42 protein-coding genes and 1 pseudogene are annotated in these 41444 nt (G+C 41.4%); 20 read left to right on the forward strand and 23 right to left on the reverse strand.

Translation table 11 applies throughout. The features are described from left to right. Window positions 1-178: 178 nt before the first annotated feature. The 5 genes from E7T07_RS09990 to E7T07_RS10010 all read right to left on the reverse strand — a co-directional run bounded on the left by E7T07_RS09990 (window position 179) and on the right by E7T07_RS10010 (window position 5296). On the reverse strand, window positions 179-1876 hold the full coding sequence (locus tag E7T07_RS09990; protein ID WP_135710999.1) for a fructose-specific PTS transporter subunit EIIC: 1698 nt from the start codon (window positions 1874-1876) through the stop codon (window positions 179-181). A gap of 3 nt (window positions 1877-1879) precedes the next feature. Then, a complete protein-coding gene (fruK, locus tag E7T07_RS09995; protein WP_135711000.1) occupies window positions 1880-2824 on the reverse strand; it encodes a 1-phosphofructokinase in 945 nt (314 codons plus the stop codon). Window positions 2825-2829: 5 nt separating this feature from the next. Continuing rightward, on the reverse strand, window positions 2830-4323 hold the full coding sequence (gene fruB, locus E7T07_RS10000) for a fused PTS fructose transporter subunit IIA/HPr protein (protein WP_135711001.1): 1494 nt from the start codon (window positions 4321-4323) through the stop codon (window positions 2830-2832). Window positions 4324-4383: 60 nt separating this feature from the next. Further along, window positions 4384-4896, reverse strand: a complete 513-nt coding sequence (locus tag E7T07_RS10005) for an HI_0449 family lipoprotein (RefSeq protein WP_135711002.1) — start codon at window positions 4894-4896, stop codon at window positions 4384-4386. An 85-nt stretch (window positions 4897-4981) separates the two neighbouring features. Continuing rightward, entirely contained in the window at window positions 4982-5296 is a 315-nt protein-coding gene (locus E7T07_RS10010) for a DUF5389 family protein (RefSeq protein WP_135711003.1), read from the reverse strand. 51 nt (window positions 5297-5347) lie between these two features. On the opposite strand from E7T07_RS10010, the gene E7T07_RS10015 reads away from it, so the two are divergent. Next, entirely contained in the window at window positions 5348-6205 is an 858-nt protein-coding gene (locus E7T07_RS10015; protein ID WP_135711004.1) for a rhomboid family intramembrane serine protease, read from the forward strand. Window positions 6206-6257: 52 nt separating this feature from the next. Here the strand turns inward: E7T07_RS10015 and E7T07_RS10020 are convergent, their stop codons facing one another. The 3 genes from E7T07_RS10020 to E7T07_RS10030 are packed head-to-tail and all read right to left on the reverse strand — an operon-like array spanning window position 6258 to window position 8629. Continuing rightward, the gene (locus E7T07_RS10020; protein ID WP_135711005.1) at window positions 6258-6806 is read right to left on the reverse strand and encodes a TIGR00645 family protein; all 549 of its coding nucleotides are present in this window, start codon (window positions 6804-6806) and stop codon (window positions 6258-6260) included. Window positions 6807-6861: 55 nt separating this feature from the next. Next, window positions 6862-7176, reverse strand: a complete 315-nt coding sequence (gene glpE / locus E7T07_RS10025; RefSeq protein WP_135711006.1) for a thiosulfate sulfurtransferase GlpE — start codon at window positions 7174-7176, stop codon at window positions 6862-6864. Beyond that, the gene (locus tag E7T07_RS10030) at window positions 7124-8629 is read right to left on the reverse strand and encodes a DNA recombination protein RmuC (protein ID WP_135711007.1); all 1506 of its coding nucleotides are present in this window, start codon (window positions 8627-8629) and stop codon (window positions 7124-7126) included. The genes glpE and E7T07_RS10030 overlap by 53 nt, the downstream gene beginning before the upstream one ends. 131 nt (window positions 8630-8760) lie before the next feature. Here E7T07_RS10030 and E7T07_RS10035 point away from each other — a divergent pair, with 131 nt between their 5' ends. Further along, entirely contained in the window at window positions 8761-9321 is a 561-nt protein-coding gene (locus E7T07_RS10035) for a DNA topoisomerase family protein (RefSeq protein WP_135711008.1), read from the forward strand. Here E7T07_RS10035 and E7T07_RS10040 read toward each other — a convergent pair. The 7 genes from E7T07_RS10040 to E7T07_RS10070 form a co-directional block, all read right to left on the reverse strand. After that, window positions 9318-10316: a 2-keto-3-deoxygluconate permease gene (locus tag E7T07_RS10040; protein WP_135711009.1), complete on the reverse strand. Its 999-nt coding sequence runs from the start codon at window positions 10314-10316 to the stop codon at window positions 9318-9320. The two genes, E7T07_RS10035 and E7T07_RS10040, sit on opposite strands and share 4 nt — an antisense overlap. Before the next feature lie 35 nt (window positions 10317-10351). Then, window positions 10352-11107, reverse strand: a complete 756-nt coding sequence (locus tag E7T07_RS10045) for a DeoR/GlpR family DNA-binding transcription regulator (RefSeq protein WP_135711010.1) — start codon at window positions 11105-11107, stop codon at window positions 10352-10354. Window positions 11108-11117: 10 nt separating this feature from the next. Next, window positions 11118-12188 carry an ATP-binding protein gene (locus E7T07_RS10050; RefSeq protein ID WP_135711011.1) on the reverse strand — a complete coding sequence of 357 codons (1071 nt, stop codon included), beginning with the start codon at window positions 12186-12188 and terminating at the stop codon, window positions 11118-11120. 281 nt (window positions 12189-12469) lie between these two features. Continuing rightward, complete coding sequence (locus E7T07_RS10055; protein ID WP_135711012.1) at window positions 12470-13696, reverse strand: four-carbon acid sugar kinase family protein; 1227 nt, start codon at window positions 13694-13696, stop codon at window positions 12470-12472. A 1-nt stretch (window position 13697) separates the two neighbouring features. Next, on the reverse strand, window positions 13698-14690 hold the full coding sequence (locus E7T07_RS10060) for a 2-keto-3-deoxygluconate permease (protein ID WP_180338724.1): 993 nt from the start codon (window positions 14688-14690) through the stop codon (window positions 13698-13700). Between the two features lie 10 nt (window positions 14691-14700). Beyond that, a complete protein-coding gene (gene pdxA / locus E7T07_RS10065; RefSeq protein ID WP_135711013.1) occupies window positions 14701-15702 on the reverse strand; it encodes a 4-hydroxythreonine-4-phosphate dehydrogenase PdxA in 1002 nt (333 codons plus the stop codon). Between the two features lie 9 nt (window positions 15703-15711). Continuing rightward, on the reverse strand, window positions 15712-15957 hold the full coding sequence (locus E7T07_RS10070) for a four-carbon acid sugar kinase family protein (protein WP_135711014.1): 246 nt from the start codon (window positions 15955-15957) through the stop codon (window positions 15712-15714). 172 nt (window positions 15958-16129) lie between these two features. Between E7T07_RS10070 and E7T07_RS10075 the strand changes: the two genes are divergently transcribed. The 3 genes from E7T07_RS10075 to aroE are packed head-to-tail and all read left to right on the forward strand — an operon-like array spanning window position 16130 to window position 18097. Then, window positions 16130-16744: a glutathione S-transferase gene (locus E7T07_RS10075; RefSeq protein ID WP_135711038.1), complete on the forward strand. Its 615-nt coding sequence runs from the start codon at window positions 16130-16132 to the stop codon at window positions 16742-16744. 1 nt (window position 16745) lies between these two features. Beyond that, window positions 16746-17297: an L-threonylcarbamoyladenylate synthase type 1 TsaC gene (gene tsaC, locus E7T07_RS10080; protein ID WP_135711015.1), complete on the forward strand. Its 552-nt coding sequence runs from the start codon at window positions 16746-16748 to the stop codon at window positions 17295-17297. Window positions 17298-17299: 2 nt separating this feature from the next. Further along, window positions 17300-18097: a shikimate dehydrogenase gene (aroE, locus tag E7T07_RS10085; protein WP_135711016.1), complete on the forward strand. Its 798-nt coding sequence runs from the start codon at window positions 17300-17302 to the stop codon at window positions 18095-18097. 99 nt (window positions 18098-18196) lie between these two features. On the opposite strand, the gene E7T07_RS10090 is transcribed toward aroE, so the two are convergent. Continuing rightward, window positions 18197-18955: a DeoR/GlpR family DNA-binding transcription regulator gene (locus E7T07_RS10090; protein WP_135711017.1), complete on the reverse strand. Its 759-nt coding sequence runs from the start codon at window positions 18953-18955 to the stop codon at window positions 18197-18199. Between the two features lie 175 nt (window positions 18956-19130). On the opposite strand from E7T07_RS10090, the gene ltnD reads away from it, so the two are divergent. The 8 genes from ltnD to E7T07_RS10130 all read left to right on the forward strand — a co-directional run bounded on the left by ltnD (window position 19131) and on the right by E7T07_RS10130 (window position 27182). Then, a complete protein-coding gene (gene ltnD / locus E7T07_RS10095) occupies window positions 19131-20036 on the forward strand; it encodes an L-threonate dehydrogenase (RefSeq protein WP_135711018.1) in 906 nt (301 codons plus the stop codon). 2 nt (window positions 20037-20038) lie between these two features. Further along, complete coding sequence (gene otnK / locus E7T07_RS10100; protein WP_135711039.1) at window positions 20039-21280, forward strand: 3-oxo-tetronate kinase; 1242 nt, start codon at window positions 20039-20041, stop codon at window positions 21278-21280. After that, window positions 21277-21909, forward strand: a complete 633-nt coding sequence (gene otnC / locus E7T07_RS10105; protein WP_135711019.1) for a 3-oxo-tetronate 4-phosphate decarboxylase — start codon at window positions 21277-21279, stop codon at window positions 21907-21909. Before otnK ends, otnC begins: the two co-directional genes overlap by 4 nt. Window positions 21910-21911: 2 nt before the next feature. Next, entirely contained in the window at window positions 21912-22688 is a 777-nt protein-coding gene (gene otnI, locus E7T07_RS10110) for a 2-oxo-tetronate isomerase (protein ID WP_135711020.1), read from the forward strand. 149 nt (window positions 22689-22837) lie between these two features. Continuing rightward, window positions 22838-23524 (forward strand): cyclase family protein, encoded by a 687-nt coding sequence (locus tag E7T07_RS10115; protein WP_135711021.1) that lies wholly within the window; start codon window positions 22838-22840, stop codon window positions 23522-23524. Window positions 23525-23586: 62 nt separating this feature from the next. Then, window positions 23587-24300: an MIP/aquaporin family protein gene (locus E7T07_RS10120; RefSeq protein WP_135711022.1), complete on the forward strand. Its 714-nt coding sequence runs from the start codon at window positions 23587-23589 to the stop codon at window positions 24298-24300. Window positions 24301-24635: 335 nt separating this feature from the next. Next, window positions 24636-26642 carry a transketolase gene (gene tkt, locus E7T07_RS10125; protein WP_135711023.1) on the forward strand — a complete coding sequence of 669 codons (2007 nt, stop codon included), beginning with the start codon at window positions 24636-24638 and terminating at the stop codon, window positions 26640-26642. 69 nt (window positions 26643-26711) lie between these two features. Next, a complete protein-coding gene (locus tag E7T07_RS10130) occupies window positions 26712-27182 on the forward strand; it encodes a low molecular weight protein-tyrosine-phosphatase (protein ID WP_135711024.1) in 471 nt (156 codons plus the stop codon). Window positions 27183-27215: 33 nt separating this feature from the next. Here E7T07_RS10130 and dusA read toward each other — a convergent pair whose 3' ends face one another. Further along, window positions 27216-28199 (reverse strand): tRNA dihydrouridine(20/20a) synthase DusA, encoded by a 984-nt coding sequence (gene dusA / locus E7T07_RS10135; RefSeq protein WP_135711025.1) that lies wholly within the window; start codon window positions 28197-28199, stop codon window positions 27216-27218. Between the two features lie 121 nt (window positions 28200-28320). Between dusA and ansB the strand changes: the two genes are divergently transcribed. After that, window positions 28321-29364 (forward strand): L-asparaginase 2, encoded by a 1044-nt coding sequence (ansB, locus tag E7T07_RS10140; protein ID WP_135711026.1) that lies wholly within the window; start codon window positions 28321-28323, stop codon window positions 29362-29364. A gap of 192 nt (window positions 29365-29556) precedes the next feature. On the opposite strand, the gene E7T07_RS11010 is transcribed toward ansB, so the two are convergent. Next, on the reverse strand, window positions 29557-29727 hold the full coding sequence (locus E7T07_RS11010) for a hypothetical protein (RefSeq protein ID WP_167874958.1): 171 nt from the start codon (window positions 29725-29727) through the stop codon (window positions 29557-29559). Between the two features lie 338 nt (window positions 29728-30065). On the opposite strand from E7T07_RS11010, the pseudogene E7T07_RS10145 reads away from it, so the two are divergent. After that, window positions 30066-30287, forward strand: a pseudogene (locus E7T07_RS10145) (IS5/IS1182 family transposase); the annotation flags it as partial. Between the two features lie 297 nt (window positions 30288-30584). Here E7T07_RS10145 and rhlB read toward each other — a convergent pair. Then, complete coding sequence (rhlB, locus tag E7T07_RS10150; RefSeq protein WP_135711027.1) at window positions 30585-31832, reverse strand: ATP-dependent RNA helicase RhlB; 1248 nt, start codon at window positions 31830-31832, stop codon at window positions 30585-30587. A gap of 202 nt (window positions 31833-32034) precedes the next feature. On the opposite strand from rhlB, the gene rho reads away from it, so the two are divergent. After that, window positions 32035-33297, forward strand: a complete 1263-nt coding sequence (gene rho / locus E7T07_RS10155) for a transcription termination factor Rho (protein WP_135711028.1) — start codon at window positions 32035-32037, stop codon at window positions 33295-33297. Between the two features lie 71 nt (window positions 33298-33368). Here rho and argE read toward each other — a convergent pair whose 3' ends face one another. Next, entirely contained in the window at window positions 33369-34511 is a 1143-nt protein-coding gene (gene argE, locus E7T07_RS10160) for an acetylornithine deacetylase (RefSeq protein ID WP_135711029.1), read from the reverse strand. A 104-nt stretch (window positions 34512-34615) separates the two neighbouring features. Between argE and argC the strand changes: the two genes are divergently transcribed. From argC to argH, 3 genes are all read left to right on the forward strand, one after another. After that, the gene (gene argC, locus E7T07_RS10165) at window positions 34616-35626 is read left to right on the forward strand and encodes an N-acetyl-gamma-glutamyl-phosphate reductase (RefSeq protein WP_135711030.1); all 1011 of its coding nucleotides are present in this window, start codon (window positions 34616-34618) and stop codon (window positions 35624-35626) included. A 1-nt stretch (window position 35627) separates the two neighbouring features. After that, window positions 35628-36401: an acetylglutamate kinase gene (gene argB, locus E7T07_RS10170; protein WP_135711031.1), complete on the forward strand. Its 774-nt coding sequence runs from the start codon at window positions 35628-35630 to the stop codon at window positions 36399-36401. A 96-nt stretch (window positions 36402-36497) separates the two neighbouring features. Beyond that, window positions 36498-37874 carry an argininosuccinate lyase gene (gene argH, locus E7T07_RS10175; protein ID WP_135711032.1) on the forward strand — a complete coding sequence of 459 codons (1377 nt, stop codon included), beginning with the start codon at window positions 36498-36500 and terminating at the stop codon, window positions 37872-37874. 69 nt (window positions 37875-37943) lie between these two features. Here the strand turns inward: argH and E7T07_RS10180 are convergent, their stop codons facing one another. Genes E7T07_RS10180 through metN form a run of 3 tightly spaced genes read right to left on the reverse strand, consistent with a single transcriptional unit; the run spans window position 37944 to window position 40516 of the window. Then, window positions 37944-38771, reverse strand: coding sequence for a MetQ/NlpA family lipoprotein (locus tag E7T07_RS10180; protein WP_135711033.1), 828 nt, complete (start codon window positions 38769-38771; stop codon window positions 37944-37946). A 28-nt stretch (window positions 38772-38799) separates the two neighbouring features. Continuing rightward, on the reverse strand, window positions 38800-39489 hold the full coding sequence (locus E7T07_RS10185) for a methionine ABC transporter permease (RefSeq protein ID WP_135711034.1): 690 nt from the start codon (window positions 39487-39489) through the stop codon (window positions 38800-38802). Next, window positions 39479-40516, reverse strand: coding sequence for a methionine ABC transporter ATP-binding protein MetN (gene metN, locus E7T07_RS10190; protein WP_135711035.1), 1038 nt, complete (start codon window positions 40514-40516; stop codon window positions 39479-39481). Before metN ends, E7T07_RS10185 begins: the two co-directional genes overlap by 11 nt. Before the next feature lie 176 nt (window positions 40517-40692). Between metN and gmhB the strand changes: the two genes are divergently transcribed. Beyond that, the gene (gene gmhB / locus E7T07_RS10195) at window positions 40693-41247 is read left to right on the forward strand and encodes a D-glycero-beta-D-manno-heptose 1,7-bisphosphate 7-phosphatase (protein ID WP_135711036.1); all 555 of its coding nucleotides are present in this window, start codon (window positions 40693-40695) and stop codon (window positions 41245-41247) included. Window positions 41248-41444 lie beyond the last annotated feature (197 nt).

The raw sequence follows: 41444 nt of genomic DNA on the forward strand, positions 1-41444 counted from the left end.
TCAAATAATCCGCTTTGAATTAAAAGCAGAAAAAGGCATATCTTCGGGTATGCCTTTTTTGTTATGTGTTGTTTAGCTTTTTTCTATTACACTTAGCTTTTCAATGAAAGGGTATCTACACAGGATTTTTAATAAAAAAGCCCACGAATAATACATGGGCTCATATATTAAAGCGCGGTTATTCTTTCGTTTGTTTTGGGCGAATAACGGCGTAGAGAATACCTGTTACAACTGATCCCAGCGCAATGGCACCTAAGTACATTAAAGGCTGAGAAACGAGTGGAATGACAAATAATCCACCATGTGGCGCGGGCAGTTCAATGGCTAAACTGAGTGATACCGCCCCAGCAATGGCACCACCAATGACACTCGATACAATGACTCGAATGGGGTCAGCGGCAACAAAGGGTAACGCACCTTCTGAGATAAAACACAAACCTAATACAAACGAGGCCTTGCCCGCGTCACGTTGATTGGCATTAAATTTTCCACGGGCTAACCACGTGGCGATTGCCATACCTATTGGGGGAACCATACCACCAGCCATCACTGCTGCCATTGGCGTGTTTACTTGAGAAGCCAATAATCCTGTCCCAAACATATAAGCCGCTTTGTTGACAGGTCCGCCCATATCTACACACATCATCCCGCCAAGGATTGCACCGAAGAGTAAGCCATTTGTTGCGCCAAGACCATTTAACCATCCCGTTAATTCTGTCATAGTGCTTGCCACAGGTGGGTTCAAAAGGTAAACCATTAACAACCCAACAATCGCCGAACCTAATAACGGAAGAATAAGAATTGGTTTGAGCGAAGCCATTGAAGCCGGTAATTTGATGGCGGAGTTCAGTCCTTTGACGACATAGCCGGCAAGAAAACCGGCAATAATACCGCCTAAAATCCCTGCGCCAGCAGTCGAGGCAAGCATACCGCCAATTAATCCCACAGCCAACCCAGGACGGTCAGCAATAGAAAAGGCAACATAACCTGCAAAGACGGCGATCATTAATTTAAAGGCAGCGCCGCCACCAATTTCCATTAATGCAGCAGGTAACCCACCGGCAATGCTAGGATCTTTAAAGGCATTTGGACCAAACATAAACGAAATCGCGATCAAAAGCCCACCGGCAACGACAACCGGCAACATATGAGAAACGCCCGTCATTAAGTGCTGATAAACACCTTTTTTCTCGTTGCCTTTTGTTTCTGTGTTGTTGGCAGTTGACACATTCCCTTCATAGATTTTTGCTTCCGTAAAAGCGCGGTTAAATTCTTGCGCTGTTTTTTTCAATGCCAACCCTGTAGACGTTCGATACATGGGTTTGCCCTTAAATTTGGCTAAATCCACATCAATATCTGCGGCAACAAAAACTAAATCAGCGGCAGCAATTTCTTCAGGCGTAATAGGATTGCCTGCGCCGACTTGCCCACGGGTTTCCACGCGTACATTCCAGCCCATTTTTTTGCCATAGGCTTCAATTGCTTCTGCCGACATAAACGTATGCGCAACGCCCGTTGGGCAAGCGGTGACCGCAACGATATTTTTCACTTCAGAAAGCGCCGAAGATTTCACCGCACTTTGGCTTGGATTTTGATTTGAACTTGGTGAAACATAATCCACGGCTTGAGTGAGCGCGGTGTTTAATATCTTTTCGGGGTTAAGAAACGCGCTTTCAGGGTCACATAAAAAGACTTTTTTGCCCTGAAGTGCGGTTAAATTTGGCATGGTTTTAGCAAAAACAATGACGACATCCGCTTGCTCCGCCTTTTCAACAATGTGATGATTTTGCGCTTTTACCGCGGTGGTCATTAATTGTGTTAACAAAAACACTTTCGCATGACCTAGATTTGAAGATGGGGTAAGAAAAATATTCATAGATTAACCTTTAATCGTTGTTACCTTAACATTGGCAAGGATAGGATCAAGTAAGGCACGATCGCTCACGCCCACATTGCTTTGTGAAACAGCCAATGCAGAAACTGCGCTGGCAAATGCCAATGTATCCGCCGCTGAATAATGGTGAATAAAACCGTAAATTAAACCTGCTACCATAGAGTCACCCGCGCCTACTGTGCTGACCACATTTTCACATTTTGGCGGTTGCGCTTGCACGATGCCATTATCGCTGAGCCAAAGCGACCCTTCCGCACCCATGGAAATCACAACATTTGCAATGCCTTGGGCTTGCAGTTTTTTACCTGCCGCAATGATCTCATCAAGACTATTTAACGCATGCCCAACCCAAGCTTCCAGTTCGCGATGATTTGGTTTTACCAACCAAGGCTTGGCGGTTAAGCCTGCTTGTAACGCTTGGTTTGACGTGTCTAATACCACTTTAATGCCGGCCTGATGTAATAACCTTAACCATTGGGCAAACAATTCAGGGGTGACGCCACGGGGTAAACTGCCACAGACGGCTACAAGATCAAATTGTTGACAGTAGGCGAGAGAGCTTTCCACAAAATGATGCCAATCCGCTTCGTTGATTTCATAGCCTAAAAAATTCAAATCGGTGACATCCGCCTCGGTTTCGGTAATTTTGACATTAATGCGCGTTTTGCCTGCCACACGCTGAAATTTATCTTCCAGCCCTTGCGTTTGGAATAAATGTTCAAAATCCCCTACATTATCTTTCCCTAAAAAGCCGCCGACCGCCACTTGTATGCCCAAATCTTTCAGCACTTTTGCCACATTAATGCCTTTACCTGCAGGAAATAATCCCAAGGTTTCTACGGAATTCACTTCCCCTAATTCAATCCGCTTTAACCGCCCGACTAAATCATAGGCGGTATTGAGCGTAATGGTTGCTACTTTTGCTGTCATGTTTTTTATTCTCCTAAACCTGATTTCATTGCAACACCGATCGCGTCAATGGCTTTTTGCGCTTCTTTACCGGTGGCGACAAAACGTAAACGATGTCCCTTAACTGCCCCAAGTGCCACAATTTTCATCAAACTTTTCGCACTGACTAACGGCGTATCACGATCAAGATTTTGCACCGCCACAGACGCATGGTATTTCTTCACTTCATTCACTAATGTCGCACTCGGACGCGCATGTAAGCCATGTTCATTGGTCACTTCAAAAATGCCTTCAATTTGCTCTTCGTTATTCAGCTGATTGGAAACAGAAGCAGAATTGACCGCACTTTCTGCAGAGCCTTTGATGATTTCAATGCTATCCGCTTCAAAGGCGTGATTGGATGAGATGGTTTCACCTAACCCATTGGCAATGGCTTGTTTAATCGTTTCAATGGCAATTTGGGCATCATCGCCTTCCGCCACAAAGCGTAATCGGTGTCCATAGGATGCGCCTAGCGAGACGATTTTCATGGCGCTTTTCGCATTGACTAATGCGCTACCACGGGTTAAGTTTTCCACATTAATTTTGGCGTTAAACGGTTTGATTGTGTTCACCAATACGGCACTTGGACGCGCATGTAAGCCGTGTTCATTCCGTAAGGTGAAGGTGCCGACAACTTGGTCAGCGGCGGTGTGAAGCTCTGCACCATTTAATGCCGCAACAATTTGTGCTTTTGAACCGGTTAATAAGATCCCTTGAACCTGTTCATCCAATAAGCGTACCAGCGTTTCATTTATCGCATCATCTTTTGCCGCAATGGTGAGTACACCCTTGATGGTGTTGTTATGCTGTTCAAAACTCACTTTAGGGCGACTAAACGCCAAAGCATTTTTTAGGTTTCCTTGAACACTATCCGTTAACCATAACCCCTGACCGAGCGGAATAGCCGCTGAACTGATAACATCGGAAATGAAATAATGATCCACCGCGCTTTGTGCTTGTAGCTGTCCGGCGTTGATGGCGGTTAAGGTCAGCAAACTTTCTGTTTCTACATCTAAGCTAATCGTTTCTTCCGAAAGCGAAAAGGCTTCGCTTTCGCCCATTAAAATCGCGCGGAATTTTTGGACATCCTTGAGCGTGGCTAACTTGGCAGCAGCCTGCTCATCACTTAACACGTGCGTTAATTGGCGCAATAGGGCTAAGTGTTCATCAGAACGTGCCGCAATGCCAATCACGACATAAGCGATATTGTCTTCTCCCCAAGCGATTCCCTGTGGAAATTGGAAGATGACTACGCCCGTATTTTTGACCATCGAACGGGTGTCCAATGTGCCGTGGGGAATGGCAATCCCATTTCCCAAGAATGTTGATGTTTGTTGTTCTCGCGCTAACATCCCTTGCAAATAGCCCGCTTCAACGTAGCCCGCTTGTTCCAATGCGGCTGCAACAAGTTGAATGGCTTCAGTTTTATGGGTGGCTTGATTTGCAAGGTGAATGTTGTTTTCAGGTAAATTGAACATTCTTAATCCTTTTTAGGTTGGCAATAAAAAAAGCTAGGGGAATGCCCCCTAGCTTAAAGGTTATTTACAAGTGTTGAGTAGTTGTTCACTACCTTTACTAATATATTCATCATCTTCACCACGGGCTTTGCCTTTTTTCAGGTCAAGCATGGCGTCATAGATACCTTGAGTCATACTCGGACGATTAATTTGTGTCCAACAGGTTGGGCTTAAACGGCTAAAATTGCCTTGCAAGTCTGCGGCAAAAACAACGCCACTGTAATAAGCATGAACATTGCTATCAATGCCTGAAGCTAATTTGGCTTTAATTTGCTCAATCGGCACCAAAATTGCCCCTTCATAATATTGTTTTACGCCATTGGCGAAAGAATTCACATCATAATCTTCTTTGATTTGCCCCGTATAGGTTTGTACGGTAGAGGCATAAGCCACAGCATAGGATTTTTGATCAATTTTATCTTCATCAAGATTAATTACAGGCTTGTTATCGCCCATAAAAGGAATGTAATTAGTGACTGAAGAACAGGCAGACAACACCGAAAATAGTGCAATAAGAGAAAGTTTTTTAAACATAAGACCTCTAAAATAAACGTTAATGTTACGGCATATTATACTCTTTATGACGAGAACAAAAGGGCGTTTTTTCACTGAAAGTGAATTATCGCAACCCATTGACAATAATATAGCCCACGGCAACCCAGAAAATGATCGCACAGCAGACAAGTATTTTTACGGCAAAGTGCGGTTGTTTTTGATGCAGTTTAAAGAGCATTCTCGCGATAATACCTAACAGAAAAGGATAAAACCAGAAAATGCAGGCAAACATCAGCGATGTAGTCGCACTCAGGTTGGGATTTTCTAACAACGCGGGCGATAATAACAGGGCTAACGGCCACAATAAAATCGGGAAACACAGCCCCACTAATGCCCAGCTAAACCCACTCAATCCTTTTGGTAATTGTGCTTGTTCCATTTTCACCCCATCGTTTAAAATAAACTGATATTCACAACAGGACTATATCAAATGCAATGTGTAATTAGAAGTCAAATTCCCCAACTAACCATCCGATTTCGTGATTATTTACGTGGAAAATACCACATAGAGCTTTGCCTGCGAGAAGAGCGATTGGCTAGTGGTGAGACCGAGTTTTGTGGCGATTTTGATGAAACATCACCGCAATTTCCCCTAGTCGAAGAAGAAGCCAATTTATTTATCCAAAACCCTTTTGCTGAACGCTATCAACAAGCCAGTTGGGAAAATGGGGATACGCGAACACTACGATATGTTAAGGTTAAAGAACAACCCGATTCCCACCATTATTGGTCGCACTGGAATAAGATAAAATTTACCCTTTTTATCACCGCACTTTGCGCAATCATCTTTCTTTTGGAAGAGCTAGGCTACGACCAACCAATTATGGTGTACGCGCATTTTCCTGTTTATTGGGGCGATGAAACGGAATATTGGCGTTATTTTTCCCATGCCTTTGTGCATTTATCGCCCTTACATATTCTCTTTAATCTTTCTTGGTGGTGGATTTTTGGCGGCATGATTGAACGTCACTTTGGTAGCCTAAAATTAATAGGCTTATTCCTTGTGGCAGCGCTGATTAGCGGCGTGGCGCAAAATTGGGCAAGCGGCCCCCTTTTCTTTGGGCTTTCAGGTGTCGTATATGCGGTGATGGGCTTTGTTTTTGCGGTCGATAAGTTTGGTGCCACACAAGGAACTCTCTTACCCAAAGGCTTTTTTACCATGTTAATCGTAGGGATCGTACTCGGCTTCGCCAGCCCATTAATTGGCATCAAAATGGGCAATGCCGCCCATATTTCAGGCTTAATTGTTGGACTCTGCTTAGGTTTTTTACAAGCAAAAGTGCGGTGAAATGACGGGATATTTTGTGACAAAACGGACACCATTTGGCGTCCGTTTGATATTAGTGGGTTTTATGACTGGTGCTATATAAGATCTTGTCTGTATAAGCCATTGCAACGGCGGAAACTAAGAACCCTAAATGTAAGAATAATTGCCACATCATGGTTTTCTCTGGCATATTGGCGGCGTTCACAAAGGTTTGTAGCATATGAATGGATGAAATACTGATAATAGACATCGAGAGCTTCACTTTCAACACAGAGGCATTCACGTGATCCAGCCATTCGGGTTCATCGGGGTGATTTTCCGTATTTAATTTCGACACGAAAATCTCATAGCCGCCAATAATTACCATCACCAGCAAGTTCGCAATCATAACCACATCAATTAAATTCAACACAGAAAGCATAATGGCATTGCTATCCAGTTCATTAATGCCGGTTAATAATGCCCATAGGGATTTCATAAATTTATAGGCGTAAATGCCTTGAACGACAATTAAGCCAAGGTAAATCGGCAACTGCAACCAACGGCTTGCAAAGATAATTTTGCTGATCATAGTCGGTTGGCGGTGGCGAGAAGAGCGTGTTGAGGTTTCTGTTTTTTCCATAGTGTTTCCATATAAAAGTGCGTTAAATTTGGACGATAAAATACGAAAATTTTATTTAAATTTCAAGGGGTAACCCTGATTTTACCCAGCCTTCAAAGCCGCCAATCACACTATAAATGTGGTCATAGCCTTGGGCGAGCAAGTAAGTGCCTACATTTAAACTGCTAATGCCGTGATAGCACATCACAATGACTTGATCATCAAAATCCACGTTATTTTGAAATTGTCCGTAACTTTGATTGGTTAAATGAAATGCGCCTTTGGCATGGCTTTGGGCAAAACGAAGTTCGTCACGCACATCCAATAAATGCGCGCCATTATTCATCATTTCCCAGGCTTGTTCCGGAGTGATCGAGATCGGTTGTTCCATTTTCTACTTTCCTAACTAATAATAATTTTTCGGTTTCAATATCCGCATGAAGCAATTCTACCGCGGGCAAGACTTTATTGGCTTTGGCGGATAAATCTTTAAAGCGATCCACTTTGCCGGCTAAACCTTGTTGTCCCACAAGAGCGGTCACCGTTTCGTTATAACGCGTGCTGACCGTGCCCAAAGTCGACCCTAATTTTGCCAAGCGTTCAGCAACTAAGCAAACTTGATTATAAATTTCCCCTGCACGCGCGCTAATTTCGCGTGCTTCCGCATTACCGCGTTCAATGCGCCATAAATTTGCCACGGTGCGCAAAATCGGCATTAATGTGGTATGGGAAACTAAAATCACATTTTTTTCATAGCCAAAATTGAACAAACTCGTGTCTTCTTTCATGGCTTCAATATAAGCCGGTTCCACCGCTACAAACATCAGCACAAAATTCGGGCTGCGCATCCCGATAAGATTGCTGTAATCTTTTTGGGATAAATCATTAATATGCTGCCGAATGGCTTTGATGTGTTCCTTCATAAATTGTGCACGCTGTAAATCATCATCCGAATTGACCGCACTTTCATAGGCAACCAGCGACATTTTGCTGTCAATAATCAAATGTTTATTATCAGGCAAATGCACCACAAAATCCGGGTAATTGTGCTTACCTTGCTCATCTTTAAAATGTGCTTGCGCTTCGTAATGTTCCCCTTTTATTAAGCCGGCTAATTGCAAGGCGCGTTCCAGTTGCACTTCCCCCCAATTGCCCAAGGTTTTCTTCTCGCCTTTTAGCGCCGAGGTTAAATTATTGGCTTCCTGCGACATGGTCAACCCAATATCCAACACCTTTTTAATTTCCGCTTCTAAACCCGCATTGCCTTTAAGACTTTCGGAATGAATTTCATTGACGCGCTTCTGAAAACCGTCAATTTGTTCCCGAAATGGCTTCAATAAAGCATCCAACGCCGTTTGGTTTGATTGACGAAAAGATTGTGCTTTTTCGTCCAAAATGCGATTGGCAAGATTTTGAAATTCGGTTGTGAGTTGTTGCTTAGATTGAGCAAAAGTTTGTTGTTGTTCAGCAAAATGTTTTTCTTTTTCTGACAGCATAATTTTAAAGGCAGTGAGTTCTTGAGAAACAGCAGTCAGATTTTCTTGTGTTTGGGTTAACGCTGATCGTTCTTGGCTTAAAGCCTGATCGCGCTCAGCAATTTCAGCGGTTAAATATTCATTGGTCGTTTGAATACGTGCCAATGATAAATCCTGTTGATTTTTCACCGCACTTAACGCATCAAACTTTTCCGCCAGTTGATTGTAATCCACGATATTTTTATTCAAATCCTGCGTCAGTTCCAACACATCACGATTTCTTCGTATTATCACAAAAACTAAAATCAAACAGATAATAGCCAATAAAAGCGCGGTTAAAAAATAAGGATTTTGGGAAAGTTCTCGCATAGTCGGTATTTATTTTTCTCATGAAGTAGGTTGTGTAGTATAAATGAAAATAGGTAAAATCTGTATAGGCGGTGGCTGAGCCGGTTAAACTGCCTGATACAGCTTAATCACATCATTATTTGGAGAATGCTATGAACTCATCTCTTTTCCAATACACCAAACAACAGGAACGTTGTCCACAATGCGGTGCATTATTACAAATGCGTCATGGCAAAAAAGGCTTGTTTTTAGGTTGTTCAGCCTTTCCAACATGTGATTATCTCAAACCTTTACATGCGAACCATGAAAGCAAGGTATTAAAACAACTCGACGAAACTTGTCCTGAGTGCGGTCAAGCGTTGCAGCTTAAACAAGGTAGTTTTGGGATGTTTATTGGTTGTAGTGGTTACCCTACGTGCCATTTTATTTTTCATGAAGAAGAAACACAACATGACGATAATCAAGAAACCATACCTTGCCCGGATTGCGCTAAAGGGGAACTTGTTCCGCGCCGAGGTCGTTTAGGTAAAACGTTCTACGGCTGTAATCGTTTTCCACAGTGTAAATTTACATTACCCATTAAACCCCAAATTCAGACTTGTCCCACTTGCGGTGAGCGTTGGGCAATATTGAAAAAAGACACGGAAACGCACCGCACTTTTGTCTGCTTAAACAAAAAATGCAAATGCGTTTTTGAGGTTGAACGCGTTTAGTGACTTGTTATTTTGGATTTGGGCATACCGCCTTGACGTTTTAACACCCAAGCTGCCACCAATGGCGCAATAATCGCTGAAATTAACACCGAGGCAGCAATTTGTGCGGTTGCCGTCTGAACAAAAGGCGCAAAAGTGGGATCTGCTTGTGCGACAATGGCAGGGGTGACGATTGAATTTGCTGCCGTTGTCCCCGCGGCAAAGCCAATACCTGATTGGTTACCACGTCTTAAAATAGTTTTATAGCCAATAAACACAAACAACCCAGTGACTAAGGATGCCACTACACCAAGCAAAATTCCGCTTGCGCCACCTGTCACAATTACCGTCAAATTAATTCCCGTCCCTAAAGAAAATGCAAAAAAAGGAATCACAATGGCACTAGTCGGTTTCATTAAATTCGCCCATTTAGGATCCAAATTACCAAACACCATCCCAGCTAATAGCGGAATAATTGCCGCCATCATCAAACCTAACGGAATATCCGCCAAACCTGATGCACTCAAAAATAACAACACAAAAAATGCACCGTCATTGACAGCCGAGGCAATATAAGCCCCTTGATCGCGATAATCGCCATATTTCCCTGTAAATGCCAACCAAATCCCACCACTGGAATTTGATACCACAGCAAGCATAGCTAGCAACGAAATCCCAATAATCCCGTCATTTCCCACAAACAAGCCCAATAAAATCACCAAGCTCATAGGAATCAAGGTCTTACACAACAACACGACACCGGTATAAGCCAACACCGCCCCTGAACTACGCAACGAAATTTGCATCCCTGTTGAAAAAATCAGCAATGCAATCAATGGTAATGCAGAAGACTTAAAAAGTGCGGTGGTAAACGCCCCTAATTCTAACAATTCAGGGAAAAACGTCCCCACAATAGAGCCTAAAATCAGCGGAATCACCATAATCCCCCCAGGGATTTTGCTGAGCAAATCATAAATGGGAATGATGGCTTTTGGAGGTGAAGTGGGTGTTGACATAAGTTCCTTATTTTACGTTTGAATTTTTTTGCTACCTATACGATGTTTATTTCAATATTTTTTTGTTTCAGCGCATTGGCAATATCAGTAGGTAATGAATTATCTGTGATGATATTGGTTAGAGTTTCCAGTTTGGCGGCGCAGAATAACGAAAATTTTGCATATTTGCTACTATCGGCGACTAAAATTCGTTTTGTTGCATTTTGCAGTAACGCTTTTTTTAATGCGGCTTTTTCTTCTGTTGGAGCAGTAATTCCTTTTTCTAAATCCCAAGAATTACAACTTACAAACGCAAAATCAGGGTTAATATTCTGAAAAAATGAAATACTTTGATTACCAATACAAGATTGGCTGCTATTATCAATACGGCCTCCAACCATAGTGACTTCAATTTGTTTATATTCGGACAATAATAAGGCAATTCGTAAATCAGTCGTAATAATCCGCAATGGAATATGTGTTATTTTTTTTGCGATACATAATGTTGTTGTGCCTGCATCTAAAACCACGGAGCTTCCGGCTGTAATCAAGGATACCGCATAGTCAGCAATTCGCTCTTTTTCTGCAATCTGGCACGATTGTTTTTCATCCGTTGTCGGTTGAAATGGAATAAACTGATTGAGGGCAACACCGCCATGAGTACGAATAATCGCTCCCTCTTCATCAAGTTTAATCAAATCTCTACGAATTGTGGCAGGCGATGAATTTGTTATTTTTACAAGTTGTTCAACCGTTGCGATATTATGGCTTTTCAAATAAAGCATAATGGTTTCATGGCGATCGTTTGACATAGCTCATCTCTCACTCATTAACATTTTCTCGTAACCAAGTTTGAAAGTGTGTATTGTTAATTTGCAATTCATCAGCAATATTGCGAGTTAACAGATCCATACGCTTTAATTTTCGCACTTTACCTTGAATCATACTAGCACTAATATTTTCAAGACCTAGTTTGTGTGCAAAAACTTGGCGATTTTCTTTAGTATAAAGTGATCTTTCATCATTTAACACAGCAAGTAAAATTAATCGCTCTAGTTCACTTAATTGAGCCCAAATCTGACGATTCTCTGAATTTTCATTCACCTGAAGTAATCTGTATTCCGCAGCTTGTTGTAATGATAAACTCGGATTTAAAATCATATCTTGAATAGTTGCTCGTAAGTATAATGGTGAAAAGTGAAAACGCTCAAAATACTGATAAAGTAAATGGCTATCCAATCTGTTATTAGTCCGTTGGTGATAAATATTAGCGAGAAAATCAATAAAATCTTGTCCTAAATTAGGGAATTCTAAGGGATAAGCAAAATGAAAAAATGCGGCCTTATTATCATTAAACATAGCTCGCAATCCATTTGTACTACTGCCTGTAAAAATCACCTTAATTTGATTTTGATTGACATCAAGACCTGTTCGCAACGATTTCACCATTGGCTCTGAACCTTTAATTCGAGCAAGTTCTTGTACTTCATCAAGCAGCATCAATATAGGCTTATGGCTTTTTGTGGCAAGTTCATTAATCATTTGAGCGATGCTCACAAAAGGTTGCTCTTGAGTATCTTGCAGACCTACTCCAATCCCCATAACATCAATTCGATTTAATCGCTGTAAGGTGCCGTGAGTGATATTTTTCAGAAAATCCTGTAATGCCGAAGCAAAGGCGATCTGTACATCGCCCATTTGATCAAAAAAGCTGAAATAGAATACATGAAAACCATTTTCTTCCGCTTGTGGTTTGACATCATTCAATAAAAACTGAGTTTTTCCCATTCGGCGTGGGGCAAAAAGTGTCAAAGCATGGGTAATTCCACTTTTAAGATTTAAAACAAGTGAATTAGCGAGATCGGTACGATGGAAATAAAGCGGATCATTCATAAAGCACCTTTATACAAAATTATACATTGTTTGTATAATTATACTTGTGGCGTATAAAGATGTATAGAGAAAAATCTAGTATTATGTAGTACTTGCACAAAGCTGAAATGGCGGTTGGTGAGCTTGTCGAACCACGGTTAGTGAGCCTGTCGAACTATAAGACATTTCAGTGACTGCATGAAACTTATGTTTCGATAGTCTCAACGATCGCCTTGTGCAACTGTTACATAATATTGGAAATTTAATAACGCCAGTAAGTTTGCTGGCGTTATTGATAGTATTTAACCCAAAATATCATTAAGTAGATTATTATTACCAAATCCACCTGACTTTGTCATAACTTTAAGTCCTTTATATTGACCACTATTGATGGTACACAATGGGACTCCAGGCACAATAGCATATAATATATTCATTTCTGATATATTCATTTTGCCCAATAACATTGCCGCACCATCACCACCAAATAGGACAAGTGAATCAAATTTTTCGTTATTTAAGGCATATATTCCAAGTTCTGCGAGATATTCAGCAATTTTTCTAGCTACTGTATGAATATTTCCAAAATTATGATTCATTATTTTTGCTGGGTTCGCACGAATAATGACATTTTCTGAACTAGAATGTATTAAAGCTTTAAATTGTGACATTATCGCTTCATTTGATAACTCGTAATTAATTAGTTGTGATGGCGATGGATTGAATACGATTGATTTTGCGCCTACCGTTGAAATATATTGATCTACTTGATTTTGGCTAGTTTCATGAATTGACGTTACTAAAATAAGTGTTCTACCCAAATTAGTGTCTTTGTTAATCACTTGCTTACGGTGTTTTTTCAGATGAGATGCCAAGCCTGCAGAGCCGACAGGAATAATATGATTACCTAATTGATTGATTACATTGGCAATAACAGATAAATCATCTTCAGTTTTAGCGTCAATAATAATTTGTTCACTATTGGAAGAGCTAATTTGTGATATTAATTCTTCCGTTGTTAAACATGGTAGATGTACTGCTTCGGGTAATAAATCAAGTAGATATGATGAGCCAACAGGGCATATTGCATCTTTCCCTGATGGAGTTTCATTTACAGGTATCCCATTAACATATAAATGCCCATTTTCAATTGTTCTCCCCATAGCAGGATACGCCGAACAAATGATAGCTCTTGCATTTGGATATAGCATTTTCCATGCTTTTAATGCACCTTTGATTTGAAACTGGACTGAACCTCGCATTGTGGAATCAATTTTTAAATAAAGTTGATTAATTTCTTTGCTGATTCCTTGTGAGATTACTTGACATGTTTTTTGTTCCGCTTGTTCTCCTATTGCTCTTGAATCTGTGGAAACTGAAAAAATATCACCTTTTGATATATCAGTTTTATTTAGGGAGCTTATGTTTGTCTCTAAGATTGTTGTAAAGCCTAATTCTGCAAACATTACTCCAGTATCATTTGCTCCAGTTAAATCATCGGCAACAACTAGTAATTTATTATTTTTCATATTAAATCTCTCCATTGTTTAAGCCACCTTGACGTTTTAATACCCAGGCTGCTAAGAGTGGTGCTAGGATTGCTGAAACTAATACCGCCGCCGCAATTTGAGCCGTTGCAGTTTGTACAAATGGTGCAAAACTAGGATCAGCTTGAGCCACAATTTCAGGTGTAATAATTGCATTACCAGCAGTTGTTCCCGCAGCAAAACCAATACCAGATTGATTTCCACGTCTCAAAATAGTTTTATAGCCGATGAATACAAGAAATCCAGTAAATAAAGATGCGATAATTCCAAGAATGATTCCTGTTGCTCCACCTGTTACAATGGAATTTAGATTGATACCACTGCCTAAAGCAAAAGCAAAGAATGGAATAACAATTGCTCCTGTTGGTTTCATTAAATTCGTCCATTTAGGGTCTAGATTACCAATTACCATACCTATTAATAGCGGAATTACCGCTGCAAGCATCAATGATAATGGAATATCCGCAAGACCAGATGCGCCAAGGAATAACAATACAAAGAATGGGCCATCATTAACAGCGGAAGCAACGTAGGCTCCTTGATCTCGGTAATCACCATATTTCCCTGTAAATGCTAACCAAATTCCACCGTTCGAGTTAGCTACAACAGTTAACATTGCTAACAATGAGATTCCGAGTATCCCATCATTACCAACAAATAAGCCTAGAGCCGTAACTAATGCAGCAGGAATTAAGGTTTTAAATAATAGAACTATACCTGTATGAGCAAGAACAGGGCCTGAACTACGAACAGTAATTTGCATACCCGTTGCGAAAATTAATAATGCAATAAGTGGGCCTGCAGAGGATTTAAAAAGTGCACTTGTAAATGAACCAAGCCCTAAAAATTCAGGGAAAAATGTTCCCACTATTGAGCCTAAAATTAATGGTATTACCATTGCACCACCTGGAATTTTATTCATTCCATCATATAACGGAATAATAGATTTTTCAGTTACTTGGGTTGTAGTAGACATAGATGCCTCCTTAGTGATTTGCATATTTAATACTTGCCATTTTTGCACCGAGGTATAACGCTTCTGTCATACTTCGGCTATCCGCAATGCCTTGTCCTGCGATTTGGAAAGCGGTGCCGTGATCCACTGAGGTACGAATAAATGGTAAACCGGTGGTAACATTGACACCGCTATCAAAACCTATTAATTTCAATGGGATATGACCTTGGTCGTGATACATAACGACTACCATATCAAACTCATCCAAATTGGCAGCACGATGGAAAACGGTATCTGGTGGAAGTGGGCCAACCGCATTAATGCCTTTGGCTTGTGCTTCTTTAACGGCAGGTAAGATTTCTTCTTCATCTTCTGTGCCAAATAAACCATGTTCGCCCGCGTGGGCATTGAAACCGGCTACCGCGATACGTGGCTCTTTAAAACCGAGCATTTTGCTGTATTCTTGTGCAAGCTCAATAACGGTTAATACGCGCTCTTTTTTGATTAAATCACAGGCTTGGCGCATGGATACGTGGGTAGTGACGTGAATCACGTTGAGTCTTTCGCTTGTGAGCATCATAGAGAAATCTTCGGTGTTGCTTAGGTGCGCTAAGATCTCAGTATGCCCAGGGAAAATTTTGCCACCTGCATGAAGGGCTTCTTTATTTAAAGGTGCGGTGACAATGGCGTGGATTTTTCCTTTTAAGGTCAAATCAACAGCACGTTCAATAAATTCATAGGCGGCTTTTCCTGCACGTGCATCAACTTGTGAGAACGGCAAATCCGCGGGTAAGTTGTCTAAATCAATGACATCGATATAACCAAATTCACTTTGGTAATGTTCGAGATCTTCAACTTTACGTAATTGAAGTTGGGATTTTACGATAGGCAAAGCACGTTGTAGGATTTTTAAATCACCAATAACAACGGGATGTGCCAATTCGTAGATGCGTTTATCTTCTAATGATTTAATTATGACTTCAGGGCCAATACCTGCTGCATCGCCCATTGTGATGCCTAAAATTGGTTTCATGGAAACTCCTTAACTTTCATATAATTTTTTATAAATTTTGTTCGGAATAATAGAATTTAAGCGTTGGTTTATTTGGTTTTGAGCGTTTTCAATCGTCATGGCACGGCTGTCTGTATTCACAATAACCACTTGCGCATTGCCGTTATATGATGAATAGTCATTTAGCAATACATCTGTCGAAACGCCTTGTTTAGCGAATTGAACGCCAGTGTCATTTGCGCCGGTAAAATCATCAGCAATGATAAGTAGCTCCATCTTTCTCTCTCCAGCAGTGAAATTGCTAGAGAGTATAATGTTTTCTTTTTAATAAAACCGTGATCTTCGTCACAAATATGATTTTTTATAATCAAATGATTATTTTTAATCATTTGACGTTCCCCAAAATATTGTTTAGATTTCCCTTATCTCAATCAAGGAGCAAAATATGATGAAACTTTGGTATAGCACAACCAGTGCTTTTGCACGTAAAGTCTTAACGGTGATGAAACATCATCATTTAGAAGATAAAATTGAATTACAGCGCGTGAGTGTGGCGGCAGATTCTAATTCACCGCATAACCAAGATAATCCGCTTGGGCGTATTCCTGCTTTGCAGCGTAATTGTGGAAATTGGTTATTTGGTAGCTTGTTGATTTGCGAATATTTGGATTATAAGGGCAAGGAATCGAAGTTGTTTCCTGAAGCTGGTAAGGCCCGTTGGGCAGCATTGGCGTTACATAATTTGGCGGATGGTATTTCGGAAAATACGACTCCGATGGTGACAGAGAAAAAATTCCGTCCTGAAAATGAGTGGTGGACGAGCCGTTATGCGCAGGTGGCGGAACGTAATGCACGCAGTTTTACGCAAATGGAACAGGCAATTCAACCCTTTGGTTATGAATTGAATATTGGCTCGTTGACGGCGGTATGTTTGATTGATTGGTGGGCGTTCCGTCAAGAGTTTTTAGGCTATGATTTAGCGCTGCATCATCCGGCTTTGGTAAAATGGGCGGCGGAAATGAACGCGCGTTATCCTGAACTCAGCGAAACCATGTATAAATAAGATGAATGTTTCTCAAATTGTAGAAAAGCTGCAGCAAGAACAGGTGGTGGCTTATCCCACGGAAGCGGTGTTTGGATTGGGTTGCAATCCCATGAGCGAAAGTGCGGTGGAAAAATTGCTTGTTTTGAAAAACCGCCCGAAAGAAAAAGGGTTGATTTTGATTGCGCCGAGTTTGGATTATTTGTTGCCTTTTATTGATGTGCAAAAGCTAAATACGGTTCAATATACCCGTTTGCAAAGGGAATATGATTATCCTATAACTTGGGTTGTGCCGACCAAATTGAGCACACCAAAATGGCTGACCGGGCAATTTACGAGTATTGCCGTGCGGATTTGTCGGCATCCTGCGGTGGTGCAATTATGCGAACAAGCCGGTTTTGCGTTAACCTCAACCAGTGCTAATTTATCCGGTTTGCCCCCTTGTCGAACGGCGCAAGAAGTGCGGTCGCAATTTGGCGAGAATTTCCCTGTTTTAGATGAAACGGTGGGACAAGCGCAAAATCCGTCAGAAATTCGAGATTTACTGACAGGGCAATTATTTAGAGAAGGTTAAAAATGGACAAATATGCGGTATGGGGCAACCCAATTGCGCAAAGCAAATCACCACAAATTCATAAAATCTTCGCCGAACAAACCCAACAAATGATGGAATATGGGGCGATTTTAGGCGATCTTGACAATTTTGAACAACAGCTGTTGGCTTTCTTTCAAGACGGGGCGAAAGGTTGCAATATCACTGCGCCTTTTAAAGAACGCGCCTATGCCTTGGCGGATGAATATAGCGAACGCGCGCTAACAGCGGAAGCCTGTAATACCCTGAAACGCTTAGATGACGGACGTTTGTACGCGGATAATACAGACGGCGCAGGTTTGGTGAGCGATTTGGCTCGTTTGGGTTGGTTGAAACCGAATCAATCTATATTAATTTTAGGTGCGGGCGGTGCGACAAAAGGCGTGTTGTTGCCCTTGTTGCAAGCCCAACAAAACATCACGATTGCGAACCGCACTTTAGCCAAAGCGCAAGAGTTGGCTGCGAAATTCACACAATATGGCAAGGTGCAAGCGGTAGAAATGACGCAAATTCCGCTGCAAAAATTTGACGTCATCATCAACGCTACGTCTTTAGGTTTGCAAGGCAAAACCGTAGACATTTCCTCTGAAATCCTGTGTTCCGCCGGCGCGATTTATGATATGCAATACGCCAAAGAAACCGACACGCCATTTATTGCCTTAGCAAAATCCTTGGGAGCAAAAAATGTTTCTGACGGATTTGGGATGTTGGTGGGACAAGCGGCACATTCTTTTGCGTTGTGGAGAGGGGTGATGCCGAATATAGATGTATTATTGAAATAAGAGAGCGTTATATCGTTTCTATAAATATCTCTAAAGGAGACTTTACGCTTCTTTTTACAATTGTAAATTGCGTTTTAAAAGTCTTGTTAAGAGCTTATCTTATACCAATAATAGTTCAATATTCATGTCGGTTATGGCCTCTTTCGCATTTTCAGGTAAGCCTTGATCACAAATAATCATATCTAAAGTGTTAAGTGGATAAAGTAAGAAAGTGGCCACTTTTCCATATTTGGATGAATCAGTCACAAGAATATTTTTTTGGCTGGATTGAATAATGGCTTTTTTAACAGGAATTTTTTGCTCATCAGGAGTGGTGAGCCCTTTTAAATTCCAAGAAGACGTAGATATAAACGCAATATCTACCGCAACTTGGCGTAGAAATTGTGCAGCAAGTTCTCCGATGGATGAGCGATTTGATTTATTAACCAATCCCCCCGAATGAATAATATTGCATTGACCATTAACCATTAAATATTGCGCAATGACAAAATCATTGGTGATAACAAGAAGATCTTTCTCGTGGGCGATTTGTTTTGCTATTTCCAATGTAGTGGTGCCGGCATCTAAATAAATAGTTGAGTTAGGTTTAACCAGTTTGGCGGCTTCTTTACCAATGGCAATTTTTTCCTTGGTAGCGAGTAAAGATTTATCATCATGGGTTGGTTCGCTGGCTAAACGTTCAAGAAGCTGTACGCCACCCGATACTGAAATCACCTTCCCTTCTTCTTCCAATTTCTGAATATCACGCCGCACAGTCATATGGGAGACACCTAACTTTTCCACCAGCGTATTAATACTGACAATGCCTTGTTGATGAATGAGATTAAGCAATGTTTGCTGTCTTTCTGCTGGAATCATATATCGTCTCCGTTCTAACTAAATGTCAATTGAATTATACCGCTAAACTGATTATTCTCAAAAAATAACAATATTTAACATTCAATGTTAAAAAATGTGATCCAGTTCTCAGAATTTAACAATTTTTTTGTGCATAATAGCGTCATCAATAATTCAGCTTATGGAGAAAGAAAGGATGGAAAAACAAAATTATTCCGTTGCAGTGATCGGTCTTGGCTCAATGGGCATGGGCGCAGCCGTCTCTTGCATTAATGCAGGATTAACAACCTATGGTATTGATTTAAATCCTGTTGCGCTTGAAAAACTGAAAGCCGCAGGCGCAAAAGCTGTGGCGACAAATGGCAATGATTTTGCGCAGGAATTAGATGCGGTGGTGATTTTAGTCGTTAACGCGGCGCAAGCTAATGCGGCATTATTTGGTGAAAATGGCATTGCTAAAAAATTAAAAGCAGGCACCGCAGTAATGGTGTCTTCCACTATGGCAGCACAAGATGCACAAGCAATTTCACAAAAATTAACAGACTTAGGGTTAATTATGTTAGATGCGCCCGTTTCTGGCGGCGCGGCTAAAGCGTTAAAAGGTGAAATGACCGTCATGGCATCAGGTTCAAAACAAGCATTTGAGCAATTACAACCTGTTTTAGACGCCACTGCTGCAAAAGTTTATAACATCGGCGAAGAAATTGGTTTAGGGGCAACAGTTAAAATTGTTCATCAGTTATTAGCCGGTGTGCATATTGCCGCAGGCGCAGAAGCCATGGCACTTGCCTCAAAAGCTGGTATTCCACTTGATGTGATGTATGACGTTGTGACCAATGCGGCAGGGAACTCTTGGATGTTTGAAAATCGTATGAAACACGTGGTAGAAGGCGATTATACACCGCTTTCTATGGTAGATATTTTTGTGAAAGATTTAGGCTTGGTCAACGACACCGCAAAATCACTCCACTTCCCACTTCATTTAGCAAGCGCCGCCTATTCCATGTTTACCGAAGCCAGCAATGCAGGTTATGGCAAAGAAGACGACAGTGCGGTGATTAAAATTTTCAGTGGCGTGAATTTACCGAAAAAAGGAGCGTAATGATGTTAGGTGTTATTGCAGATGATTTTACGGGCGCCAGCGATATTGCCAGTTTTTTGGTTGAAAATGGCTTAAGTGCGGTGCAAATGAACGGTGTTCCAACCCAACCGTTAAACAGCAAAGTCGATGCCATTGTGATCAGTTTAAAATCACGTTCCAACCCTGTGAATGAAGCTATTGCACAGTCTTTGAGTGCTTATCAGTGGTTAAAAGAAAATGGCTGCACACAATTTTATTTTAAATATTGCTCTACCTTCGACAGCACGGCAAAAGGCAATATCGGCCCGGTCACCGATGCTTTGCTCGATGAATTAAATGAAGATTTCACCGTGATTACGCCGGCTCTTCCTGTGAATGGACGCACGATTTTTAACGGTTATTTATTTGTCGGCGATGTGCTGTTAAGTGAATCAGGCATGAAAAATCACCCGATTACGCCAATGACCGATGCCAATTTAATGCGTTTAATGGATGCACAAGCTAAGGGAAAAACAGGTCTGGTGGCTTATGCTGATGTGATTAAAGGAGCGGATCGCGTAAAAGCGCGTTTTGCAGAATTGAAAGCGCAAGGCTACCGTTATGCGGTGGTGGACGCAGTGGATAATTCCCAGTTGGCTGTGCTGGCTGAAGCCGTGGTAGATTTCAAATTGGTGACAGGCGGTTCAGGCTTGGCAGCCTATATGGCGGCACGTTTAAGTGGTGGCAAACAAGGTGTTAACGCTTTCACGCCAACCAAAGGCAAGACTGTGGTGTTGTCAGGCTCTTGTTCAGTTATGACCAATAAACAAGTGGAAAAATATCGCGAAAAAGCACCGCACTTTCAACTTGATGTTGAGCAAGCGATTCATAATGAAAACTATGTAGAACAGCTTTATCAATGGGTAATAGCGCATCTTGATAGCGCGCTTGCCCCAATGGTCTATGCCACCGTGCCACCAGAAGCGCTCAAAGCCATTCAACATCAATTTGGCGCTGATCAAGCCAGCCACGCCATTGAAAACACTTTCGCCAAACTTGCCGCCAAATTAAAGCAAGCCGGCGTGACTAACTTTATTACTGCTGGCGGTGAAACCTCAAGTATCGTGGTGCAACAACTTGGTTTTACGGGGTTCCATATCGGCAAACAAATTGCCCCAGGTGTGCCTTGGTTGAAAGCGGTAGAAGAAGAAATTTTCCTTGCCCTTAAATCAGGCAATTTTGGCAAAGAAGACTTTTTTGAATATGCACAAGGAATGTTCCTATGACAGATTTAGCCCAAAAAGAATTAATGGTGCAGCTCGGGCGTTCTTTTTATGAGCGGGGTTACACCGTAGGCGGCGCAGGTAATTTGTCCGTCCGCCTCGATGAAAATCGGGTGTTGGTTACGCCAACAGGCTCTTCACTCGGTCGATTAAGTGTAGAACGTTTATCTGTATTGGATATGGAAGGCAATCTCTTGGAAGGCGATAAGCCATCAAAAGAAGCGGTATTCCACTTGGCGATGTATCAAAAGAACCCTGAGTGCAAAGCCATCGTGCATTTACATAGCACTTATTTAACCGCACTTTCTTGCCTTGAGAATTTGGATCCGAGCAATGCGATACAGCCGTTTACACCCTATTACGTAATGCGTGTAGGAAAAATGCAGGTCATTCCCTACTATCGCCCAGGTTCGCCAAAAATTGCAGAAGAATTAGCTAACCGCGCCTTAACCGGCAAAGCGTTTTTACTGGCAAATCATGGCGTTGTTGTCACAGGCTCAGACTTGCTTGATGCGGCGGATAATACTGAAGAGTTGGAGGAAACCGCAAAATTGTTCTTCACCTTGCAAGGACAAAAAATCCGTTATCTCACCGATGAAGAAATTCAAGATTTGGAACACAGAGGAAAATAACTATGCCTAAATTCGCTGCTAACTTAACCATGATGTTTAACGAAGTCCCCTTTTTAGATCGATTTGAAGCGGCTGCGAAAGCAGGATTTAAATACGTGGAATATTTATGGCCTTACGACTATCCCGCTGAAGAATTAAAAGCCAAACTCGATCAATATGGTTTAACTCAAGTCTTATTTAATACTTCTGCGGGCGATATTGCCAAAGGTGAATGGGGCGTTGCGGCGATGCCTGGACGCGAAGCCGAAGCGCGCCGGCATATTGACCAAGCCCTTGATTACGCCATTACCTTAAACTGCCCAACGGTTCATATTATGGCGGCGGTTGTCCCTGAAGGTGAAAGTCGCGAAGCCTATAAACAAACCTTTGTAGAAAACATTCGCTATGCGGCAGAGAAATTCAAACCGCACGGCATTAATATTTGCTTGGAAGCTTTAAGCCCTGAAGTCAAACCTAATTATTTCTTAAAAAGCCAATACGACACCTTGGAAATCGTGGAATTAGTCGATCGCGATAACGTCTTTGTTCAACTGGATTACTTCCACGCGCAAAATGTTGACGGCAATCTTTCTCGTTTAACCGATAAGTTAAACGGCAAATTTGCTCACGTTCAAATCGCGTCCGTACCGGATCGCCATGAACCAGACGAAGGCGAAATTAACTATCAATATATTTTCGATAAGCTCGATGAAATAGGTTATGCCGGATATGTGGGCTGTGAATATAAACCACGTGGTGAAACCGTGGCAGGATTGGATTGGTTTCAGCAGTATAAATAACCCCTAAATAAATTCCTTAAAATTTGACCGCGGTTTTTCGCTGACACATTATTAATGACAATGCTCACAACACAGTGGGGCACTGTGTTTAACAGCCCTGAAGTGATGTAATAGTTACTACAACAAAAACGCAAATAAGGAGATTTACTATGTTTATGTATTTATCACACCCATTAGATCCAAATGATTTAGCTTGGCCTGGTGAACCTGTGGTGGAAGTGACTCGCTGCACGGATGTATGCGAAGAAACGCCTTTCAGTAGCTTTATCAGCAAAGTGCCAAATCATTGTGGTACGCATATGGATGCACCACGCCACTTTGTAAAAGATGGTTTAAGTATCAATGAATTACCAATTGACTATTTCTGCCATAAAGACGTAGCTTTACTTGAAATTCCAAAAGGCGAAGCCGAAGGGATTACCAAAGAAGATTTGGAACCTTATGCAGATATTCTGAGTAAAGTGTCTTTTGCTTTCTTAAGAACTGGTTTTGAAAAATATAGAACTGAAAAGCCGAAAATTTATCAAAGTGAAGGACCTTATATTGCAACGAGTGCAGGGCAATATTTATCTGACACTTTCCCTAATTTAAAAGGCGTGGGTATCGACTTTTTGGCTCTAGGATCACCATCTTCTCGTGTACCTGATGCGGAAAATCCGAAAAATTGTCATCGTGCGATTTTAGGTTATTACACTGGGCGCTTTACAACAGTAATTGAAGATATGCATTTGTCTGAATTACCGAAAGGCGCAAAAGTGAAACAATTCTTTAATGCACCACTTCGTATTGTAGGTTTGGATTCAAGCCAAGTGACTTGTATTGCAGAAGTTGAGTAAAAATTATTGAGTGTTAGAGATACATCTCTAGCACTCATTTTGTATATGGATAGGAGATGATTATGGAGAATATTAATCTTTATCTTGGCGAATTAGTGGGAACCGCTTTCTTTATGGTATTAGGGTTAGGCGTGTGTGCCAATATTTCGTTAAAAAAATCAGGAATGTTTGGTAGTGGTGGATTGCTTGCGGCTTGTGGCTGGGGGCTTTCAATGGTGTCTATTGCCGTAATTTTTGGTCCATTAACAGGGGCTCACGTTAATCCCGCTGTGACAATTGGTTTCTGGGTTGTGGGTAAATTTCCAACGGAACTCGTTTTGGGCTATATTGTTGCACAATTTATTGGAGCCTTTATTGGCGCATTGATTGTATGGCAGTTATTCAAAGATCATCTTGATGAAGAAGAAAATCAAAATTGCCAATTAGGTTCTTTTGCTACCATTGCATCAAATAGCAACAATTTCCGCAACTTGCTATCTGAAATTGTAGCGACCTTCTCATTATTATTTATTTTATTCGCATTAGGTCATCAACAACCTGCAAATGGTGTAGCAATGTTCTTTGTGTTCGCTGGTGTGGCGGGTGGTGTGATGTCTTTTGGTGGATTAACAGGCTATGCCATCAATCCTGCACGTGATTTTATGCCACGTCTCGTTCATGCTATTGTTCCAATCAAAAACAAAGGCAGTTCAAATTTTAGTTATGCTTGGGTACCTATTGTTGGACCTGTGATTGGTGCTGTGGTAGCGGCTTGGTTGTATAAAGTGTTGTTCTGATTTTTAACCGCACTTAGGTAAAGGTGCGGTTAAAATATCTTTCGTTTAGGCAAGTTTTATATGATAAGCAAAAATTATTTATGAATGATTATTTTTACATCAATACTAATGACTTAGATTCTTATGGCAGGACAAGTTATTGGACGTTTCGTTGAATGATATCTGTTCATTAGTGCAACCCACAATTTTTACACAACAACTCATACATTTCGTGAGTAAGATCACAAAATTTAACTTGTGCTAAAACCGAATTATATTAATCCCAACTTTTTTCTCAAAAATCAGGTACAATGTTCGAGTTACACAAACAGGTTATTAGAACACAGGAGTATTAAATGACAGATCAAAAACAACTTGCAAATGCAATTCGTTTTTTAAGTATGGATGCTGTGCAAAAAGCAAAATCCGGGCATCCGGGGGCGCCGATGGGGATGGCGGATATTGCTGAGGTGCTTTGGCGTGGTTTTATGAAACATAACCCGACTAATCCGAAATGGGCGGATCGCGACCGTTTTGTACTTTCTAACGGGCATGGTTCTATGTTGATTTATAGCTTGCTTCATTTAACAGGCTATGATCTTTCTATCGAAGATTTGAAAAATTTCCGTCAACTTCATTCTAAAACCCCGGGGCACCCTGAATATGGTTATGCGCCGGGTGTGGAAACTACAACAGGTCCATTAGGGCAAGGGATTACCAATGCTGTTGGGATGGCGATTGCGGAAAAAACCTTAGCTGCACAATTTAACCGTGACGGTCACGATATTGTAAATCACCACACCTATGTGTTCTTAGGTGATGGCTGTTTGATGGAAGGGATTTCCCACGAAGCTTGTTCATTAGCGGGTACGCTGGGTTTGGGTAAATTAATTGCGTTCTATGATGACAATAATATTTCTATTGATGGTCACGTAGATGGTTGGTTTACGGATAACACAAAACAACGTTTTGAGGCTTATGGTTGGCAAGTTATTGATGCGGTGGATGGTCACAATGCAGCGCAAATCGCAGATGCGGTGAAAAAAGCCCAAGCGGAAACAGATAAACCGACTTTGATTATTTGTAAAACCATTATTGGTTATGGTTCGCCAAATAAAGCGAATTCACACGACAGCCACGGTGCGCCATTAGGGGATGAAGAAATTGCCTTAACCCGTAAAGCATTAAACTGGGATTATGCGCCATTTGAAATTCCAGCGGATATTTATGCGGCTTGGGATGCAAAAGCGGCAGGGGCAAAAGCAGAAGCAGCCTGGAATGAGAAATTTGCTGCCTATGAGCAAGCCTATCCTGAATTAGCGGCAGAATTTAAACGCCGTGTTGCCGGTGAATTACCTGCAAACTGGGCGCAAGAAAGCCAAGCCTTTATTGAAAAATTACAAGCAAATCCAGCGTCAATTGCAAGCCGTAAAGCGTCACAAAATGCCATTGAAGCCTATGCGCATATCTTGCCTGAATTCTTAGGTGGTTCAGCCGACTTAGCAGGGTCAAACTTAACCCTATGGTCGGGTTCACGCCCAATTCGCGCCAAAGAAAACCAAGACGGTAACTACATCAACTATGGTGTCCGTGAATTTGGTATGTCCGCGATTATGAATGGTATTGCGTTACACGGCGGTTTCATTCCTTACGGTGCGACTTTCTTAATGTTCTATGAATATGCACACAACGCAGTGCGTATGGCGGCGTTAATGAAACAACGTTCATTGTTTGTGTACACTCATGATTCAATTGGTTTAGGCGAAGATGGTCCGACTCACCAACCGGTAGAACAAACTGCGGCGTTGCGTTTAATTCCTAATTTGGAAACATGGCGTCCGGCAGACCAAGTGGAATCGGCCATTGCATGGCAACAAGCGGTGGAACGTAAAGAGGGTCCATCGGCATTGATTTTCACACGTCAAAACTTGCCACAATTAGGCCGCACTTCAGCGCAATTGGACAATGTAAAACGTGGTGGTTACATTGTGCGTGAATGTTGTGAAAAAGGAAATTGCCCTGATTTAATTCTGATTGCAACAGGTTCTGAAGTGGAACTTGCGATTAAAGCTGCAGAAGTATTGGATGCAGAAGGCGTGAAAGTTCGCGTGGTTTCAATGCCAAGCACGAACCGTTTTGATAAACAAGATGCGGCATATCGTGAAAGCGTATTGCCAAGCAATGTGACAAAACGCGTGGCGATTGAAGCACAAATTTCAGACTTCTGGTACAAATATGTGGGTCTTGAAGGCCGCATTGTAGGCATGAACACATTTGGTGAATCTGCGCCTGCGGATCAATTATTCAAATTGTTCGGCTTTACCGTAGAAAATGTGGTGGCAAAAGCGAAAGAAATTTTATAAATTTTATCGCACTTTTCCTTGGGACAGGCTTGATGCCTGTCCCTTTTGTATTGAACGTGAGGAAAGAAAATGAAGAAAATCAAAATATTGTTCGTTTGTTTGGGGAACATTTGCCGTTCGCCTATGGCGGAATATTTAATGCGCGACAAAATTGCGAAAGTTGGCTTGAGTGAGCTGATTGAAACAGATAGCGCGGGGACGTTAGGGGAAAATGATGGCGAAGGAATGCATTGCGGCACAGCGGATGTCTTAGATCGTTTGAAGATTTATAGCAATGATTTTGTTAGCCGAAAAGTGCGGTCAGAAGATGTGGATATTTTTGATTATATCGTGACAATGGATCATCAGAATTTACGCGATATTGAGCAATTGTTCGGTAAACGCGATAAGATCTTTGCGATTGCGAGCCTTTGCCCTGATTTGCCTTATGATCATATTCCTGATCCATGGTACACCCACCGATTTGATGAAACTTATCAGTTGTTAGATGTGTGTTGTGATGCGTTGTTAGCGAAAATCAGACAAGAGCATAAAATCTAATATTAGGACAGAGATAATCCCTGTCCCAAGGCATTATGCTTCCACAAAACCTAATGCCGTTTCTACCACGTCAATGCCTGCACCTGGTTTGTGGGCATTTTCGCTTAAGTAACGCCGCCATTGGCGGGCGCCTTTGCAGTTTTGGAATGCGCCAAGCATATGGCGTGTGATATGGTTGAGATAAACGCCTTGGCTTAATTGGTTTTCAATATAAGGCAACATTTTTTCTACTGCTTGGCGCGCCGTAATAATGGGCGCATTTTCATCAAATAAGGCATTATCGATAACCCCTAACAAAGATGGATTTTGATAGGCTTCACGTCCTACCATCACGCCGTCGACGTATTGTAAATGGGTTTTCATTTCTTCAATGGTTTTAATTCCGCCGTTAATGCTAATCAATAGGTCAGGAAAATCTCGTTTCAGTTGATACACTCGTTCATAATCAAGGGGTGGAATTTCGCGGTTTTCTTTGGGACTTAAGCCTGAAAGCCACGCTTTTCTCGCGTGAACAATGAGTTCATGACAACCTGTGTTTTTGACTTTTTCTACAAAGTCACACAGAAATTCGTAACTATCTAATTCATCAATGCCGATACGCGTTTTCACTGTAACAGGAATTTTCACCGCACTTTGCATCGCCGAAACACAATCTGCCACTAAATCCGCCTTTGCCATTAAGCAGGCACCAAACATACCATTTTGCACGCGGTCTGACGGACAACCTACGTTTAAATTGATTTCCACATAACCACGTTCTTCAGCCAGTTTGGCGCAATGGCGAAGTTGTTCAGGATCGCTTCCCCCAAGTTGAATGGCTACAGGGTTTTCTGCCGGATCAAAAGCCAAATGGTCATATTTTGCGTGAATAATCGCCTGACTGGTAACCATCTCGGTATAAAGTAAGGCATGCTGTGAAAATTGACGGTGAAAATAACGACAGTGGCGCGTTGTCCAGTCCAGCATTGGCGCAACAGAAAAACGCCCACGATAAAAGTGCGGTTGATTTGGATTCATTTTTAGCTTGTTTAATTAGAAATTTTGGGGATTATACCTAAATTATTTTATGTTGAGAATTTTATATAAACGTGTAATGCTTGCGCCATTCTTTTTTAACTTTACTTATAGGAGATGACCTATGAAAAAATGCTTATTAGCAACTTTATTAGGCTTGGTATTGGGCACGGCACAAGCGGCTGAATTACCGAAAATTACCGTGTTAGCAACCGGTGGGACGATTGCGGGCAGTGGTGAAACCGCGGTGAGTTCTGCTTATAAAGCGGGGCAGCTGAATGTAGATGCGTTGATTAATGCGGTGCCTGAGATTAAAAACTTGGCGGATGTGAAAGGCGAGCAAATTGTGAAAATCGGTTCGCAAGATATGTCGGACGAGGTATGGTTGAAGTTGGCAAAAGCCATTAACAAACAATGTGCAGACACCGATGGTTTTGTGATTACCCACGGCACGGATACCATGGAAGAAACTGCGTATTTCTTAGATTTAACCACTAAATGTGAAAAACCTGTGGTGTTGGTTGGAGCAATGCGTCCTGCTACAGAGAAAAGTGCGGACGGTCCGTTGAATTTATATAATTCTGTGGTGGTGGCGACCGATAAGAAAACCGGAAAACGTGGTGTTGTTGTGGCAATGAATGATGAAGTTTTGGGTGCGCGCGATGTGACGAAAACCAGCACAACCGCGGTTCAAACCTTTGAAGCACCAAACTTTGGTCCACTTGGCTTTATTCATAACAGCAAAGTCACTTACGTGCGTTCACCGGAAAGTAAGCATACCGTTAATTCACCCTTTAATGCGGATAAATTAGAAAGCTTGCCAAAAGTGGGCATCATTTATGCTTATTCCAATATGCCGACTGAGCCGTTAAAAGCCTTATTAGACGCAGGTTATCAAGGTATTGTGGTTGCGGGCGTGGGTAATGGTAATATGAACGCGGCAAACCTTGAATTGCTTGAAAAAGCGGCTAAAGACGGCGTTGCTGTGGTGCGTTCATCACGTGTTCCAACAGGTTATACCACGCGTGATGCGGAAGTGGATGATAGCAAATACGGCTTTGTGGCGGCAGGAACGCTAAACCCACAAAAAGCGCGAGTTTTATTGCAATTAGCCTTAACACAAACCAAAGAAATGAAAGTGATTCAACAATATTTTGATGAGCTTTAATTTGGGGGAAGTGGGTTAAAGCGCGGTGTAAAAACAATATCTTTTTCACTGTGCTTCAGATTGCTGACAAATCTCTAGACCTCTCGCTAGAGGTTTGATCTAGGTGTAATAGACAAAATAGTTGCTAAAAGCTGGCCTAAAGCCTAAACTTAAATTTAACCGCCATAAAAAAATGCCTTTAACCGATTAAAGTTAAAGGCATTTTAATACATAATCTGATTGAGTGAGTAAATCTCTTACACTCATTGGGCAACGTAAACGAGTGGTATCTTCTGCAAAGCTCACTTCTACTTTAGGTCTTTTATTTTCTTCGCTTTCATCGTCATCAAGGTTGATGCATATATCAAAAACGGCTAATACCACTTGATTATCTGCGATTTCGTATGCACCATAATAGTAAATAAACTATATAGCGGACGATCTATTTGTTTAGCGATACTACGCAAAGATTTATGCAGGGAAAAGAAACTGAAATCAAAGGTAGATTCTGAATAAATCGTTGCTAATCCTTTCATAAATTCCTTAAAATCTTCATAGGACAATTCAAGTATAAAAAATAAACGACATAGAAATTTGGTATAATTTAGTTCACCAAAACCTAACCATCCCATACAAACTATGTCGCTTAGAACGATTAAATGCCTGGCTTATTTACTCGACCGTACAGGGCGTGTTTATAATAAGCCTGAACATCGTAAGGAAAAAAGGCAACTCCAGTGATATCTAGAAAGCGAAATTCAAAAATAGGAAACCACGATGTGGATTGGTGTCTTTATCGCTATCGCCACTTGGTCGAAAATGCTTTTGCACTGTTAAAACAATACCGAGCCATTGCGACTTGGTATGATAAATTGGCAAGAAATTACGCAACATCGCTGGCAATAACTTGCTGTATTCGCTGGGTTAAGTTGATATTTGGTTAGAATTTGTACTCAAAAGATCAACACGCCCTAATATTCAGAGATACTTTATTAAATTTCTCCCTGCAATCTCTTTCGCCATATTCCGCCATTATTCAATAACCCCTTATAAAACCTAGTTTTATCACCTTTCTTTTTTCCGTGTTTGTCCGTTATTATACGTTTACAGCTTGAAATTTTAGGCGTACTTTTTGAAAAGTGTTTTTGGGCGTACCCTTAAAATTGACAAAACTCTTATAAATAAAGGCTTGATAAAGAATGGTTAGAATAGCTAAACCATAAAAAATACGGAAGCGTAAATTATAAACATATTTTAAGGTTGAATTTTACTTTTTTGTTAGCCGATAATTCTCGCTGAATTCGTAATGGCTTTGGTAAGTCATCGATCAACGAATCAGGATCATATTGGCTAACAGGGATATGATGTCCAATATATTCTTCAATCGCGGGTAGGTTCATGGCATATTGTTCGCAAGCAAAGCTAATGGAAACGCCGCTTTCACCTGCACGCCCTGTTCGTCCAATGCGATGAACATAGTCTTCTCGATCGTCTGGCAGATCGTAGTTAAAGACGTGGGTGACATCAGGAATGTGCAATCCACGGGCGGCAACATCGGTTGCCACAAGAATATCTAAATCACCGTCAGTAAATTGTTTGAGCAAACTTAAGCGTTTTTTTTGTGCAATATCCCCCGTGAGTAAACCTACACGATGCCCATCTGCTGCAAGATAGCCCCAAATTTTTTCGCAACTATGTTTGGTATTCGAGAAAATAATGCAACGTTCAGGCCATTCTTCTTCTAGTAGAGTCATCAACAAGGCGATTTTATCTTCATTAGACGGGTAGAATAATTCTTCTTTAATACGATGTCCTGTGCGTTGTAATGGCTCGATTTCTACATATTCAGGGTTGTTCATATCTTCAAAAGCCAATTCGCGGACTTTATAAGAAAGCGTTGCCGAAAACAGCATGGTCAGGCGATGTTGTGGGCTTGGGCATTTGCGTAATAAGTAGCGAATATCTTTGATAAAACCCAAGTCAAACATACGATCCGCTTCATCAAGGACAACCACTTGAATGTGGTTTAGGCTGATAATTCCTTGCTTCACATAATCAATAACGCGTCCGGTAGTGCCGATTAGAATATCTACGCCCTGTTCAATGGCTTTCAGTTGCTTATCATAACCATCACCACCATAAGCAAGTGCGGTGCGTAATGCCGTTGTTTTAACCAGTAATTCCGCATCTTTCGCAATCTGCACAGCCAGCTCACGAGTAGGCGCGAGAATTAATGCGCGCGGTTGGTTTGAAATCAATTCCGGTTGATGTTCAAGCAGATGATGGAATGTGGCGGTTAGAAATGCCATAGTTTTCCCCGTGCCTGTTTGCGCTTGTCCTGCGACATCTTTGCCTTGCAAGGTAATAGGTAATGATAAGGCTTGAATTGGGGTGCAATATTCAAAACCTTTATTTTGTAATGCAGAAAGGACTTTTGGATTTAACGGTAAATCAGCAAAACGCTGTTGAGATAAGTGTTCAGTTGTCATAATGTTGAATTTAAATAAAAATTGTCGCTAGCATAACACGATATGCAAAATATCCCTAAATTTAACCGCACTTTTTTCGCGAAAACCTTAGGAAAAACTAGACAGGTTGCTTATTTAGTGATACCTTTACGCCCATTCTAAAACGGCATACAGGAAAAATGCCGATCACAGTATCCAATCAAATTAATTCAACATTTCAATTATGCATTTAACAGAACTGAAAAATACGCCCGTATCAACTTTAGTTGAACTTGGCGAAGGTCAAATGGGCTTAGAAAATTTAGCGCGTTTACGTAAACAAGACATCGTTTTTGCTATCTTAAAACAACACGCGAAAAGCGGCGAAGATATTTTTGGCGGCGGTGTATTAGAAATTTTACCCGATGGTTTTGGCTTCTTACGTTCCGCAGACAGCTCCTATTTAGCCGGCCCTGATGATATTTATGTTAGCCCAAGCCAAATCCGCCGCTTTAACCTGCAAACAGGGGATAAAGTAGAAGGGAAAATTCGCCCACCAAAAGAAGGTGAACGCTATTTTGCCTTGTTAAAAGTGGATCAAGTTAATGATGACAAACCTGAAGTTTCTCGCAGCAAAATTTTATTTGAGAACTTAACCCCATTACATGCCAATTCACGCTTACGTATGGAACGTGGAAACGGCTCTACAGAAGACTTAACCGCACGTATTTTAGATTTAGCTTCCCCCATTGGTAAAGGTCAGCGTGGTCTGATTGTTGCCCCACCAAAAGCGGGTAAAACCGTTTTACTGCAAAATATCGCGCAAAGCATTACTCACAATTACCCTGAATGTGAGCTGATTGTCTTATTAATTGATGAACGTCCGGAAGAAGTGACAGAAATGCAACGCACGGTACGTGGTGAAGTAATTGCTTCAACCTTTGACGAACCCGCTGCTCGTCACGTTCAAGTGGCAGAAATGGTTATCGAAAAAGCAAAACGTTCGGTTGAACATAAAAAAGACGTGGTCATTTTGTTAGACTCTATTACGCGTTTAGCGCGTGCTTATAACACCGTCACCCCAGCTTCAGGCAAAATTCTTTCGGGTGGTGTGGATGCTAATGCGTTACATCGTCCAAAACGTTTCTTTGGTGCCGCGCGTAATGTAGAAGAAGGCGGTAGTTTAACCATTATTGCCACCGCACTTGTGGATACCGGGTCGAAAATGGATGAAGTGATTTTCGAAGAGTTCAAAGGAACGGGTAATATGGAATTACACTTATCGCGCAAAATCGCAGAAAAACGTGTCTTCCCGGCCATTGACTTTAACCGTTCAGGTACTCGTAAAGAAGACTTGCTCACCACACCGGATGAATTACAAAAAATGTGGATTTTACGTAAAATTCTTAACCCAATGGGCGAAGTGGAAGCGATGGAATTCTTAATTGATAAATTAATGGTCGCGAAAACCAACGAAGAATTTTTTGAAGTCATGAAACGTTCATAAATGTTCAATGCTTAAAATAAGTTAGAAATAACCGCACTTTGAAAATAGTAATTAGGAAGTGCGGTTATTTTTTAGCAAAAATGCATAATCATTTTGGTGAGTAAATCGCGAGTGGGTTGGATAAACTCGGCGGCTAAAAATTCATCCGGTTGATGAGCTTGTTCAATAGAGCCGGGGCCTAATACCAAGGTTGGGCAAAGTTCTTGGATAAATGGGGCTTCTGTGCAGTAATTTACCACTTCGCATTTTTCGCCTAACAATTTTTCTACCACTTGAACCACTTGCGCATTGTGTTCACATTCATAACCCGGAGTCGGTTCGTGTAGATTACGAAGGGTTAAACGATCGCCATATTGCTCAAACATCGGTGTGAGTTTTTCTCGTAACATTTCATCTAAATCTTCCAAACGCATCGCAGGCAACGGGCGAATGTCAAAATGCAATTCGCAACAACCACAAATTCGATTTACTGCATCACCGCCATGAATTGCACCTAAATTCATCGTTGGGTAGGGAATTTCAAAATCAGCATGGTGATATTTTTCGCGTAACTCATTACGTAGTTGCATTAAATAGCCTGTGGCTTCGTGCATTAATTCAATGGCATTGACGCCTTTACTTGGGTCGCTGGAATGTCCTGACTTACCAATAATTTGTACCGCTTTACCGATATGCCCTTTGTGCGCGCGAACGGGGCGTAAGGAAGTCGGTTCGCCAATAATGGCACAATCGGGACGAATATGGGTATGCTTAATAAAAACGCGCGTACCAAGCATCGTGGTTTCTTCATCTGCCGTGGCTAAAATGCGTAACGGTTTCGTCAGTTTAGTTAAATCGATCTGTTGAATAGCATCTAAGACAAAGGCAAAGAACCCTTTCATATCTGCGGTACCTAAGCCATAAAATTTGCCGTTTTGTTCCGTCAATTTAAAGGGATTAAACGTCCAACGCCCTTCATCAAAAGGCACAGTGTCCGTATGTCCTGCTAATAATAAACCGCCTTCCCCTTCGCCATAAGTGGCTAATAAATTGTATTTATCGTTGCTTCCTTCCACAGGCAGAATTTCGGTTTTAAAACCTAAATCCGACAACCAGGTTGCCATCAATTCGATTAAAGTGCGGTTGGAAATATCGTTGTTTTGATCAATATCGCTAATGGTAGGAATCTCGATAAGTTGGGAATACATATCAAGAAATGCGGGAAGTTTTTTCATCAGATTTACCTCTAAATAAAGGTTGATTTTTACATATTTATGCAGAATAATAGCATAACTAATCACTTAAATGAATTTTTATCTATTATACACAGGATTAAGCAATGGCACAAAAAGCAATCGTTGTGGGCGCAAGTGGCTATACGGGCGCAGAATTGGCGCGCATTCTCACTCATCACCCTGAATTTGAATTGGCAGGTTTATATGTTTCAACTAACAGCGCAGACGCCAATAAGCCAATTTCCACTCTTTACCCACAATTACGTTCCATTTGTGATTTGCCGTTGCAGCCGTTACCTGAAGATTTAAGCGAAATTGCGCAAAACGCTGATTTAGCTTTTTTGGGTACCGTACACGAAGTAAGCCATGATCTTGCGCCAATTTTCTTAGAAAATGGCTGTAAAGTGTTCGATCTTTCCGGTGCATTTCGAGTCAATAGCACAGAATTTTATACTCAATATTACGGTTTTGAACATCAATATCCTGAGTTATTGCAAAAAGCTGTTTATGGTTTAGCGGAATGGAACGCCGACAAAATTGCACAAACGGATTTAGTGGCTGTGGCAGGTTGCTACCCAACGGTTTCGCAACTTAGTTTAAAGCCATTGATTGAAAATAATTTATTAGATCTCAATCAGTTGCCGATTATCAATGCAGTCAGTGGGGTTAGCGGTGCAGGCAGAAAAGCTAGCTTGACCAACTCTTTTTGTGAAGTGAGTTTAAATGCTTACGGCGTATTTAATCATCGCCACCAGCCTGAAATTTCCACTCATTTAGGCACAGAAGTGATTTTTACACCGCATTTGGGCAATTTTAAACGCGGTATTCTTGCCACTATTACGGCAAAATTGAAGGCAGGTGTCACCGATGAACACATCAAAGCGGCTTATGCACAATATTATGCCAACCGCCCATTAGTTCGTGTTTATGAAAGTGGATTGCCGGCCATTAAAGCAGTAGAATTTACCCCATATTGTGATATTGGTTTTGCCACCAAAAACGGGCATATCATCATCGTTGGCGCGGAAGACAACTTATTAAAAGGCGCGGCAGCACAGGCGGTGCAATGCGCCAACATCCGTTATGGTTTTAATGAAGTATTAGGATTAATTTAAGATGCGACCATTAGTGATCAAATTAGGCGGTGTGCTACTCGACACCCCCGAAGCAATGCATAATTTACTGACCGCACTTGGCGATTATCTCAAAAACGGCAGCCGCCCGTTAGTTATCGTACACGGTGGCGGTATTGTAGTGGATAATTTACTCAAGCGTTTAAACTTACCTGTTCAAAAGAAAAACGGCTTACGCATCACGCCTAGCGATCAAATTGATATTATCGCTGGCGCATTAGCCGGCATTGCGAACAAAACGCTTGTTGCCCAAGCGGCTAAATTTAACTTAAACCCGGTAGGGTTGAGTTTAGCCGATGGTGAAATGACCGTGGCGAAACAATTTGATCCTGAATTAGGACATGTAGCCAATGTTGAGCCGAATAAAGCGGATTTACTGAACAACTTACTTTCAAGCGCATTTTTGCCGATTATCAGTTCCATTGCGGTGGACGAAAATGGCTTGCTGATGAACGTTAACGCGGACCAAGCGGCAACCGCGATCGCGGCATTGATTAATGCGGATCTTGTGATGCTTTCTGATGTAAATGGCGTGTTAGATGCAGATAAAAAATTGATTGCCACGCTTAATTCTGCACAAATTGCACAATTGATTGCCGATCAAGTCATTACTGATGGTATGATTGTGAAAGTCAACGCGGCATTAGACGCTGCCAAAATTCTTGGTCGCGGTGTGGATATTGCAAACTGGAAATATCCCGAAAAATTAACCGCACTTTTTGCAGGTGAAATTATCGGCACGCGAATTACGGCATAGCATAATGTAGCGATGGGGGTTATCCCTGTCTCCGCACAAAATCATCGGACAGGCATAAAGCCTGTCCCTACAACATACAACAAAAAGGAAAATCATATGGCTCTATGGGGCGGTCGCTTCACACAAGCAGCAGACAAACGTTTTAAAGATTTTAACGACTCACTTCGTTTTGATTATCGTCTTGCGGAACAAGACATTGAAGGCTCAATCGGTTGGTCAAAAGCCTTGGTGAGCGTTAACGTATTAACGGCAGAAGAACAACAACAATTAGAAGTGGCGCTTAATGAATTACTCATTGAAGTGCGGTCAAATCCACAGGCGATTTTGCAAGATGATGCGGAAGATATTCATAGCTGGGTGGAATCAAAGCTCATCGATAAAGTAGGCAATTTAGGTAAGAAACTTCATACAGGTCGTTCGCGTAATGACCAAGTGGCGTTGGACATCAAAATGTGGTGTAAAGCGCAAGTGCTTGAGTTAAAACGTTCTGTACGCGATTTGCAAGCTAAATTGGTGGAAACCGCAGAAAACACACAAGATGCAGTTATGCCGGGTTACACCCATTTACAACGGGCACAACCGATCAGCTTTGCCCATTGGTGTATGGCCTATGTAGAAATGTTAGAACGCGATTATTCCCGTTTAACGGATGCTTACCAGCGTATGAACAGCTGCCCATTGGGTAGCGGTGCTTTAGCAGGCACAGCTTATCCTATCGATCGCGAACAACTTGCGAAAGATCTAGATTTTGCCTTTGCCACACGCAACAGCTTAGACAGCGTATCAGACCGCGACCATATCATTGAATTGCTTTCAACCGCATCATTAAGTATGGCGCACTTATCACGCTTTGCGGAAGATATGATTATTTTTAACAGTGGCGAAGCAGATTTCGTGGAATTATCTGACCGCGTGACATCAGGTTCATCCTTAATGCCACAGAAGAAAAACCCTGATGCTTGCGAATTAATTCGTGGTAAAGCAGGGCGCGTTATTGGGTCATTAATGGGCATGCTCACCACCGTTAAAGGCTTGCCACTTGCCTATAACAAAGATATGCAAGAAGACAAAGAAGGTATTTTCGATGCCTTAGACACTTGGCACGATTGCTTAACTATGGCGGCCTTCGTATTAGAAGATATTAAAGTCAACGTAGAACGTACGCGTGAAGCTGCTCTAAAAGGCTATTCAAATGCCACAGAATTAGCAGATTATCTCGTTGCCAAAGGCGTCCCATTCCGCGACTCACACCACATTGTTGGCGAAACGGTCGTTTATGCGATCAAAGTTCACAAAGGCTTAGAAGATTTAAGCGTAGAAGAATTCCGTCAATTCAGCGATGTAGTTTCCGAAGATGTGTATGAAATCCTGTCATTACAATCTTGTTTAGACAAACGCTGTGCCAAAGGTGGGGTTTCACCGGTTCGTGTAGCAGAAGCTATCGCAGAAGCCAAAGCACGTATTCAAGCGTAATTTAAAATATGACAAAAAACGACCGCACTTTTGAGGAGGTGCGGTCGTTTTGTTTTTATTATCAGTTGATTACCAACCTTTTACCACGCCATCTTTAAAGTGTTTTACGGCTTCTTGGTATACTTCTTCAGTTTGGTACGCTTTTACAAAGTTTTTCACAGCTTCGCTGTCTTTGTTATCTTGACGGGCAACGATAATGTTGACATATGGACTGTCTTTGTCTTCTACGAATACACCGTGTTCAGCAGCATTTAAACCTACTTGACCTGCATAAGTATTGTTTACTACCGCTAAATCTACGTCATCTAATGCACGTGCGGCAACGGCAGTGTCAACCGGTGTGATTTGAAGGTTTTTCGGGTTTTCAACAATATCAAGTGGTGTTGCGTTTAAGTTTGTATTGTCTTTTAATTTGATTAAACCTTGTTTTTCTAACAAGATTAATGCACGACCTTGGTTAGATGGATCGTTAGGTACAGCGACTTTCGCGCCATCTTTTAATTCATCTAATTTTTTGATGGTTTTTGAATAACCGGCTAACGGATAAACGAACGTGTTGCCCACAATCACTAAATTAGTGAGATTATTTGCTTTGCTGTCTGAATCTAAATAAGGTTTGTGTTGCATTGCGTTGATATCAAGGTCACCTTTGCTTACCGCTGTATTTGGCAATGCATAGTCGTTAAATTCTACAAATTTAACATCTAAGTTGTATTTTTCTTTTGCTACTTTGGCAGCAATTTCAGCTACTTGGTGTTCAGGGCCTGACATGACGCCGACAGTAATCGTTTGTGGAGCTTGTGCAGCTGCAGCTTCAGTTTTTTTGTCTTCTTTACATGCAGTTAAGGCAAATACAGACGCAAGTGCGGTGACAGTTAAGAGTTTTTTTAAGTTCATAGAAACTTCCTATATAAGATGATTGAAATTAACGGCGATCAAAATGATCAGCCAATTTGTTGCCGTATCGTTCGCAGATCATAACGATTAATACGATGATAATGGTTGCAATCCAAAGAACGAAAGGCATATTACGGTGTAAACCATAAGAAATCGCGGTATTACCTAAGCCGCCGCCACCAACAGCCCCTGCCATTGCTGAGTAGCCGATTAAGGTGACGAAAGTAAGCGTTGCAGCTTTGATTAACATTGGCATCGCTTCAGGTAAATAGAATTTGGTCACTAATTGCCAAACGGTTGTGCCCATGGCTTTTGCGGTTTCTGTTAAACCACTCGGAACATCGCCGAGGGCATTTGCTGTTAAACGCGCGAAGAATGGCATTGCCGCCATCCCCAATGGGATAATGGATGCGGTGGTTCCTAGGGTGCTGCCTGTTAACATTCTTGTTACGGGCATTAACACCAGTAATAAGATAATAAACGGTACAGAGCGCCCAATATTAATTAATAATTCTAACACACGATTTAATTTAGGGTTTTCAAGGACTTCGCCTTTACGGGTTAAGAACGTTAATATTCCCAATGGCGAGCCGAACACGATAGCAAAAATTGTGGCCGCTAGTGTCATATAAATTGTTTCAATCGTGCTAGAACCCAGCAATTCCCAGACTTGCGGCGTGAGTTGGCGATTAAATTCTGCTATTAAATTATCCCACATAACCTAATACCTCCACGCGGACATTGTTTTCCATTAAATAGACTTTTGCTTGAGTGATAGCATCTTCATCGCCTTCCATTTCTGCAATGGTAAAGCCAAATTTTGTGCCGCCTGCGTAATCAATTTGTGACATTAAAATGCTTAAACTGACATCAAATTTACGAGAAGCTTGTGATAAAACAGGGGCATCAACGGTTCTGCCTGTAAATTCAAAACGAATAACCGGGCGAGAATGTTCTGAACGCGGTGTATCAGACAGTAGTTCAAGGTATTCATCAGGCAATTGGTAATGGAACGTTGAGCTGATGAACTCTTGTGCAAGTTCTGTTTTAGGGTTTGAGAAGATTTCGCTAACGGTTCCTTGCTCTACCAAGCGGCCTTTATCAATCACTGCAACTTGGTCACAAATGCGTTTTACGACTTCCATTTCGTGCGTAATGAGTAATACGGTAATGCCTAAAGTGCGGTTAATTTCTTTTAATAATTTTAAGATAGACTGCGTAGTGGCAGGGTCTAAGGCGCTGGTAGCTTCGTCACAAAGCAACACTTTAGGTTCTGTCGCTAATGCACGAGCAATGGCAACCCGTTGTTTTTGACCGCCAGATAAGTTGGCGGGATACGCATCTTTTTTGTCCGATAAGCCTACAAGTGCTAATAATTCGGTTACGCGCTTTTGAATTTGCTCTTTAGGCAGATGTTCTAATTCTAAAGGTAAAGCGATATTGCCAAATACCGTACGCGAACTGAGTAGGTTGAAATGTTGGAAGATCATACCGATTTTACGGCGAGCCAATAAAAGGCGGGCATCATCTAGTTCGGTTAATTCTTCATTGTCAACCATAATGCTACCAATGGTTGGTTTTTCGAGTAAATTAACGCAACGAATGAGCGTGCTTTTACCGGCACCGGATGCGCCAATAACACCACAGATTTGTCCTTGTGGTACATGAAGAGTGACGTTATCAAGTGCGGTTAATTTTTGCCCTGAAACATCAAAAATTTTGCTAATGTTGGTTAGCTTAATCATATAAGCCCTTTCTTTATATATAGTTATGATTTTTCCGTATTTTAGACAGCAACGCGGTAGTGTCAACCTTTATTCGGTGTATTTTTAGATCTCTTAGTTATTTCATAGAAGCAATTTGCGCATAAAGGTGAGAAAAGCGATAATAGCTTCGGTGATTTTTTGAAAGGATAGATAAAGTGAATAAAGCAATTTTTTTAGATCGTGACGGCACATTAAATGTGGATCATGGTTATGTACATCAAATTGATGACTTCCAATTTATCGAAGGAAGTATTGAAGCATTACAAGAATTGAAAAAAATGGGCTACTTACTGGTGTTGGTGACAAACCAGTCGGGAATTGCTCGGGGATATTTTTCAGAAGATCAATTTTTAAGTTTGACGGAATGGATGGATTGGTCGCTGGCAGATCGTGGTGTGGATTTAGATGGTATTTATTATTGTCCTCATCATCCTGAAGGCAAAGGTGAATTTAAGCAAGACTGTGATTGTCGCAAGCCGAAAGGGGGAATGTTGTTGCAGGCAATCAAAGAATTGCATATTGATCCGGCTAGATCATTTATGGTTGGCGATAAGGTTGAAGATTTGCAAGCTGCTGTTGCGGCAAAAGTGCGGTCAAAAATTTTAGTGAAAACAGGTAAGCCTGTTACAAAAGAAGGAGAAGAATTAGCGGATTTTGTCCTTGAAAGTATCGCAGATTTACCGAGAATTGTACGTAAAATAGCAAAATAGTTTAAAAGATCGGCAAATAAGATCTTTTTTAAAAAATTTTGAAAAAAGTGCTTGCAAAGGATTTTGAAATCCCTATAATACGCCCCACACAACGACACGCTGTTGTGAAAACAAAAAAAGCCAGTGTGTCGTTATTTTTTGCTCTTTAACAATTTATCAGACAATCTGTGTGGGCACTTGTAAGAATTCGTTTTGAA

The sequence above is a fragment of the Actinobacillus porcinus genome, from assembly GCF_901764995.1.
Lineage (GTDB): Bacteria > Pseudomonadota > Gammaproteobacteria > Enterobacterales > Pasteurellaceae > Exercitatus > Exercitatus porcinus.

What these genes read in the sequence shown, in the direction of transcription:
- E7T07_RS10015 (WP_135711004.1), top strand. Translation starts at nt 5,348, where the DNA reads ATGCAATGTGTAATTAGAAGTCAAATTCCCCAACTAACCATCCGATTT.
- fruK (WP_135711000.1), bottom strand. Translation starts at nt 2,824, where the DNA reads ATGACAGCAAAAGTAGCAACCATTACGCTCAATACCGCCTATGATTTA.
- E7T07_RS10030 (WP_135711007.1), bottom strand. Translation starts at nt 8,629, where the DNA reads ATGCGAGAACTTTCCCAAAATCCTTATTTTTTAACCGCGCTTTTATTG.
- glpE (WP_135711006.1), bottom strand. Translation starts at nt 7,176, where the DNA reads ATGGAACAACCGATCTCGATCACTCCGGAACAAGCCTGGGAAATGATG.
- E7T07_RS10045 (WP_135711010.1), bottom strand. Translation starts at nt 11,107, where the DNA reads ATGTCAAACGATCGCCATGAAACCATTATGCTTTATTTGAAAAGCCAT.
- pdxA (WP_135711013.1), bottom strand. Translation starts at nt 15,702, where the DNA reads ATGAAACCAATTTTAGGCATCACAATGGGCGATGCAGCAGGTATTGGC.
- E7T07_RS10055 (WP_135711012.1), bottom strand. Translation starts at nt 13,696, where the DNA reads ATGAAAAATAATAAATTACTAGTTGTTGCCGATGATTTAACTGGAGCA.
- aroE (WP_135711016.1), top strand. Translation starts at nt 17,300, where the DNA reads ATGGACAAATATGCGGTATGGGGCAACCCAATTGCGCAAAGCAAATCA.
- E7T07_RS10180 (WP_135711033.1), bottom strand. Translation starts at nt 38,771, where the DNA reads ATGAACTTAAAAAAACTCTTAACTGTCACCGCACTTGCGTCTGTATTT.
- ltnD (WP_135711018.1), top strand. Translation starts at nt 19,131, where the DNA reads ATGGAAAAACAAAATTATTCCGTTGCAGTGATCGGTCTTGGCTCAATG.
- metN (WP_135711035.1), bottom strand. Translation starts at nt 40,516, where the DNA reads ATGATTAAGCTAACCAACATTAGCAAAATTTTTGATGTTTCAGGGCAA.
- E7T07_RS10075 (WP_135711038.1), top strand. Translation starts at nt 16,130, where the DNA reads ATGAAACTTTGGTATAGCACAACCAGTGCTTTTGCACGTAAAGTCTTA.
- E7T07_RS10020 (WP_135711005.1), bottom strand. Translation starts at nt 6,806, where the DNA reads ATGGAAAAAACAGAAACCTCAACACGCTCTTCTCGCCACCGCCAACCG.
- dusA (WP_135711025.1), bottom strand. Translation starts at nt 28,199, where the DNA reads ATGAATCCAAATCAACCGCACTTTTATCGTGGGCGTTTTTCTGTTGCG.
- E7T07_RS10010 (WP_135711003.1), bottom strand. Translation starts at nt 5,296, where the DNA reads ATGGAACAAGCACAATTACCAAAAGGATTGAGTGGGTTTAGCTGGGCA.
- otnK (WP_135711039.1), top strand. Translation starts at nt 20,039, where the DNA reads ATGTTAGGTGTTATTGCAGATGATTTTACGGGCGCCAGCGATATTGCC.
- E7T07_RS10090 (WP_135711017.1), bottom strand. Translation starts at nt 18,955, where the DNA reads ATGATTCCAGCAGAAAGACAGCAAACATTGCTTAATCTCATTCATCAA.
- otnI (WP_135711020.1), top strand. Translation starts at nt 21,912, where the DNA reads ATGCCTAAATTCGCTGCTAACTTAACCATGATGTTTAACGAAGTCCCC.
- argB (WP_135711031.1), top strand. Translation starts at nt 35,628, where the DNA reads ATGCGACCATTAGTGATCAAATTAGGCGGTGTGCTACTCGACACCCCC.
- E7T07_RS10115 (WP_135711021.1), top strand. Translation starts at nt 22,838, where the DNA reads ATGTTTATGTATTTATCACACCCATTAGATCCAAATGATTTAGCTTGG.
- E7T07_RS10050 (WP_135711011.1), bottom strand. Translation starts at nt 12,188, where the DNA reads ATGAATGATCCGCTTTATTTCCATCGTACCGATCTCGCTAATTCACTT.
- argE (WP_135711029.1), bottom strand. Translation starts at nt 34,511, where the DNA reads ATGAAAAAACTTCCCGCATTTCTTGATATGTATTCCCAACTTATCGAG.
- E7T07_RS10130 (WP_135711024.1), top strand. Translation starts at nt 26,712, where the DNA reads ATGAAGAAAATCAAAATATTGTTCGTTTGTTTGGGGAACATTTGCCGT.
- argH (WP_135711032.1), top strand. Translation starts at nt 36,498, where the DNA reads ATGGCTCTATGGGGCGGTCGCTTCACACAAGCAGCAGACAAACGTTTT.
- E7T07_RS10070 (WP_135711014.1), bottom strand. Translation starts at nt 15,957, where the DNA reads ATGGAGCTACTTATCATTGCTGATGATTTTACCGGCGCAAATGACACT.
- rhlB (WP_135711027.1), bottom strand. Translation starts at nt 31,832, where the DNA reads ATGACAACTGAACACTTATCTCAACAGCGTTTTGCTGATTTACCGTTA.
- E7T07_RS10040 (WP_135711009.1), bottom strand. Translation starts at nt 10,316, where the DNA reads ATGTCAACACCCACTTCACCTCCAAAAGCCATCATTCCCATTTATGAT.
- argC (WP_135711030.1), top strand. Translation starts at nt 34,616, where the DNA reads ATGGCACAAAAAGCAATCGTTGTGGGCGCAAGTGGCTATACGGGCGCA.
- E7T07_RS09990 (WP_135710999.1), bottom strand. Translation starts at nt 1,876, where the DNA reads ATGAATATTTTTCTTACCCCATCTTCAAATCTAGGTCATGCGAAAGTG.
- E7T07_RS10185 (WP_135711034.1), bottom strand. Translation starts at nt 39,489, where the DNA reads ATGTGGGATAATTTAATAGCAGAATTTAATCGCCAACTCACGCCGCAA.
- rho (WP_135711028.1), top strand. Translation starts at nt 32,035, where the DNA reads ATGCATTTAACAGAACTGAAAAATACGCCCGTATCAACTTTAGTTGAA.
- E7T07_RS10005 (WP_135711002.1), bottom strand. Translation starts at nt 4,896, where the DNA reads ATGTTTAAAAAACTTTCTCTTATTGCACTATTTTCGGTGTTGTCTGCC.
- otnC (WP_135711019.1), top strand. Translation starts at nt 21,277, where the DNA reads ATGACAGATTTAGCCCAAAAAGAATTAATGGTGCAGCTCGGGCGTTCT.
- E7T07_RS10035 (WP_135711008.1), top strand. Translation starts at nt 8,761, where the DNA reads ATGAACTCATCTCTTTTCCAATACACCAAACAACAGGAACGTTGTCCA.
- tsaC (WP_135711015.1), top strand. Translation starts at nt 16,746, where the DNA reads ATGAATGTTTCTCAAATTGTAGAAAAGCTGCAGCAAGAACAGGTGGTG.
- E7T07_RS10120 (WP_135711022.1), top strand. Translation starts at nt 23,587, where the DNA reads ATGGAGAATATTAATCTTTATCTTGGCGAATTAGTGGGAACCGCTTTC.
- E7T07_RS10060 (WP_180338724.1), bottom strand. Translation starts at nt 14,690, where the DNA reads ATGTCTACTACAACCCAAGTAACTGAAAAATCTATTATTCCGTTATAT.
- ansB (WP_135711026.1), top strand. Translation starts at nt 28,321, where the DNA reads ATGAAAAAATGCTTATTAGCAACTTTATTAGGCTTGGTATTGGGCACG.
- tkt (WP_135711023.1), top strand. Translation starts at nt 24,636, where the DNA reads ATGACAGATCAAAAACAACTTGCAAATGCAATTCGTTTTTTAAGTATG.
- fruB (WP_135711001.1), bottom strand. Translation starts at nt 4,323, where the DNA reads ATGTTCAATTTACCTGAAAACAACATTCACCTTGCAAATCAAGCCACC.